Genomic DNA, 43,548 nt, shown 5'->3' with positions numbered 1-43,548 from the left:
TAAATTCTATAGTAGCTTGTTCAGATTCTATAACATTAAATGTAACGGAAGTAGTACACCCATAATCCGACCTAACGGTTACCGAATAGCTTCCTATTTGGGTGATTTCTATTTCAGGCGTTGTTGCATTGGTAGACCACAAATACGTATCCGTATCAAATCCTGTTTCAGCTGAAACAACTAAAGGTAAATTATCTAAACAAACCGTCTGGTCTGGAATTTCTACAAAAGGTTTTCTTTGAACCAAAGTTAAAAAATTAGTTGTCGCAAAACATCCTGTGGTATTATTTTGAACGCGTACATAAATAGTTTGCTCATGAAACGCGTTGTAGTTTAAATCGGTAATGGGATTATCATTTTCTAATGCTTCAATTTCCAGCTCATAATAGGTTACGGTAAAATTAGCTGGATTTTGACCACCTAAAATTGTGTTTGTTTGTTGTGATAAATCGAAAACACGCATCCCATCAAAATCATCATCACAAGCCTCTAAATTTGCAGGTGTGACTGCTGTAGGGTTTGGATTTACCAATAGCGTGAATGAACTTGTAGCAAAACAATTTGTAAGTGTATTTTCAGCCCGCACATAGATGGTGTCGTTATTGGAACCATAATTGTAATTACTATCTAATGGGTTTAGTGCTGATTCAGCATCCGTTTGTGAGGCATAAAACGTAGCAGCTACATTGGATTGTGTATCAATTAAACTCGTGATGGTTTCATTTAAATCAAAAATATTGTTAACGGCATCACAGGTGTTATAATCCGTTATTGGATTTATGGTTGGCGGTAAATTTACTTCCAAGTCCAATGGCACCATAACATAACATTGAGACACGGTATTGGTTACGCGAATATATACGGTTTGCGGATTTTCAATATTTTCATAGGCGTCTGGATTGGGAATATTATTTGTATTTGCTTCCAAATCGGCTATATTTTCATGATAGGTTACTAAAATATTGTTTTGTCTGATTTCCAATACCTCTAGTTCTGAAACGGTTAAATCGAAGGTTGTAGATCCATCATAATCGGTATCACAAGCTGACATAAGCGAAGCCTGGTTTACATTTGGAACTTGAATAACATTCAGTCCAAATTCAGCAATTCCATGGCAATAGGTACCGTTTTCAATTCGTGAATAAATTTGTTGCGGATTACTTTGATTGGTGTAATTTAAATCGATTGGATTTTCAGCGCTTTCAGCATCTTCTAGACTTTCATAAAAGGTAATGGTTAAATTATCAGTACTACCCAGACTCATGGCAGTTTGAATTTCGGTTAAATCAAAAGATTCTTGAGCATCATTAGAAATATCATCACATAAAAAGGTGTCTAAAGGCGGATTAAAGATTGGAATAGAACCGACCTCGATAAAAAAGGTGCTTACACCAAAGCAACTGGTATCACTAATGTTTTCCACACGAATATGAATGGTCTGTGGGTTTGATATGTTTTCATAAACAGCGGTTTTGTCAATTATATTGGTTCTGTTTATGGCGTCATTGGCATTTTCAAAATACAAAACGCGTTTTCCAGTTTGGCCATTTAAAATATCCGCATCTTTTTCTTCAAAGATGAACTCTGCAATTTGATTACCATCCGTTTCACAGTTATTAAAGTCGGCAATGGGTGTAAACACAGGTAAGGTATTAACGACAATCTCGAAATTTTCAATAGCAAAACATCCTGTGGTTATACGCTCCACTCGTGAAAACACAGTTTGTGTATTGGCATTATAGGCATTGGTATTTGTAATTCGGTTTGTATTGGATTGTGCATCTGATAATGATGTATGAAACGTAATATTTAAACCTTCTGTGGCAGTAACAATTTCTGGAATTTTGGCATCTAAATTAATTAGGGTAAAGGCATCCTGGTCATCATCACAAATAATTTCATTACTAGGTTGTGTAGTTGTTGGTGCTGGTAACACTTCAATTTCTAAAGAGGCAATATCAAAACAACCCGTAGTACCATTTCTTACGCGAACATAAACTTCAAAAGGATTACTGGTATTGTCATAAAAAGGCGGTAATGGATTCACATTGTCTATAGCATCATTTTCCGTTAGAAAATAGCTTACTTCTGCATTTGGAATTCCTGAACTTACAGAGGTGTTGAAGCTAAATAAATCCACCGATGTCATGGTGTCATCATCCGTATCGCAATAGGTTACCGATCCTAAAGTGGGTAAAATGGTTGCTGGGTGAATAATAAGTTCTATTTCAGAATCAACCGAACAAGTAGCACCTATAATTGTAATGAACAAAGTGAAAGGTGTTTCTGTAACCTCATAAGGAACGGTTTGGTCAATGGCATTATTTCCAGCAGTTTGATCGGCTTCAGTTTCATAAAAAGCAACGGTAACATCTAATAGCCCATTAATAATGGTTGTTGCAATATTCTCTAGGTTAAAATTGACTATACCATCATTAGATGCATCATCGCAGCGCGAAAAATTTCTAATATTACTTTCATTAAGGAGTAAATTGGTGTGTAATTCAATAGTAGCAATAGAGGGGCATCCTGTAACGTTATCTACAACTCGAATAAAAACGACTTGAAATAGTGGTGTAGTATTTGTGTAGTTGGTGATATCTGCAATGGGATTATCACCTGTTTGGGCATCCTCATAGGTTGTATGAAATGTAGTGGATACATTGGTCAATCCGTTTAAAACATCATCAATAATTGTTGTTAAGTCAAAATTTTCAAAGCCATCATCGTCTTGTTCACAAGCGTCTATGGTATGTGAGGCATTATCAATAGCAGGACTATCAAGAACGCTAACATTTAAAGTTGTTGTGCTTCTACAGCCAGTAGCCGTATCCAAAACACTCACGAAAAGCTGATCGTTTTGGGTCATGTTAGAGTAGGGTTCAGGTACAGGATTTGCACCAGATTCCGCATCTGTTTGGTTGTAATGATATGTTACCGCATAGCCTGGATTTCCTCCCGTAATTTCAGTGTCTTTTACGGATAGGTCTATCAGTGTAAATCCATCTCCATTGCCATCGTCGCATACTTCTAAAGTTGTTGGCGGTGTAATGGTTGGTACCGGATTCACAATTAGATTAAATGTACCGAACGCTAAACAGCCATTATCAGTATCTAAAATCCGTACATAAATGGTTTGCGGATTTACTGAATTTTGAAATGGTGTTGAAATTGGGAAACTGCCGTCTTGCGCACTGTTAGCGTTGAAATGGTAAGAGATGTTGTAATTTCCAGTTGGGACAGCTGCAAGAACGTCGGGATCTTTTATGGATAAATCGAAGGTGTAAACACCATCATTACTTGGGTCATCACAAACAATGTAATCTGAAATATTTCCAGCTGATTGTTCAGAACTTAAGGTTATAATAGCGGTATCTTCAATTTCGCAAATGGTGCTATTGATAGGAATAGAAATGGAAACGGTGTATGTCCCAGAGGTGTTTACGGTTAAAGTAGGACTAGTTTCTCCTGAAATTGGTACACCACTCTCAGACCATACATAAGTTGCTAGTGGGTTTTGAATATCTCCATTTAAAGTGACACTATCAGCACAGGTTGTAATATCTGGCCCTAAATTAACGGTTGAATTAAAACTATTTCCTTGTATAAAAACCACCGAATCAAAATTTTCATCTTCTTGATCTGCAATCACTAATTTAATGTGATATTGGACGTTAGGTAGAATAGTTGCTGAAGCTGTAAGAACGGTTGTACGCCCATTAAAATTGGTGTCACCTAAATTATAACCTTCAAAATATTGTTCGTTTTCTGCGGGACAAAATCCTACAACTTCTTCATGTATCGTACTGGTATTTACGGGTATTGTAGTTCCTGGAATTACGGCAACATTTACATAAGGATCAGTGGTACCGGCTTCTTTAATTAGAAATGCAAAACCATCGGAATACTCACAAGGATAATTAGCAAAATATTCTTCGGATGCTAGAATGTAATTAAATTGCACTTGGTTTGAAACCGAAATAAAATCGAATTCTATAGATGTGGCATTTAGCGTATTCGTAATTCCTAAAGCAGTTTCTAAATCTGAATCTGTAAGCCAATCTGCTTCACCATCATTTAAAGGGTTTGCATTTACAGTATTTCCAGCTGAAACGGCTGCTCCAGTAGATAATAGGATACCGTTTTCAAAAGGAAAAGTGGAATTTGCACGCTCAAAATAACCAAAACTATTTATATTATTTACGGAGCCGTTTATAACGGATTGCACATTAGAAATCTCCACACAACCATCAATTAAACGGTCCTCGATAAGTTGCTGTGCTGTAAACGTATCATTTATAGATATTTGTTGTGCATAGCTGTTATTGATGGAAGCTACTAATAGTGAGGTGAATAAGAAGATTTTCTTCATTTTTTTATTTCAGGTTGTCACTAACAGATTTGGGGCTAGTAAAACAAATGTAATAAAATAATCAGATGAAACGCTAATTTTACCGTTTAAATGCAGATTTATATTTATTTAATAGTTTACATACACATAACCGGTCATAGTTTCATAATTGGAATCATTTAAATAGAGTACATAAAAATAGGTGCCAACTGGCACTAAATTTCCTTGATTTGATATGCCTTTATTAGCTTTTCCATCCCATGGTAAATCATTGTTTCCTTCAAAAATTAGTGTTCCCCAACGGTTGTAGATTAATAGTTTATGATTCTCAAAAATAGTGTAAAGCCCTTGAATATTAAACCAATCGTTAAATCCGTCATGGTTTGGTGTGAAGACTTGGGGAATATAAGGCGGACAATTTTTTACACGCACATTAAATTTATAAAAATTAAAGCAGAAATCCGTATCAATACGAATAAAAATTTCTTGAGGTGAGGTGTCGTTGTTAAAATATTCTGGAATTAATATCTGGTTTTCCTGATTAAACAAATCAGTTTCCGATTCATAATAACTTACATCTTCAATTGATTCATAGTCAATAAATTGAAGTTGTTCGGTTAGATTGAAGGTTGCTTGATTAAATCCAATATCGCAAGCCTCTAAGGGTTGTAGTTGTGTAACTTCAGGAATAGGTAATAATGTAATGGGTTCTGTTGTTATGTTATTTAATTCATTTAATTCGGTAACAATGCCAGTTCCATTTCCTACATCATCAATTATAATTTGAAGCGTAAAACTATCTGGAATAATGTCAGGGATATTAATGGTTATGGATTGTGTTTCAAAACCATCTATGGGGATCATGTCTTGAGTTTCACTTTGGGCGACTAGAAGCCCATCTGCATAAAAGGCTATTGGTGTGGCTGCTGATAAAATTTCAGTAGAGTTTATATTAAACGCTGTATAATCTATAGTAACAATTCTAGTGGCACATTCTAAACGATAGGCATCCAAAATAATAGTTGCGTCTGGTAGCTGACTGTTTAAAACTGTAATCATGTTATTCAAAATGATTAAATCAGCTTGAAGAATACCAAATTCATCCAAATCACCGGTTGTTAATTTAATTTCAACGGAATTATCGCCAATGGCAATATTATTTTCAATGTTGTACACATCTAAATCACCATTATAAAATGTGTTACTTGCAGTGAAAGAATTTGTGCCGTTGAAGGCATTATTAGCCGGATTTAAAGGAGGGTTAGAAAGTATGTTATTATTGATTAAAAGCGATTCGCCGTAATTTAAATTCGCATCACCTTCCCACGCTAAAAAGCCAATTTTTGCGCCTTCATTATCTAAAACATTAATGTTGTCCAATAAAATGGTTTTTTCTTGCACATTTCTATTAATAATTTCCAACCCTTGAAATAGGTTTATTTGGTTGAGCGGTAGATTTGTGTTTTCATAAATAATATAAATACTCCAACCTGCAAAATTAGTCCGGTTATTACAGTAGCCATCATTGGTGGTTAAAATGTTTGAAATGTCAAGATCTGAAAACGTATACATACTATTTCTAACTGTTCGTATGTATTCTGTAATGTCCGTATAACAGGAAAAATAGGTGAGGAGTCCGTAATTTGGATCGTTATAATCTACCAAATGAGTATTATCCGCTAAAAAGGGAATTCCATTTAAGCTGACTTCGGTATCCCCACTTCCGGAGCCGGCCCAATACAAATAGGCGGCTACAACATTCCAATCGGGATTTAGGGTTAACTCGGCTTGGGATTGTGGTAAAATTTCACAAAAACTGCGGTCTAAATTGTTTTCAAAAGGATTGAGGGTATTACCTATTGCCAAATAATCATACCGACCATTAAATTGCTGAAATAGTGCTATTTCTTGACTGAATGCCACAGAGGTAGCAATACAACAAATGAATACTATAATTTTGTTTAACTGAAACATAGAACGGTGTTACAGTTTTAAATGTACGATTTTTTACTGTTAACGTTTTAAGGTAAAATGACTTTTAAAAATACGACCGTCTTGTAGTTTTACAGAAAACCAATAATCGTCATTTGGCATAACTTCACCATTGTAGGTTCCATCCCAGCCACCATTTAATGGGCTTAACTCTTTTAGTAATTTCCCAAAACGGTTATAAATCTGAACACGTGTACTAGGTTGAAACATGGCTGTTACGCCCTGAACGTTCCATGTATCATTGGTGCCATCGCCATTTGGTGTAAACACATTAGGGAAACCTATAACGGAAACCATATCTTCAACAATGCCACAATTGTTTTTAACGTCTCGTATGCTAACCGCATAAATCCCTGGATCTACATTGGTAAACTCATTACTTGTTTGATAGGCTGTATATAGTGCTCCAGTGGCATCAAATAGCGCAAATTCGTATTCGCCTTCACCTGAAACAATAATTGTTATCGTATTGTTACTTTGAAGTGCATCTTGAATAGTAATGGTTTCAATTGTTGCAATATTAGAAGGTTCAACAGTAATAGAACGCGTTTTTGTACAACCAAATGCATTAGTTGCTGTAACTGTATAGGTGCCAACTTCATTTACAGCAATACTATTTGTGGTTTGACCAGAAGTCCACGAATAGGTATAATTGTTAGCCGAATCATTTAAAATACCTGCATCCAAAGTAATTGTATTCGGAAAGGTGTTTAAACAATATAATACGGTTTCATCTGCCTCCAATTGTGGTCTTGGGTTAATGGTAAATGAAACTTCACCAATACCATAACAGGCATTATTGTTTTCTACACGTGAATAGATTGTTTGATTATAAGGTATGGTGTTATTAAATGGTGTTGATAAGGCATTTTGTTCTAATAAGGCATCATTATAATTCGCATAATAGGATACGGGAAATGTAATGGTATTGTCTTGCTGAATAGCTGTCGTTATGGCATTCAAATCGAAGGTGTTAATACCATCTTCGGAGTCTAATTCATCACAAACTTCAGGTGCTTGATAATTGTTTATTTGTGTGGTACTTACTTCTAGTGATAAATTGGCTAAACTGTAACACCCCGTTGTATTATCAATAATTTTTGCAATAACTATTTCTGGATTTGCCGAATTAATATAGCCTAAAGGGTCTAACATGCTAATTCCAGAATCTGCATCTATTGAATTTTCATAATATTCTATAGAAACCGTTGTGGAGTTTCCTGATAAGGTATCAAAAGCTTCGTCTAGATTAAACCTCGTTCTACCATCCATATTGCCATCTTCATCACATTGAATTAAGCTGGTATTAAAAGCAGGAGGTAAGGGGTTTATGGTTACCATGAATGATGTTGTACTAAAGCAATCCGTTTTGATGTCATTTTCAACACGAACAAAAATCTCTTCTTGAAAGGCTGTTTGGTTATAATATGTGTTTGGCAGTGGATTAGCCCCAGTTTCGGCATTAGCAAACGAATTATGATATGTAACATTAAAATCCATTGAACTTTGCGTATCTAAAACTATTGCATTAAAATCTAATAAATTAATGTCTGCTTGACCATTCGTAGCATCTCCATCAGTAGCATCATCGCACCAGATTTGATCGGGAATTGGATTTGCCGTTGGTGTAATAAACACTTCCACTTCAAAGGCGGTGGTTTCATAACAATTCGGGTTGTTTTTATTATGAATTCGTGCAAAAATAGGGGTTGGGTTCATGGTGTTAGTAAATAAGCCCGTTATCTCATTTTCGTTATTATCAGCATCCATTTGGGATTCAAAATAATGAACTTCAAATACACTAGCATTTTGCATACCTAATATGTCTGAATCACGTGTTGTTAAATCAAATTCCGTCGTCAAATCGCCACTACACGCATCAATATCTAAATCTAGAGCCGGATTTATTGTTGGAACATCATAAAATGTTACAATGGCTTGGCCTTCTTTCGACTCACAATCATTGCTAGGTATTTCAATAAAAACCGAGTAATCACCTCCTGTATTTAAAAACAATTCATTTGGAGGAGTTGGTGTGGGAATTGGGCTGTTATCCAATGTCCACGTGTATGTTGCTCCTGGAATATCTTCTGCAATTAATGTAAAAGTATCGCCTGTACACAGTAATAAATTATTGGCTTCAGCAACACCATTAGTAATATCAATTTTTTCTGTAAAAAAAGAGGCTATAAAAGGTGGTAAACCTTGAGTTGAATTATTGGTGCCTAATGAAACGGCATTGTGTTGGTAATTAGCATCAGTACCAACCATATTAGGATTATTAATGACACTTAAAAATGATAAACCCTGAGTATACGTTGCTGCCATAGACCTATATATTTTACCATCTGGACCCAATTGCAATGCACTTCGGTAAGCGTTTCGGTTGTCCAAAACAAGAGCCGAATCACTTATGTCAGCAGCTGTTAAGTCAAATTGTATCAGTTTTGATTGATGTGCATTGGGGTTGTTGTCACCTCCACCAAAAAAATCATTTGAAGCGGTTACATATAAAATTTGGCTGTTTGGTGAAAATTCAGCTCCATAAGGTTGGTTATTATTTCCAGAAATTGGTATTATTTCACTGTTACTCATTGTACCCATTGTAACATCAAAATCAAAAAGGTATAAACCATCATCTACATTAGCCAAAGCTACTTTTGTACCATCTGGTGATAATTTAAGATAGCCTCGTGCATCACCAAGATTCATCGGACTAAAAGTGGATGTTACAGCCGTTGTATTGACGCCAGCGTCTGTAATTTCGAACGCATGAAAGGTATCTAAATCTGCAGTAGCGGGATTATTGAATGCGCCTTGAAGGTTTGAAAAAGTAATAACCCAAATGGCACCCGTTTGACAATCTTTTAAAACTGCAGCAATTTTTTCAGCACATTGAGACAAAAGAGGTTCATCTTTTAAAGTTACAGCTCCACGACCAGAGTCCAAAGTCATATCGACAACCGAATATTTTAATCCGGTTAAAGTTTGATTAGAGCCAACCGTAAAAATGTAGTATATATTTTCATCATCTGGTTTTGGAACTACAATGGCAGATTGCGTGCTTGATTCATGACCTGAAAGATCGCCTCCATTACTCATTACTAGATGATTACGGTTGTAGACAAAAGTTCCATCTGTATAGAACAATAAATTTCCGTCACCATCTGATATGGAAGAACAGCCTTCAACCGTGTTAAGTTGACCATCATCAAGAGCGGTAATAGTACCATCTTCTGCAAATTGAATTCCAGCATTTTCGCCAAAATACCAATTGGACGCTTGTTGTTGACTGAAAACACCAACAAAACATAGTAAAAACGTGTAACAGAGAATTTTATTCATTTGGATAGCAATATGATCCAAATATATTACAAATCTCGCTTCTTTAATAATCTTAAGGACAAAAACACAAATATAGCTGTCCAAATTAATACAATTGCAACTTCATACCAATGCACGGCATAGTCATAAGCTAAATCGGCCTTTTCAGGAAATTTAGTTATCATAATACGCTGAATGGGTTGATCTATTAATTTGTACATGGATTCTAATGGTAAAAAGCCTTTAACTTTAAACGCCGTTTCTGAATTTCCAAAAACTTCATAAGCTCCCCAATATACAAGCCATTCAACTATATAAAGCACGAATAAAAATGCTAATGCAAATGCGGATCGCCTTAAAAGCATGGCAAAAAATAAACAGAGAGTGAAGAATCCAACAAGCTTTACAAAATAAGCTAATAGGAACTCGGTTTCTCTAAAAATGATGCTTGCTTCCGTATAACTGGAATAGTACATGCCGATTAAAAATGAGGCCACAGCAATTAGAACCGTTGCAAATAATGAGAAAAATACAATGGTGTAAAATTTAGAGAGTATAAATTCTTTTTTGCTTAAACCGTCAATTAAATTTTGTTTGATGGTTTTGTTGCTGTATTCATTCCCAATCATACTCACCACAACAATTGCAAAGAACAATTTGAAATATGAGGCAAAAAATGTGGTGATATGCCAGATTAATGGGAAGTTAAAAATGCCTAATTCGCCTAATTCTAAAGTGAAAAATCCGAAGAAATTTATTTTTATGGAAGACAATACCAAAACCGTAAATGGCAAAATGAATGAAATAAATATTAATATTTTATTCGTTCTGCTTAACAGTAATTTTTGCAATTCTAAATTTACTAGTCGTAACATGTGGTTGGTTTTGATTGGTTAGTTGTCTGTTAATTGTAAGAATTGTTCTTCAAGACTTTCTTTTCGTTTTACTAAATGGGTTAAAACGATACCGTTATCAAACAACAATTTGTTAACGCTTTTGGCATCCATAGGTTCATCTAGAAATGCTGTAATTAAACCGTCTTCAACTTTAATTTTTCCAAACATTTTTTTACTTTCCAAGAACGCCATAAGGTTATTGGTATCTTCTGCTTTAAGTTCTAGAAAACCATGACTGGATATCATTTCGTCTACTGGGCCAGAATATAATTTTTCGCCTTTTCGAAGAATAACCACGTGTGTACATACCTTTTCTACTTCGTCTAATAAATGGGAGGCTAATAAAATAGTGGTACCTTGACTGGCAATTAATTGAATTAAACTTCGTATTTGATGGATACCTTGCGGATCTAAACCATTGGTTGGCTCATCTAAGATTAGAATTTCTGGATCGTTTAATAAGGCTGATGCAATAGCTAAACGTTGTTTCATACCCAAAGAAAAGGTTTGAAACTTGCTGTCTTTTCTATCTAAAAGTTTAACGAGTTCTAGCTTTTCATCTATTTTACTAAAAGGGACCCCTTTAATTTTGCAAACCAATTTCAGGTTTTGATACGCTGTCATGTATGGATAAAAATTTGGTCGCTCAATAATTGCGCCTACTTTTTTTAAAGCATCATGTGTTGAGGTATTCCCATCAAACCAATGAAAGTCACCAGATGTTTTATTTACAACATTTAAAACAATGCCTAATGTGGTAGATTTTCCGCTACCATTAGGTCCTAGGATCCCGTAAACATTCCCTTTGTTGATGGTGAATGATAAATCTTTAACAGCCGTAAGGAAGCCAAATTTTTTAGTCAGATTATTAATTGTCAGTATGGTTTCCAAAATAGTTCTGTTTTTGGTTAATGGTTACTTGTAGGACGAGCAAGTTATTAATTTGTTACATGCTAAAATAAAAAAAGCATTCGGTTAAGAATGCTTTTTAATAGTAATTGTTGTCTGCTTAATTGACTAGCAAGGTGTTAATTCCAATTCTCGTCAAAATCTAAATTATCATAATCGTCCACATCTAAATCGTCTTCAAATTCATTGTAGTCGTCAAAGCTTTCAGCTTCAAAGTTTTTTTCTGGAGCTTCATCCGGAATTTGACCATGAACAAACATGAGGTTTGGATAATCTGTACCTTCGGTTTCTTCAACAATTTCAGCAAGTTCCACATAAAATGTCCACATGCTTAAAAAATCATACACATAAATAAGTTTGTTTAAACCTTCATGCACGGTGTCTTTTAATACAGATCTACTCATCAGTTTTACAGGATTCAAGCCATCGCTCATATCAAATAATGAAATTTCTTCACCTTGATTCCATTCATCATCAGACAAATAAAACGAAGCCATTTCTGTACCATCAAATCCAAAGGATTGTGTAATGGTATTATGAAGGTCTTCCATGGTATCCGTTTCACGAATTTCTATATCGCGAAAAACGTCCTTGTCCGTGTCGTTATCTAGTACTATTCGAAATCTGTATATCATATTTTTATTTATGCCGCAAAGGTAGTTATTTTAAAATTATTTGCTAAATCGATGTAGCGTAAATGTCATAGCTGAAAGCAAGAAAAATGCACCCACTTGATGTGCCACACCTAACCACAACGGAACCGCATAAATGATGGTTAATACGCCTAATAAAAATTGAAAACCGACTAAAATCAGCAAAGCATTTATACTCTTTTGTTGGAGGTTTGTAAGGGCCATTTCGCGCGCTTTAAACCACAAAATAAATATGGATGCTACAACCAAGTAAGCCAATGTTCTATGTATAAATTGAATACCACTTGGATTTTCAATGAGATTTTTATAAAACGGTTCTAAAATATAAACCGTGTGATGCATAAATTTGCCTTCATTCATAAAAGGCCAATGGTTATGCAGTAAACCAGCTTTTAAACCGGCCACAAATCCACCATAAATTATTTGAACAATGAGGATGAGGTAGCTAACAATAATAAGGTTTCTAAACTTTTTGTCAATGACTTTTTTATCAGGATATATTAAATCCAAAGCTACCCAAAGTGTTGCAGCAAAGGTTAAGAATGCCGTTGTTAAATGGGCTGCTAATCTGAAATGACTTACATCTGGCATATCTACCAAACCACTTTTTACCATATACCAACCTAAAAAACCTTGAAATCCACCTAGACCTAATAAAACCAAACATTTTTTGATGGTGCTTTTTGTAAGTTGCTTGCGAAATAGAAAATATAAGAAAGGAATAATAAAGACTAATCCTATGACTCGGCCAATTAACCTATGAAACCATTCCCAAAAATATATACCTTTAAAATCTTCTAAAGTAAAGTGTGAATGCAACTTTTGAAATTCCGGATACTGCTGATACAATGCAAAAGCATCCTGCCATTCCGCATCATTTAATGGCGGGATAGTTCCTGTTATAAGTTTGTAGTCGGACATAGATAAACCCGAATCTGTTAATCGGGTAATACCACCAACCACAACCATGATAAAAATAAGAACGCAACCTGTAAGGAGCCAGTAGATTACTTTTTTATTGTCTTTTTTCATTTTTTTAAGTTTTCAGAGTTACAGAGTTACAGAGTTTTTAAAAGGTTAGTTTTTTATTTTACGAATAAAACTGGAAAGCATCCGTTCAATTTTTCTACTGTCATTATATAATTTATTAAAATTATCTTGTTTCAAAAACTTTAAATTGTAGGCTATTTCAAGTTGTGTTTGTAATTCAAACAGCGAACTTAAAGCAATGTTCAAAAAACGCAAATAATCTTTCTTTTCTTCTCTACCGTAACCTTCTGCGATATTACTCGGAATAGAGGTTGCCGATCTTTTTATTTGAGACGTTAACGCATACAATTCATCAGGCGGAAAAACCATTACTTCACTATAAATTAAAGTCACCAATGCCATAGACTTTTGCCAGACTAATAATTTTCTGAAGGTGCTATTTTTTGAACTTTCCATTTGTGAATTATGTTTTTTAGTGTCAAATTATTTTACCGCTTTACCGCTTTACCGCTTTACCGCTTTACCGCTTTACCGCTTTGCCACTTTTCAACTTTGTCTCTTTGCAACTTATACTCGCGTCAACCCCAAACGTTCCCCTTCTTTCAACATGAGTTGAAAAGCCGCCTCATGTTCATTGGGAATTTCACCTTCTAAAATAGCTTCTTTAATTTTTTCTTTAATCGTGCCAATCTCTCGTGAAGGTTTAATGCCAAACGTTTCCATAATTTCTTCACCCGAAACCGGTGGTTGAAAATTTCGTATCTGATCACGTTCTTCAACTTCTACAATTTTATCACGTACAAGCTTAAAGTTATTGTGGTATTTCTGGAATTTCTTCGGATTCTTCGTGGTAATATCTGCTTCACACAGCGTCATTAAGTCGTCCACATAATCACCAGCATCAAAAACCAAACGTCTTACAGCCGAATCTGAAACCATATCATCCGCAAGTGCAATAGGCCTAGAACTCATAAACACCATTTTTTGCACAAATTTCATTTTATCATTCAAAGGCATTTTCAAACGTTTGAATAAATGGTAAACCATTTTGGAGCCTTCAAATTCATGGGCATGAAAGGTCCAGCCATTTTTTTTGTGAAAGCGTTTTGTGGGCGCTTTTCCAATATCATGAAGTAAAGCAGCCCAACGAAGCCAAAGGTTATCCGTGTTTTCTGCAATATTATCTACGACTTCTAATGTGTGATAAAAATTATCTTTATGACGTTGCCCTTCAATTTCATCAATCCCTTTTAATGCGGTTAGTTCAGGTAAAATATGTTTTAATAATCCTGTTTCTTCCAACAGTAAAAAACCAATGGACGGTTTTGGCGATTCTAAAATCTTGTTCAGTTCAACAACAATACGTTCGTTTGTTATAATCTCTAATCTGCTATTATTTTTTGAAATAGCCTGTAAGGATTCGGGCTCAATAGTAAAGTGCAATTGTGCAGCAAAACGGATGGCCCGCATCATTCGTAACGGATCGTCACTATATGTAATATCTGGATTTAAAGGTGTACGAATTATTTTGTTTTCTAAATCTAGAACGCCTTGGAAAGGGTCTAATAAATCGCCAAAATTAGATTTGTTTAAACTTAACGCTAGAGCATTTATGGTAAAGTCCCGACGATTCTGATCATCTTCCAGCGTGCCATTTTCTACAACAGGATTCCGGCTGTCCTCATGGTAACTTTCTTTACGAGCACCTACAAATTCTATTTCTATATCTTCAAAACGCAACATGGCAGTTCCATACGTTTTAAATACTTGAACTTTAGGTTTATTGGGAAGGTTTTTAGCTACTTGTCTAGCTAATTCAATGCCACTTCCAACGGCTACAATATCAATATCTTTAGGATTTCCGCGTTTCAAAAGAAAATCGCGAACAAAACCACCAATCACATAACAGTCAACCTGCAATTCTTCAGCAGATTTGGAAATGGTTTCAAATATAGAATGCTCTAATGCGTTTTTGTAATTCATAAGTTTCAAATTCCCTGTCTGATTGATTAACAGACACCCTTCGCATTCAAAATCCCAAGTTGAATTTCAGGAATTTACTACTTGAATATTGAAGATTTATGGCCTAATAACTTCAACTTTACCGTCCTTATTTAATTTAATAATTGTGGAAGGCTGTGTGTTGATTTTTTCGTTTTGCAAATTTACAACATAGTCCACATCTTTTAAAATGTCTGCATGTATTTCTTTGAATGATTTTGGCGAAGGATAATCGCTCATATTTGCTGACGTTGAAACAATGGGTTTTTGGAATAATTCAATTAATTCGTAAGCAAAACCTTCATGTACAATCCGGATGGCCAACGTATTATCGCGGGCTAGTAAATTTGGTGCCACTAAACGTGGCTTATTATAAATTATAGTCGTTGGTTTTGTTGCTGTTTCTAAAAACTTTAATGCAGCTTCTGGAACCTCCTCAATATAGGTTTTTAGCATTTCCAAGCTAGATACTAAACAGATTAATGCTTTACTTTCTACACGTTTTTTTAACGCGTAAATTTCTGAAACGGCTTTGGCGTTAGTAGCATCGCAGCCCAATCCCCAAATGGTATCTGTAGGGTAAAGGATGGTTTTGCCGTGTTGCAGATTTTCTAAAGCTGTGTACAATTCTGACATGCGTTTAGGAATTTTTTTTAATTGTAAAAGTCCGTCATGGTTCTAATAAAAGCATCTCGACCACTTTGTTCAATAATATAATTTCTGATGGTTTCTGGAGAAAAAACTAACTCCTTGTTTTTTATTTTTAACAGGTTTTCTGCAATAGCTTTTGTATCTTTTAAATTGACCAAAACACCAGTTTCTTCTGTTATGGAGTCTTCTACACCGCCACTTTTTGTTGCTATAACGGGTTTGCCACAAAGCATGGCTTCTCTAACGGCAACACCATAAGTTTCAGCTACACTTGTGGAAACAAAAACATGGCACGATTGCAATTTGGTGTTTATTTCCGCTCGTGTGAGTTGCGGATAGAATGTGCATGAATCATGCACATTATATTTTTTAGCCAAGGTTTCAAAATAGGAACTATTGGCTTTGCTGCTGTCATTAAAAGAGTCATTACCAATTATAATGGCTTCAAAATTATCTTCACAGATAGTTTGAAAAGCTTCCAAACTCCTAAAAAATGTTTCAGTATCTTTTATTAAATGTGGGTAGCTTATGGTTAGAATGGTGAATTTCGTATTTGTTTGTTTTGTATTTATTTCAAACTTGCTTTCATCCATGAGATTCCAAATAATTGTTGGATTGCAATCCATGCTATTCATCAAAATACAACGTTGTTGGTGGTAACTAACAGCTCCAATTTTAGAGGCATTTTCAACAGCGTCACGAATGCCTTTTTGAACGTACTTTTTATAGTAATTAAGAAGAAATATTTGATGTTCAATAATTACAAAAGGAATGTTGTTTTTTTCGGATAAATAGTGCGCGTAAATACCACCTTTGGCACTGCATTGAGCATGAATTAGTTCAGGCTGCCAAAGTGTTGTAATGGCTTTATAAGCCTGTTGATACTTCTGTTTACTAGACTTAAGCTGCCGTTTTTCTGGCCATTTTTTATAATGATAAATAGGAAAAGAGAATGCTTCAGGCTCTTGTTTTAAGTATGTTTTATTTAAGCCGTTTTTTTTACTAAAAAGTTGCGTTAAACGAATGGATAGATATTTAAAAAGTCCCACTTCATTCTCGACACCAAAAAGAATTTTTATGTCGAATCCATTAGCATTCAAAAGATGTGCCTGCTCCCGAAAAAATGTCCCAACCAATTCATTATTAGAGTTTGGATACCAAGAAGGGATAATTAGAATTTTTTTAGGCATATTTTTTGAACTTTATAACCGTAAAATTATACATTTAAGAAGCAAATCTTTCAATTATAAAAAAAAATATTTTTATAGCTTTTAGAACGCGAAGTTTGTTAATTTTGTTTTGATGATAAACGTTACACAATCCTTTCTGCCACCAATCCAAGAGTTCGAAGCCATTTTAAAAGGTGCTTGGGATAAAAAATGGATGACTAATAGAGGTGAATTACTTCTAGAATTAGAATCTAAATTATCTACATATTTAGGTGTCTCCAACTTTTTTATAACTACCAACGGCACATTACCGTTACAAATTGCTTTGAAAACATTAGGCATTACAAAGGAAGTGATCACCACGCCATTTAGTTACGTAGCAACAACATCGGCTATTATTTGGGAAAACTGCACGCCTGTTTTTGTGGATATTGAACGCGATATGTTAACTATAGATCCTGCAAAAATAGAAGCAGCAATTACCGAAAACACCGAAGCTATTTTAGCAACACATGTGTTTGGAAATCCTTGTGATGTGGAAGCTATTCAGGCAATTGCTGAAAAACATCATTTAAAAGTCATTTATGATGCAGCACACTGTTTTGCTGTAACCTATAAAGGTAAATCCATTTTTGAATATGGCGATATAATTTCCACCAGTTTCCATGCTACCAAATTATTTCATACAGGTGAAGGTGGTGCCATATTTGTTCCTAATGATGCGCTTTTTAAAAAGTGTTATTACCATCATAATTTTGGGCATAATGGACCATTAGAATATCATGGTTTGGGAATAAATGCCAAAGCTTCAGAAATGCAAGCTGCTATGGGTTTAAGTGTACTTCCTTATATTGATACTATTATTGCCAAGCGCAAACTATTAACCGAAACCTATGAGTTTTTACTAAAAGACAATGCGAATGTGTCGCTTTTTGGTTTTAGAAAATTTGCAGATAAAAATTACTCGTATATGCCTGTTATTTTTAAAGATGAAATCTTTATGCAACTGGTTTTAGAAAAATTAGCAGTGCTAAAAATATATCCTCGGCGCTATTTTTATCCGTCATTAAATAAGTTGCCTTATTTAGAAAAATCGGTAAGCATGCCGATTTCTGAAGATATTTGCAGTAAAATTCTTTGTTTACCCTTATATTTCGAATTAGAAAAACAGCAAGTTGCAGAAATCTGTAACGTTATTAATTCTTTATAAATGATTGTTCTTGGAGCAAAAGGTCACGCAAAAGATGTGTTAGTTGTTTTAAATGAAACGACTACAGTAGAAACTGCTTTATCCTTTTTTGACGATCATACAAAACCTGAAGAAGCATTTTTTTTGGGGAAATATCCCATTATACATTCTTTAAATGCTATTGACTTTAGTAGTAATCCGCATTTTGTGTCAGCAATTGGAACACCGCATTTACGCAAACAGATGGTAGAAAAATTTAGAAAGGCAGGAGGCATTTATCAAACGCTTATTTCAAAACATGCTATTATTGGTGCTTTGGATGTTCAAATTGGTCAAGGATCCAATATTATGCCTTTTGTATTTATTAGTAATAGTGTTCAAATTGGTGAAGGTTGCTTAATTAATACATCAGCTCACATCCATCATGATGTTAAAATTGGTAATTATTGTGATGTATCTCCCGGCGCTAAAATTTTAGGACGAGTAACCATAGGGAACAATTGCAATATTGGTTCGGGTGCTATTATTTTGCCAAATATTATTTTAGGCGACAATGTAACCGTTGGAGCCGGAAGCGTGGTTGTAGAAAACTGCTTAGCAGAAAATACCATAGTTGGAATTCCTGGAAAGCTAAAAAACAAATAAGCATGAAACCAGTATTAACTATATGTTGCACCACATTTAATCAGGAAAAATATATAGAACAAACGTTGGAAGGTTTCTATCTTCAGAAAACTAAATTCCCTATAGAAATTCAGATTCACGATGATGCATCAACCGATGGCACACAAGCTATTTTAAAAAAGCATGCAGAAAAAGATCCGCGAATTAAACTTATTCTTCAAACCGAAAATAAATATTCCCAACATATTATGCCTTGGTGGCATTACAGTTTTCCGCAAGCGGAAGGGAAATATATAGCTTTATGCGAAGGTGATGATTATTGGACAGATCCATTAAAACTTCAAAAGCAAGTGGATTTTTTAGAAGCAAATGCAGGCTATGTCATTTCTTGGACTAACTATCAAATATTTAATGGTAACCGCTTTTTATCCAATACTTGGAATCATCAAACGGAAAACACAACCATTGATTATAATAATATATTCTCACCATATTGCACCTTAACCTTAACTGCTGTTTTTAAAAAAGAAGCTTTGGATTTAGAGCTTTTAAAGTCCTTTATATATTCAAAAGATAATTCACTTTATTTGGTGTTGTTACAAAAAGGCAAAGGTATTTTTATGGATTTTGAAACGGCTGTTTATCGGGTTCATGAAGGTGGTGTATATTCTTTACAATCGGAATTCTTTAAAAATTATTCCTCTTATTTAAATGTAAAAGAAGTAACCGATGCCATTCCAGAATCCAGAACACCTAATCTTAAAAAAGTAGTAAAATCGTTAGGGAATGCTACCGCATTTGAAGTTTTGAAGTTGAAAAGTACTGGCCAGAATTTATCGGAAGTCCAATTAAACTTTATGAAAAGCTATTTTCAGGAAGCCGATTTTAAAACAAAATTTAAATATTACAAACGCTTACTAAAATATCGACTTTCAAAATAAACATTTAAAATAAAAAGTCAGTTTGTCTATAGGTTTGAGCGCCTTAAAAAATCCAGAATCATGTTTTACAAACGTATAAAACGCTTTATCGTAACTAGCTGCATTTCTAATTGTGCGTACAATTGTTCTATTAATATGTTTTTCAAATAGTACTTTATTATATATCTGTAAATTTTTATTGTGTTCCAATAAATCTTGAGCAGCTTTAATGGTTTTTATAACATGTTCTGATGCTTGATCCCGTTGCAATGAAACAGCATATACATAAAATAAAATATCGGGATTTGAAGCTTGAATCCGCAATTGCTCTAATTGTTTCGTTTTAATGAGAATTTCAGATTTCCGAAGGTTAGCTTCTTTCGTCTGACTTATATTAGCATCATGCCAACGGTATTTTAATAGCGATTCTGGAATATTGTGAAATTGGGTTTTAAAAATGAGTTGACTCCATAAGCCATAATCCTCAGCAGGAACATATTGATGTTCAAACCGTAAACCATTTAAAACTGATTTTCGGAACATAACTGTAGGGTTTCCAATACCACAACTGTGCAAAAACTGAACTTTTAGGGCGTCGTGAGAGACTTCGTGCCTAACGGTTTTCTCTTTTTTATCGCCAAAAAATGTAAACCACGTGCCACAAACACCCACTTCAGGATGGTTTTTTAAATAGTCTAATTGTTTTTCAAATCGGGTAGGTAAGGCAATATCATCAGCATCTAGCAAGGCTATAAATTCTGTTCTGGCACGTTCAATACCTTCATTTCGAAGGTTTGCTGGCCCTTCATTTTTGGTTTTTACAATAACGGTAATACGCGAATCCTGCTTTGTAAAAGCGTCTAGAATCTCTGACGTTTTATCTGTAGAATTATCATTTAAAACCAATACTGTAAAATCGGTAAATGTCTGATTCAGTAAACTGTTCAGGGATTCTTTCAAGAATTTTTCGCCATTATAAACAGGCATGATTACAGTTAATGTAGACATTTATAGAGGTTTTTAGTTCGTTTTATAAACAAAAGTAGGTGATTTCTAAAGTATAAACGAAATATGTAAAAATATATTAGTTTAATAGATCGTCATGCCGTGAGGCTAATTATGTTAGCTTATTTCTATATGTATATTTCAAGTATGAGGTTTCGAAAAATTTCAGAATATTTTTTTTGTTGGTGTTTCTAATTAGTTTGAAAGCAGCCTCTGGATTTGCTCTTCCATAACGTATAAAGATGTTGAATTGATTTGATTTGGCTGGATTTAGATTTATATATTCACTAATGTAACATGCATTAAGATGGTTTTTAATCAGCATGGCTCCTTCATCTTTATAGGTTAGTTTTTTATTCTTTTTTATAAATCTAAAAAATCCAGCTGTAATTGTAATTTGTAATTTCAGAATGTAAGTGCCTATTATTAACTTATTCTGCTTATTTTCTTTTAAATAATAATTATTAAAAATTTCATCAAGAACTGTTATATAACATTTAAGATTGTTAAAGCTGTAGTTTTTAGTTATGGAGTATTTGTTTCCAACATTATAATAATAAGTTACGTCCGAATTAAAGATTATGTTTTTAGCCAAATACAAGGTTTCAAAAACCCAAAGTTCATCTTCATGAACAATACCTTCTTTAAACGTTAAATTATTTGAAAAAATAAATTTGGCATTATAAAGATTGTTCCAGCATACAACTAAAATAGGATGGAATAATGTAAGCTCTATAAAATTTGTTTTTTTAAGTTCATTTAGGGGAGTAATACCATGTTCAAAAACCTTGTTTATTTCTTTTGTTTGTCCATATACCTCGGCATTTTTACCAATTACCACATCAATATTATCATGAAATAACTCTATTAGGTTCTCTAAACAATCTTGAACTATTAAATCATCCGGATCAAAAAAGTAAATACAATCACCTTTAGCTTGTTTTAGTCCTGCATTTCTAGCAGCAGAGACACCCTTGTTGACTTGTGAAATTAGTTGAAATCTTTTATCCTTTTTTGTCCATTTTTCTATCTCGGTTTCAGTATTATCTGTACTTCCATCATTAACAACAATACATTCCCAAGAACTGTAGCTTTGGTTTGATATGCTTTCTAATCCTTTAAAGATGTATTTTGCTACATTATAACAGGGTATTATAATGCTGATAAATGGCTTTTTTATAGATTTAGGATTCATGGACATGAACTATGTAATTTTTTAAATAATACCAAAGCAGGCTAGGGTTTCTTTATGGTTTTTAGCTATTTTTAAACAAACGGTTAAAATAGTAATTAGAGTCTTTTTAGTACATTTTAGTAACAAAAGTAGTTATTTCTATGGCTTAAACTATATTTGTAAAAAATAATCCGCAATTATCCATGAAAAAAATTCACGTAGGTTTTTTACTGTCTTATGATTACGATAAACTAAAAAAATCCATTCCGCCTGTTTATAAGGAAGCGGATGCTATTTTTATTGCTATGGATCATAAAAATAGAACCTGGTCTGGTGAAACTTTTGAGGTGGATCCAGCCTTTTTTGAATGGTTGGAAGCTTTTGATGTGGATAATAAAATTCAATTGTATAAAGATGATTTTTACGATGCGGATTTAATTGCTATTGAAAATGATAATCGTGAGCGGCACATGTTATCGCTTAAAATGGGTATTGGAAATTGGCTTGTGCAAATTGATAGTGATGAGTATTTTGTAGATTTTGCAAACTATGTTAAAGACTTAAGGCGCTTTGATAGTTATCTGGACAATCCGGAAAAGAATAACATTCAAATTGCGGCCTATTTAATCAATTTATACAAGTATACGGATAATGGTGTGTTATTTATAAAGGAGCCAACACGTGGAATTATTGCCACCAATTACCCGAATTATAAAGTGGCTCGAAACACCAGAAAGCGTATTGTTTATACGCAAAATATTCTACTTCATGAAAGTATTGCTAGAGATGAAGCGGAATTGGTTTTAAAATTAGATAATTGGGGACACAATATTGAAGTTCATGATAAGGAAGCTTTTTTAGAAAAATGGCGAACCACCAATAAGTCTAACTACAAAGAGCGTGAAAATTTCTTCTATATTGAACCCGAAAAATGGAAACATTTGGAGTTTTGTGAAGGAAATACCATTGAAGAAATTAGAAAGAATATCAATTTAGAAGGGATTATGCCTTCCAAATTTTTTATTGCTAAAAAGAATTTTGGTCAATACTTCAAACACTTATTTAAGTAGGGTTTCATAAACTTTTAAATACTGTTTAGCGGTTTCATCCCAAGAATAAGAGTTGGCATGCAGCTGCAGCTTTTCCTTGTAGTCCTCCGGGTTTTCATGGTATGTTCTCATGCCTTGCACAAGGATGTCAGCCATATATTTAGGTTCAAAATGTTCCCAGTAAAATGCGTGTTTACCACCAACTTCTGGGAGCGAACTTTTATCAGATAAAAACACAGGTTTACCATATTGCATCGCTTCAATTGGGGGAATGCCAAAGCCTTCTCGCAGAGACGGAAAGCAAAACGCATAACAGTTTTTTAAATAATAGGCTTTGTCCTCTTCACTAATTTTTCCTGTTAGAAATACGCGATGTTCAAGGTTTAAATCAGCAATTAATTTCATGATGTTTTTAGCGTAATCCGTTGTGTTTTTTCCAGAAATTATCAAACTCAATTCGGGAAGATGAGCAAGCATATTTACTAATGTGTGAAAATTCTTTTTTTCTAAAAGTTCACCAATTGTAAATAGGAAATCACCTTTTGGAAGTAATTCAGGGGTATGGTTTTTAGCTAACTCAAAAGGTTTGGAGCTACCATTATAAATAACATATTCAGGAATATTTGGTACTTTAAAATAGGTGTGTGTCATGCTTTTTGCATATTCTGAAATATAGGTAATTGCATGACTTCGTTTTAGTTTAGCATTAAAAAGTGCAACGCGTTTATCTAACTTCTTTCCCGATAATTCTTCCATGAAGTTGACATCATGAACCGTTAATACATATGGTATATTTTTAAAGGGTTCAACTTTGGTATTTTGATTTAAGGAATGCCATAAGTCGAATTGTTTTTTAATTCGGAATAGTTTTTTTCGCTGTAAGGAATTATATTTTTTATATGAAAACGTACTGCCAAATTCATCTTCCAGCTTTTCAGGATGTTTACTAATAAGGGTGATATGGAAATCCAATGCTTCTAAAATAGCTTGATTCTCATAAAACCCTTTAATAAGGTGGTAGTTAAACTGACCAAAACCAAAGAAGAGATTATCAATATTATGAGATTCCAAACAAATTGTGGGCATACGAAAAGCTTTTGTGCAAATTATTAAAAATGAAAACGAACTGCTAATTTAATTCCAGATAAAAATAAAATAAATATTGTAATATTGCAGCATGAATTATACAGTGCATAAGGCGTTTCAGAAGGATAAGCAAGTACTTACATCATATATTGAAAATTATGAAACGTCTGGTGAGGATTTTGGAAATCAGGATCGGAATTCACTAAAACTATACAATTTAAATGGTTTAACGATTAACGTGAAATCCTTTAAAATTCCAAATTTGGTGAATCAGATTGCCTATCGCTTTTTTAGAAAAAGTAAAGCCCAACGCTCTTTTGAGTACGCTAATCGTCTCCTGCATCTAGGTATTGGAACGCCGCAACCTATTGCTTTTTATGAGTATAAAACACCTTTTTTATTCAAGAAAAGTTATTATATCAGTGAGCACTTGCCTTATGATTTAACCTATCGTGAATTGACTTTCAACTTAACTATGGCGAATCATGAAGCCATTTTACGCGCTTTTACACGATTCACGTTTGGGCTGCATAAAGCCGGTGTGAATTTTCTAGACCATTCGCCTGGGAACACATTGATTCAATTAAACGGTGGCGCGTATAAATTTTATTTAGTGGATTTAAACCGAATGGAATTTGGTGACATGGATTTTGAAACCCGAATAAAAAACTTTGCACGCTTAACGACTCACAAATCTATGGTGGAAATTATGAGTGACGAATATGCTAAACTAGGCGGATATGATTATAATCGCGTGTTTCATTTAATGTGGGAAGAAACCGAAGCATTTCAAAATCGGTTTCATAGAAAAAGACGGATTAAAAATAAGGTATTCTTCTGGCGAAAAAAATAGTGTTATTTCAAGTTTCTTCGTAAAAGCCACAATTTCACATAACGCATATAAACGACATAACCTTGAATAAAACCAATGGTTAAACCTACAACACCATCGCGAAATCCGCTTTGAATAATATAATGTTTAAAAAATCCCCAAAAGGGTTTAATCACAAAATGGTACGGATTTAGTGTCCCCGTTTTTTTATCGTAATCTTTAGCTTGTTTGGTTGCATACCGATTCATTTTATCCATATAAGCATCCATAGTTGTGTATGTGTTGTGTGATAGTTTGGATTTTAAATGGCCAACAGATCCTTGTGCAACTATTTCTTCATGCACCAATTTATCTTCGTATAGGCATAAATCGCGTTTAAACAAACGGATAACTTTGTCATTTCGCCAACCGCTATAATTAACGCGTTTACCCATAAAGTGGTTCATGCGGCCAATCCAAAAAGCAACATCTTGTTGTTCGTTACTTAAAACTTCAAGTATTTCAGTTTGTAATTCAGGTGTTACACGTTCGTCAGCATCAACAATTAAAACCCAATCATGTTTTGCTTGTGGAATTATCCAATTTTTCTGTTCCGCATGGTAGGTGAATTTTCGCTGAATAGCGGTAACATTTAATTCTAAAGCTTTTTCATAGGTGCCATCCGTACTAAAGCTATCAACCACAATAATTTCATCAGCAAAACGTACAGAATCTATAACGGATGCTATATTGAGAATCTCATTTTTGGTTATAATAATAGCTGTTAGTTTTTCCATATTACGAACGGAACATTTTTAGAAACCGATTTAGCTTATCATAAAATAAATCGGGTATAAATTTATGATATAATTCCATGGCGTGTGGTTTCATATCTTTTTCCCTTTTTCCTTTATATAATTCTGGTTTGTAATCCTTTAAATGTACGGATTCATTCACGTTCTCCATTTCAAAAATATTCCAAGTATCCTTATCAATCCAAGTAGAAAAAATGGTAAATGTTTTTATGTTCAATGCTTTTGCCATATTTACAGCGCCACCTTCATTACCAATTAATGCATGACAATGTGCTGTGAGTGCTAAAAATTCGCGCAGACTTTTTCCAAATAAATTTAGATAAATATGGTTTTGTGTTTCCAGTTTACAGAGCTTAAAAATGGCTTGAGCATCGGCTTCCTGTTTTGGAATATAATTAAATAAAATCTGACCATCTGTTGTGGCTACAATTTGGTCAATTACCTGTGCCATGTATTCAAACGGATAGGTTTTATTAGGGCCACTTCCTAGCACACTAATCATAATAAGTGGTTTGTCTAGGCTTACCCCGTTTGAAATTAAAAACTGTTTACTTGTTTCAAGCTCTTCAGAAGTTAAATAAATTTTAGGTCTTGCCGCTGTGATATAAATATCCAATGGTTCCAACAACTGCAATCGATTTATAATTGCTAAACCACAAGCTTCATCGGTTTGATTTCTACGTTTTATATTATGATGGTATATGAATGTTGAATACGGCTTATGATACGAAATTTTAGTTTTAGCACCAGATAAAGCTGTAATTAGGTTACTAGATAGTTTTGAATACACATCAATTACCACATCATACTTTTCCTTTTTTACAGATTTAGCGAAATTCCAAAGCGCTATTTTGCTTTTTTCGGCTTCAGGTGTAAAGAAGATGAAATTATCAATAAAAGGATTGTGTTCAACAACAGGAAATGTGTGAGAATTGATTAAATAATCTAATTGCGCCTTTGGGTAACGTTCACGTAACGCTTCAAATAAGACGCTAGATGTGAGTACATCACCAATCATTTTTTGTTGTATAACTAAAATTTTCAAATAGCTAGGTTTGTTTTTATTCTTTCAAAATTTTACGGAACACTGCTGCTGCAAACTAAATTAAACCGCTACATCATATTCGCGCAAAGCATCATTTAAGGATGTCTTTTTATCTGTACTTTCTTTACGTTTTCCAATAATTAAAGCACAAGGCACTTGAAATTCGCCAGCTTTGAATTTTTTGGTATAGCTACCAGGAATTACAACGGATCGTGTAGGTACTATACCTTTCATTTCAACAGGCTCATTACCTGTTACATCAATAATTTTCGTGCTCATGGTTAAAACAACATTCGCTCCTAAAACGGCTTCTTTTTCTACTTTAACACCTTCAACTACAATACATCGTGAACCTATAAAAGCACCATCTTCAATAATCACTGGAGCAGCTTGAAGGGGCTCTAAAACACCACCAATACCAACACCGCCTGAAAGATGGACGTTTTTACCAATTTGCGCGCAACTACCAACTGTTGCCCAGGTGTCCACCATGGTTCCTTCACCTACATAAGCACCAATATTTACATAACTCGGCATTAAAATAACACCTTTAGAAATATAAGCACCATGCCGTGCAACTGCATGCGGAACAACACGAATTCCTTTATCCTTATACCCTGTTTTTAATGGAATTTTATCATGATATTCAAAAATACCGACCTCAAAAGTTTCCATTTTTTGAATAGGGAAATATAAGACGACCGCTTTTTTTACCCATTCATTCACTTTCCAACCTTTAGCGGTTGGTTCAGCAACACGCAAGGTGCCTTCATCTAATAAATCAATAACGCTTCGAATGCTATCAATGGTTACTTTATCCGATAATAATTCGCGATTATCCCACGCATTTTCTATAATTTGTTGTAGTTGCTTCATAATAGTTTTACTAAAAAATTGAGCGTCTAATTGTATAATTCTTGCTCTTTTCACAAAGATAAAGTTATAATTGAATTCTTTATTACGGATTGCTTTTAAAAAATAGGTTTTCTAATTAAGTTTTAGTTTTAAATGGTAACTTTGCCTCTATATGGGACGTATACTTGCAATAGATTTCGGAAAAGTTAGAACAGGAATAGCTGTTACAGATGAGATGCAAATAATAGCATCTGGCCTAACGACGGTAGATACCAAGAAGCTGATTAGCTTTTTAATGGATTATGTTAAAACGGAATCGGTAGAGTTATTTGTGGTTGGCGAACCAAAACAAATGAATAATCAGGCATCTGAAAGTGAAGCACTTATTTTACCATTTTTAGAAAAGTTACAAAAATCAATTCCTCAAATCCCTATTGCACGTGTTGATGAGCGATTTACATCTAAAATGGCTTTTCAGACCATGATAGACAGTGGTTTATCTAAAAAGAAACGCCAAAATAAAGCATTGGTTGATGAAATTAGTGCGACGTTAATTCTTCAAAGCTATTTGAGTTCTAAATAGTTTTTTCTGTAATTATTTTGTAATTCCGTTTATCCGGTGTATTTCAAGAATATACCGCAGAGACTAGTTGGAATATCGTTTTTATTAGTCGTTTGGCTAATATTTTTGACAGTGAACTTGTGTTAGAAGTATTTTTGACAGAAACCCAATTACGTTTATTATGAAAAAAAACTACATGTTAATGATGCTGTTTGCATCGTTTTTATTTTTTAACCAAGTTCAAGCCCAGGTCTGTCCAGATAACGGATTTTCAAACTCCACCTCTTTGTTCTTCTTTTATGATGCCGGAGCTCCACCATGTGTTGATAGACCAACGACTATCACTGTGGCTGGTAGTGTTTTTAATTTAATTACTTGTGATAGCTCGTCAGCAGTTTATGATATTGAGCCTGGAGACACACCAATTGCGGATATCACATCATTTACGGCCGATTTTGGAGCCGCAACTTGCGAGTACATCAATGGAAACTTGACAAATGAAACCTTATCTATGGAATCTATTGACAAAGCTTTAAATAATTTTACAGTTTTTCCTAACCCAGTAGTTCAAGGTAATTCATTACATGTTGTTTTTGGAAGCAATCTAAATGCTGAAATCAATTTGTTTTCAGTAACAGGAAAGCGCGTTTTAACCAATACCGTTTCTAATTTGGCGAGAAAACAATTAGAAATTTCTAATTTGCCGAATGGCGTGTATTTGTTACAAGTAGAAAGTGGATCTTCTACCGTTTCAAAAAAGGTTGTAATCATGAAGTAAACATTTAAGTTTTATAAAAAAAAGGCCTCTTGCAATTTGTAGGAGGTTTTTTTGTTATCCGTTAAAAAAAAGCGGTAGATAATAGAATCAGGTTTGTGTGTTAAGTTTTATAGTAAAACAACTGCCATAGAAGCCTAAACTTTTATAACTTTACTCATTGGTTTATTTAGTTGTCTTATTTCATAATAAGTTCTCGCTAATAAAATCAGGAACTTTCACCCAAGCGTTTCGTTTAAATATCCAATTTACCGTTTATCGAACAGGGTTGTTTTTGGTCTGTTTTTATATTGTTTTGAATTCAAAAATAGTATGCCACATCCCAATTATGTTAGGTTTGTAGCTACTTTTTATTATTAAAAAATCGATTAAATGTCGTTTGTTAAGGTCTATTAACAGTACGTTTATCGATGAAATACACGGCTTTGTCTTGTTAACGATTATATCTCGTGTTTCAACAAATTAATTATATACTTACCGTTTATCGATGTTATATTTGTCCTGTTCAATTAAAGTAACATAATAATGAAACAGTTTTTATTAATCGGAATTTTTACAGTATTAAGTTTAACAAGTATGCAAGCTCAATCTTCTAATAAAATTGAAGATATTAAGAAAATAGCGCCTACTACCCAAACGACTACAGATGTAAAATCGGATTCTATGGAGATAGCTGCTAAAAAGAAGGATATATTAACCAATAAGATTGAATCTAAATTAAACGGAAAAATAAATTTATTTGTTTTAAAAGAAACACGACTTATTTGCTAAAAATATTGAAGTTTTAAACATACACTACTAAACTCCTTTTTTAAAGGAGTTTTTTTATAGGTATAATTAAGAAGAATTGTATTTTTGCAAAGAATTAATAGATAAGAAAATCCATGATATTACCTGTTGTAGCCTATGGCGATCCTGTATTAAAAAAAGTAGGAAAAGAAATTGCAAAAGATTACCCAAAACTTGATGAGTTGTTAGCGAACATGTATGAAACCATGTACAATGCGTTTGGTGTTGGTCTTGCTGCGCCACAAATAGGTTTAGATATTCGTTTGTTTCTAGTAGATACATCTCCATTTGCGGAAGATGATGTGTTATCAGAGGAAGAACAGGCCTTTTTAAAGGATTTTAAGCAAACTTTTATAAATGCTAAAATACTAGAGGAAACGGGCGATGAATGGGCGTTTAATGAAGGTTGTTTAAGTATTCCAGATGTTCGGGAAGATGTGTTTAGAAAACCAAAAATTACGATAGAGTTTTACGATGAAAATTTTGAAAAGCATACCAAAACCTATGATGGGTTAGTAGCACGTGTAATTCAACATGAATACGATCATATTGAAGGTGTTTTGTTTACAGATAAGCTATCATCATTAAAAAAACGATTAATAAAAAGTAAACTTTCAAACATTTCTAAAGGAAAAATTAATGTGGATTATCGCATGCGTTTCCCAAGTCAAAAAAAGAAACGATAATATTTGTTTAACATCAGTAAACGTTTGATATTTGCCCTCTTTAAAATGAAAATATGAGTCTAGAAAAAATATTATCAATAGCAGGAAAACCAGGATTGTATAAAATGATTGCCCAAACACGAGGTGGCTTTGTAGCCGAATCGTTGTTAGATGGTAAAAAAATGTCTGTAGGCATTCATCATAATGTAAGTATCTTGAGCGAAATTGCTATTTATACACTTACCGAAGAAAAACCGTTACGTGAGGTTTTTAAATTGATTAAAGAAAAAGAATCAGGTAACGAAACATCTATTAGTCATAAAGAAAGTAAAGACAAATTAGAAGAATATTTCTTTGAAGTTTTACCAGATTATGATGAAGATCGAGTGTACGCTAGTGATATTAAAAAAATTATTCAGTGGTATAATTTACTTCAAAAAAATGACTTGTTAGATTTGGAGGTAGAAGCTGGAACCGAAGCTGTAACAGCGGACGAAGAAGAATAAGACCATTTATTATTTTGAATATAAAAAATCCAGTAATGCTTTTGCCTTACTGGATTTTTTAGTTTGTTATAATCCTAAAGACACTAAATTTAATTGTAATTTTATCAAAAACCAATTATGAATACCAGAGAAGATCAACTCAAAGCTTTCGGTAGATTATTAACCATTATGGACGAGCTGCGTGTGCAATGTCCTTGGGATAAAAAGCAAACTATGGAAACTTTAAGGCACTTGACCATAGAAGAAACCTATGAATTAGGCGATGCTATTTTAGATAACGATTTAGAGGAAGTCAAAAAGGAATTGGGTGATGTGCTGTTGCATATTGTTTTTTATTCTAAAATTGGAAGCGAAACGAATGATTTTGACATTGCGGATGTTTGTAATAGCATTTGCGAGAAACTTATTCATAGACATCCACATATTTATGGTGATGTTAAAGTGGATAATGAAGCAGATGTAAAACGAAACTGGGAAAATTTAAAACTTAAAGAAGGCAAAACGAGTGTCCTGGAAGGTGTTCCAAAAAGTTTGCCAGCATTGGTAAAGGCAAGTAGGATTCAGGAAAAAGTTGCAGGAGTAGGATTCGATTGGGAGGAGCCAAATCAGGTTTGGGAAAAAGTGGAGGAGGAGCTTCAGGAATTTAAAGATGAAGTGAACGCTGGTAATCAAGAAGCTATGGAGGGTGAATTTGGCGATGTCCTGTTTTCTATGGTAAATTACGCACGATTTTTAAAAATTAACCCAGAAAACGCTTTAGAACGCACTAATAAAAAATTTACCAAGCGCTTTCAATACTTGGAAGCAAAAGCGAAATCTTTAAACAAAAACCTCAAAGACATGACTTTGGGTGAAATGGACGTTTTTTGGGAAGAAGCTAAAAAGCGGTAATTGAAAACCGTTTTTCAGGTTTTCAAATAGTTTCATAATGGGAAGAAGCTAAAAAGCGGTAATTGAAAACCGTTTTTCAGGTTTTCAAATAGTTTCATATTGGGAAGAAACTAAAAAGCGGTAATTGAAAACCGTTTTTCAGGTTTTCAAATAGTTTCATAATGGGAAGAAGCTAAAAAGCGGTAATTGAAAACCGTTTTTCAGGTTTTCAATAGCTTCAACCTTGGTGAATGTAAAAATATGTAATTTTATTTTGCTGATTTTTAGTTTGATAGGTTTTTATTAAGTCTTGTTTTAAAAAACTTTCAACCCAAAAGATCCAAATCAATTTTCTGTGCGTATATATTATAATTGTACGTTGAAAAAGTAGATTAATAGCATAATCAAAAATTATCTTTCCTTATAACGTACATGTAGGTAGAATTAGTTGTTTAGGTTGGGACAAAACAACTATTAGTTAGTTTAGTTAGAAAAAATCCTGCTTGACGTTCTTATACGACAAGCAGGATTTTGTATTTAAGACCTTTATGGTTTGTGGTGTCTTTCTAATATAATTCTTTAATTTTGCGCAACTTGGTTTTCCACAATTTCAAATCTTGCTTGTGTTTTTCAATATTTTTATGAACGTTTTGTACCAAAGGATTTTCATCATTAACGTTCTGAAAAAATTGCAAGTTGTTTTCCAACTGATTTATTTCTGCTTTAATTTCAGTAATACGCTTTCTAATAAAAATACGCTCATTGTCTAAATGCCTAGAATCTTGTGCATTATTAAGGGATTCTAACTTGGTTTCAAACTTGATTAGTTCGGCTTCATTTTTATTTAAATTCAATTTTTTGAAAACACCATCCAAGGCTTTATTTAATTTTCCTTCAATATAACGCTTGTTTGAGGGAACATTACCAACCGACTTCCAGTTTTCAATAAAGGATTTAACGGTTGCTAAATCTGTTTCCTTGTCACCAGATAATTCCAAGGTTTTCAATTCCTCAAGCAATTGCACTTTTTTGGTAAAGGCTTCATTGCCTTCCGCGTTTACGGCATCTTTAGCCTTGTGCAAACGGTCAAAATAATAGTTGCAAGCTGTTTTAAACTGCTTCCAGATTTTATCACTATTCTTCCGAGGTACATGACCAATTTTCTTCCAATCGCTTTGAATTTTCTTCATTAAAGCTGTAGTGCTTTCAAAATCCTCACTATCTTTATTGTCTTCTGCTATTTGAATTAAATCCATTTTCTTTTGAAGATTATCAAACTGCGATTTCTTTAAATTTTTATAAAAAGCATTTTTCTTGCGATTAAAGTTTCTTACTGCATCTTTAAATTTTGCCCAAGTTTCCTCATTTACCTTAATAGGCACTTTTCCAGCACTGAAAAATAAATTGCGAAATTGCTCCACATCTTTAATGCTATTTTGCCAACCATTATGTGAATCAGCTCCTTTTTCACTGATTTTGTTGATCTGAAGAATTATTTCATTTTTAACTTCTAAATTCTTCTCGTAAACTTGATCTAATTCAGCAAAATAAACTTGGCGCCTGTCATGAATAGTTTTCGTGGCAGCTTTAAAACGGTCCCATACGGCTTCACGATGTTCCTTATCAACAGGGCCCAATTCTTCCTTCCACATTTTATGTAGCACCTGTAACTCTCTAAATGCACGATTTAAATCTTCGTCTTTTGCTAACTCTTCAGCACGCTCAATAATTTTTAATTTCTGATCTAAATTATGTTTGAAATCTAAATCCCGTAAATCCCGATTTAAATGTAGAAAATCATAAAAAACCTCAACATGATGATGGTAACTATTCCAAGCATTATTGTATTTGTCGCGTGGAATTGGGCCAGCCGTTTTCCAACGATCTTGGAGTTCCTTAAAGTGTTTATAGGTAGTATTTATATTTTCCTCATCATTAAATAATCCTTTTATTTCTTCAATAATTTGAAGCCTATTGGCTAAATTATCTTTTAGGTTATTTTCTATGTTTTTATGATGCGTGTGTAGTTTGCCTTTGTAATCTTTGTATATATCTTTAAAACGTTTTTGCAGCGGACTGGAAAAAAAGAAATCGATTTCATTTCCGCCTTCGTTTAAAAATTCTTCCTTTTTCTCGTCTAGTAAAGTGTTAAACTGCGATTTAAATTCCGAACGAATTTCCTCTACTTGCTTTTTAATGGCTTGCACTTTATGGTTTGTAACCAAATGTTCCAGCTCCTTCACCAAGGCTTCCATAGACATTTTATCATAGTCTTTTTCTTCAATATGATGCCTGTCTGCATTGCCTTCATCCTCGGCGTCTTCCGCATTGGATTCTTCAATCTCATTAATGACTTCATCATGATCTTCGGTAACCGTTTCTGCTGCTTTTTCAGTTTCATTTGCTGTTTCAGCTTCTACAGGTATTTCTATTTTTTCTATGGCTTCTGAAGGTGATGATTCATTTGCAACGTCCTGGTTTTCTTGAACGTTTTCAGTCGTTTCCGGTTGTAACTCTTCTGGTTTTCCATCTGCTTTTGGCAGGTTATCGTGCTCTGACATTTTGTAAATGTGTTAGTTTTTTAAAATAACTCTAGCGTTAAAGATAACAACAACTACAATAACTACAAAAGGTTAACCCGTATTAATGTTACAAATGGTGTAATTAGTATGTGTTCCAAATACGCCATGCTTTCTCTGCTTGGAATTTCAACATTTGTAAACCGTTAATGGTAGTCGCGTTTTTAAGGTTGCCATATTTTAAAAACTGGGTCTCTTCAGGATTGTAAATTAAATCGTAAAGAATGTGGTCTTTTGTAAGAAATTCATACGGGAGGTTAGGAGCGTCCGTGATATTTGGGAAGGTTCCTAAAGGCGTGCAATTTATTATAATTAAATGCTTGGAAATGGTAGCTCCCTTTAATTCATTATAAGTTAAATATTCAGGATTTTCACATGTTCTAGACACAAATTTGTAGGATATGCCTAATTCATCCAATGTAAAAGCTATGGCTTTACTAGCGCCTCCTGTTCCTAAAATTAAGGCATGTTTATGAGTAGGCCGTACATGTGGTTTTAATGATTTTTTAAAACCATAACAATCCGTATTATAACCTACTAATTCACCTTTTTTAGTGCGTTTTATGGTATTTACAGCACCTATTTTATGTGCTTTTTTGTGGAGCTTATCTAAATAAGGAATAATGGTTTCTTTATAAGGAATCGTCACATTTAACCCGACTATTTCAGTACTTTCAAAAATGCTTAAAACGTCTTCAATATTTGGGATATCAAAATTTTCATAAGAGGCGTCTGTAATAGCTTCCGACGAAAATTTATTGGAGAAATAATTTTGAGAGAATGAATACGAAATATTCTTACCAATTAATCCGAATTTACGCATGTTGTTTCTGTGTTTTTTGTCCGTAAAATTCCAAGGCTAAGACAATGGCAATTCCAAGAATTATATAAACTAAAGCCAAATAGGTTTCCGTGTTCATTTCCGGGAAATAGCGTTCGTAATTTTCAATAATTTTCTTTCCCGAAGAATCTAATAAAGCGGTTCCATCTGTCTGTAATTTGAAGAGCGTTTTTTTCCAAGGCCAAACCACGCCTAATGATCCGACTATGAATCCAATAATTGTTGCCAATGTAATACTTTTATAATGTTTCAGGATGTAACTTAATACATGCGAAAAGGTAACGAGACCCACTACAGAACCTAGGGTAAATACGGTTAATATTTTAAGCATGCGAATACGAGCGGCATTTTCTATAAAACTGAAATCCCCTTGAATAACTTCTGCAAAGGTATCAAACAAGGCATTTACAGAATCCACTAATAATAACACATAGTTACCTAATAAAATAAGTATAAAGGAGCCAGAAAATCCTGGAAGTGTCATGCCTGATACACTAATAATGCCGCAGAAAAATACAAACCATAAATTATCATTTTCCATTGCTGGATCTAAAAAGCTGATGCTTACACCTAAAATAATTCCGATAGCAAGTGCTACATAGGTTTTAAAATTCCAGTCTTTAAAATCCTTACTGATGTAATAAATGGAGCCAATAATCATACCGAAAAACACACTCCAAACATAGAGTTCATAATGTTTTATAAGGTAATCCAGTACTTTAGAAATACTAAAATAACTGATAATCATTCCTAAAAAAAGTAAGCTTAAAAACCGCCCATTTATATATTGATAGAAACTTTTAAACCGTCCGTTAATTAATAGTTTAAAAGCCTTTCGGTTAATTTTTTGAAGGGAATAAATAAACTCTTCATAAAAACCAGCAACAAAAGCAACTACACCTCCAGAAACTCCAGGGACCTTATTAGCAGCTCCCATTCCCAACCCTTTTAAGATTAAGAAAATTTTATCGGTGAAGGTTCGTGTGCTTTGCATTACTTGACTTTTTTACCGATGCGTTCTAGAATAAAAATAGTTAAGAATCCCGTAATCATAAGGATAACGGCTGGCACTAATTGCGGATCCAATCCGTTGTTTTGAATGGAATACATATTAGGTAAAATACTGGTTTCCGAAATCACTTTAAACGAATCAAAGTCGGTTATCTGCTGCTGATAAATGGTTAAATTCCCGAATGTTGTAATGTCCGATAATGGCGTTACTAGTCCAGATGTTTTCTCCATAACTAAATCGGTTAATTTCCATGGCCAAACCTTATTTAAAGAACCAAAAATAAAACCTGTTAATAGGGCTAACGTGATGTTGTGATAATTTTTAAACAACCATTTTAATACGTGACTAAAACTTAATAAACCAACTAAAGCACCACCAGCAAAAAGGGCAATCCGCTGTAAATCGAAATCATGAAAAGCATCACTTAATGTTTTATAAGCGCCTAATATTAGAAGTATAAACGAACCGGAAATACCTGGTAAAATCATGGCGCAAATGGCAATAGCCCCTGCAATAAATAAAAAGTAAGGCGATTCATTACTTGCCGAAGATGGTAATGTTGTAATGTAAAACGCTAAAACGGTTCCAATAATTAGTGCTAAAACGGTGGGTAAATGCCACTTATTTATTTGTTTTCCTACAAAATAAATACTGGCAATAATGAGTCCGAAGAAAAACGACCAAATTAAAACGGGGTGATATTCTATCAGGTATTTTGCCAAACGCATGAAGGATACAAAGCTGACAATAATTCCGAGTAATAATGCGACTAGAAAATTACCATTAAATGCTTTCCAAAAGGCAGAAAAGCCAGACGTTTTAAGCGTTTTAAACAAGCCTAAATTAACATTACTAATGGTTGTAATTAATTCTTCATAAATACCAGAAATAAAGGCAATGGTTCCACCGGAAACACCAGGAACTGCATCAGCTGCTCCCATAGCCATTCCTTTAAGCGTAATTAGTAAATAGTCGGATAAACGTCTTTGCATGATTTAATTTTAAGTACAAGAAACCAAAGGTAAATAAATAAAATCAGACGTGTAACTTATAGTTTTGCTTTTAGCAGCGATTTTACGGGTTGCGATTTGTAAATACTTGGAAAAAGTTCCTCAATAATAAATACGAATTCCGCATTAAAACGCAAACCATTCTTTAAATGATAGGAACCTTTTTCAGTTTCTGAAAGCATATAGTTTAAACCAGCTAAACGGAATTCAATCTCCGCATTTTCTGGATAGAATTCAGAAGCTTGAATAAAATTATAAATGGCCGCCTCGGTTTCACCTAATTTATGTAAAATATCGCCTCGGGTTAACCAGGTATTCAGCTCATGATTGCCTAATTCCAAGGCTTTTTTATAGCCGCGTTCTGCTTCTTCTAAAAGATGTAAACGTTCATTAATTTGCGCGTATAACTTCCAATAATGGACATTGTCGCTATCAATATTAATGGCTTTATTAATGTAGTAAAGCGATTTTTGAAAATTTTTCTGACGGTTATAAAATTTAGTTATCGCAATCCAACCTTTATCTAAAAGTGGATCTTCTTCAACTGTTTTATAGAAATATTGAACAGCTAAATCGTTATCTCCTAATTTTTGATGGCATAAACCAATGCGTAATAAGGCAAAGGAAGTAGGATCGTCCAAAGTAAGTGTAATGCTGTAATTTTCAATAGCTTCCGGGAAGCGTTTTAATTTTTCAAGAACTTTTCCTTTCTCTAGGTAAGCACCAATAAAGCGATCGTCTGAAATAATAGCGAAATCGAAAGCTGTTAGCGCTTTTTCGTAATCTTTTAAATCGTAATATTGTTTGCCCAATTGATGCCACGCTACTTCACTATATGGATTCTTTTCTAAAAACATATTTAAATACGTGATGGCTTCTTCGTGTTGCTCTAAAAAGTCAAAACAATAAATCATATTGTGCATGGCTGAATAATCTTCCAAATCAGATTCCAAACATTTCATGAAATTGGTTTTAGCTTCTTCAAACTGATCCAAAAACAAATGTTCCATACCAATCAATGAATAAATATCAATTGGGTCCTCGGTAAGTTTTAAGGCTTTTTCTAGAACTTCAATTGCTTTTCTATGATCGTCACGTTTGGATAGAATATTAGCTTTTTGGATATAGATTTCCTCATTTAACGGTTCTAATAAATAGAGTTCATTAATTAGGGCATCGGCTTTTTCTAAATCGTTTTCAAAGACGAATATTTCAACTTTAAACAATTTTAAATTCGTAGATGTTGGATGTTGTTGTAAACCCAGCTTTATGGCTTTTTTAGCCAAAGCAATTTTACCATGATTCAGATAATGATGAATAATATTCTCAAATTCTTCGGAATCGAAAAACAACACATGGTTCGTTTTTAACATCGATTCGAATCGGGTAAGGGATATTTTATTGTTGTCGTTTGGACGTAACTCCATAAGCTAATTTATATAGTTTTTCCTTGAATAAATGTAAGGCTCTAATTGGCGTTGCAGCCCAAAAGGTTTAAATGTTTTTAACAAAGTAATCAACAATTAAGCCATAATTTGATCTTAAATACTGTGAAACAGGTTTTTATCCTGCTTGATTTCTTTGAATATCATCCAGAATAGTCGTAATTATTTGACAACCTTTCATGATTTCTGCGTTACTGATGGTTAAAGGTGGTGTGATTCGAATAGCTTTTGTTTCAAATAGCAACCAGAACAGTATAAGTCCAGCCTCTTGCGCTTTTAAAACGACTTGGTTTGTAATGTCTGCAGAAGGTGTTAGGGCAGCTAGCATTAAGCCTCGCCCGCGAATTTCGGTTATCAGTGGATGTTTGAGATGTTTTTTAATCAGTGCTTCTTTTTCTAAAGTTGCTTCCATTAAATTGGATGATACGACTTCAAGTAGGGTAGCGTGTGCTGCTGCTGCAATTACGGGGTGTCCACCAAATGTGGTAATGTGTCCTAATTTCGGGTTGGCTTGTAGGAGTTTCATCAAATCAGTTGAAGCCGTAAAAGCACCAATTGGCATGCCACCGCCTAAACCTTTTCCGGTAACTAAAATATCCGGAATACAGTTATAATGTTCAAAGGCAAATAATTTTCCAGTTCTACCAATGCCTGGTTGAATTTCATCTAAAATCAATAATGCACCAACCTCTTGACAACGTTTTTTTACTTTTTCCAGATAGCCGTTTTTTGGTTCAATAAAACCGGCGCCTCCTTGAATGGTTTCTAAAATAACACCAGCTGTTTTGGTGGTGATATTTTGAATATCAGCCTCATTATTATAAGCGATAAAACGTACATCTGGAACTAATGGACGAAATGCTTTTTTGCGTTCTTCAAAACCCATAACACTTAAGGAACCCATAGTATTTCCATGATACGCGTGGTGGGCCGAAATAATTTCGCTTCTTCCGGTTGCGCGTTTAGCTAATTTTAAAGCACCTTCTACAGCTTCCGTTCCTGAATTTGTTAAATAGGTATTTTGTAAGGATTCAGGTAAGTGTTCAGCCAATAATTTAGTAAGTGCCACAGCCGATTCTTGAATGTATTCGCCATAAACCATGACATGCAAATACTTGTCCAATTGTGTCTTAATGGCTGCTATAACTTTGGGATGTTTATGTCCTAGAGTACAAGCAGAAACACCTGCAACAAAATCTAAAAAAGCCTTGTTGTTTGTATTATAAATATAGGAACCTTCTGCATGAGATACTTCCATAGCTAAAGGGTGTGGCGATGTTTGCGCCTGATATGTATAGAAATCTGTTTTCACAATTAATTATCATCTGAATTGATCCCGGTTTCAATACTCGGTTTTTTCTTTGGGTTTTCTTTAATTTCCTTTTTCTCGTCTTTATCAGGATTTAAAGCTTCGTCTGGAATATTTCGAGATACTTTTGATTTTTTTACATCGTTTATCTCGGTTGGAACTGCCGTTTTGTTTGTGTTTTTATCAGCTTTTTCAACCCGCTTTAATAAGGCGTCATCAAAAAATTCTTCTTGAGGTACATAATCTTCAAGCCCCTTTATTTTAGGTAAATTAAGTGGCGGATCGTCACTAAATAAATCTTCCACACTTTTTGGGCGTTCCTCATCACGCCATACAAACCCTCTTAACAATCGACCGTTTTCTGGGAACTGTGTTTCGGGTGTTGTTACAGCATCCGGTTGCTTGAATCGAATAAATTGTTCAATATCACCATCGGCAAATAGGATTGAAATGCTACCTGATTTGGCTTTGTCAATACCAATTAATTCCTGCTCGTCATTACGTGCATAATAAATGGATTCGGCATTTTTATCAATATCTACTTGACGCAAATTATTTTCATCATCAAATAAACCAACTAAAGTTTTTCCTTTAACCTGATTATAGCCATCTTCACTAATAGTATCTCTACTAACAACAAAGGCATTTTCAAAAACAAAAAGGGAATCTATTTTTTCCGTTTCTGGATTGGATTTTATGTGAATGGTATCACCCGTCATTTGGTTTTGAAGATTCCAAAGAACCGGGTCACGACGCTTGGCAAAGGCATCTTGAGACCCTAATCGTCTTAAATTAATTAACTGGGTTAAACCCGACGCATGGTTAACATGTACCGAATCTGCTTTACCACTCATATCCGATTTATAGAACTTCGCATTTCTAAATCCGCGTGTAATTCGTTTTTCTGGTTTTCCTGTAACCATCAAGGTGTCCGCATGCATATATATAGAATCGTTTTCTTGAACCGTAATAGCTAATGCACGTTTGGTAATAAACACCGAATCCTTCGCTTTATAAATTTCGGCATAATGGCCTTTTATTATGCTTTTATTAATGGTATCTGTGACTTTAATATTATTAGTAGCAGAGGCAAAACTGCGGGTATTATCAAAATACATACTATCGCCTTCAAAAATACGGTTGTCATAATCTATACGCGTTTTTTTAATGCCATAACCTGTTTTGTTTTCGGTATCATAAAACCCTTTTTCGCAATAGGTTTTACTTTCATCGGTTACAATAGTGGATGGTCCGTATAAATAGGCGTGACCGGTTTCTGAATAGAAATCTAGTTGATTGGTATTAATCACGTAATCTGGATTATCCAAAACCACATTATTTACAAATTGGTATTTTTTAGCGTTCATATAATAGCGGCCAATTTGGCTGGTAATGGTTCCCGAAGAATCACGCACCACACGACCACCACTTTTATAATACGATTCCTGTTTTACGCGATCAAAATAGAGTGTATCTGTTGTTAAAATAGAGTTTGGTTCTTCCAGTTCTACTTTGCCACTAGCAAATGCTAGTTGGGTTTTTCCGCTATATTCTACATATTCGGATTTCATGTTTATGGTATCACCTTGTTTCATAGTGACGTTTCCGTAGGCTTCCACGAAGTTTTCATTACTATACAAATTGGCTTGGTCGCACCACATGTCTATACCCTCGTGAATAACATGCACTTGACCAGAATCATCACGTGTCATGACTTTTAAACCTGGTTCTACAGCATCATCAAAGTTTAAAAAACCCGAATAGACAATTTGAATTTGCTTTTGCTCTTGGGCTGATGCTGATGTAAGTACAAACAGGCAGCAGATTAAAAAGCTATATATATAAATGGATTGTTTCAAATTATAAAATTTGCCTCAAAAATAATGATAAAAATGAAGTGATGGGTTTGTTTGTGAAATTTTTAATAGAAATGGCGGATTTAAGATGGAGTAGTAAATGAAAAAACCTGTCAGGAGTGTTTCCTAACAGGTTTTGTGTTTTACAACTATTTATATGATGTTTTTTGAGTACAGATTTCTAAAACAGAAATAATAAGCCAGTATATTCTTCAAAAAAGATTAAAAGTTAAAAAATATTTATAGCCACCTTGATTTAACATAATCCATGCAGCCAACTTGTTACTATTTGGTTCAAACAATAACGCTCCTAATGGTGAATCGGGATCTTCTTTTGTGAAATAGGCAAATACGTTTTTATCTTTTGAATACATTTTTTCTTTATTAACACTTTCCATGGCTTTTTCTTCATCAAAGGGTTCGTAAATTTTATGGTTTTTATAAAACCTGATTGGTTTAGCATCCAATTTTTTTAGTCCAATGCTATCAAGAGTTTTTCTGAAATAATAAAAAATCGTATCAAAAGTTGCCAATCTTCGTTCTTTTCTTTCATTTACAGTATCCTTTAAAACATAATCAAAATAAATGTACTTTATAAATAAGCTATCTTTTGAGATTTGAGATTTTTCTTTATTGTTAATATAATTAGCCAGTTCAGTAAGCTTTTTGTATTGAGCTTGTTCGTTTATTGTCCAGTTTTCGGAATTTTTCTCTTGACTAAAACACAAGAAAGTTGATAAGAATAAGACTGTGATTAGTATTTTGTTCATTTTAATTAATTTTTAAAAATTATTTATGTACATCTTTGAATTTTATCATATCTATAAGTTTTTGTTCTTTTTCATTATCAAAGCCACAAGATGATTTAAACTCTTTTGGGTTTTCATAAGTTCCAAAAAGCATGTCCCACCAAACTATATCTCCATAATTATTTGTGTGTTTTTCATATTCATGATGGATTCTGTGCATTTCGGGACGTTGAAAAATATATCCGACCCATTGTGGTGTTTTTATATTAGTATGGTAGAAAAATTCGCCAAGTGCAGTACAAAGTGTATAAATACCACCAGTTTCCAAATCTAACCCTAGAAATGTATAAACAAGTAAGCTCCCAATTATTGAATTAATAGTCATTTCAAAAGGATGTTTATAAAATGAAGTTATTACTTCTAAACGTTGCGGACTATGATGAATTTGATGAAAGTGAAGCCATAAAAAATCTACCGTATGTCGCCATCTATGCCACCAATAAAAAATAAAAGTTGCAATTATATATGCTATTATGCCTCCTAAAACAGGGTTGACATAATGTGATAGGTTAAAAATTGACCAACTAGAAAACCATTTTTCCCAAGTAAAGCCAGCCAGTATTACAATTCCTAATTGAATGAAATTAATTGCTAAAACTCTAATAGTCCAAGTAGGAACTTGAGGTAGTTTCCAACCTGGAATAATACGTTCAATTACAAAGCAACTCGCAAAAACTATAAAAATGATTATTAACATAACTTTTGTTTTTATCCGCAGATTTTAAAAGTACTTATGAAATAGATGAAACTGATACAGAGCATTAAAATAATAATACCGATAGTTTTTGTTGTTTTATTTGTTTTCATTTCTTTGATTTTTTAGAATTAATAAAAACAAAATTGATATTATTTTTAAGTGTTGGAGTCCAGTATATATGAATAGTTACAGATTCTGGACTACTTTTTTGAAGATAGCAGGCATTTTTCCCGTAAATTTTTTAAAAGCACTGTAAAAACTAGATTTAGGAATGAAGTCAACTTCTAAACGAATGTAGACATTAGTGACGTCAA

Annotated in this window: 37 protein-coding genes; 11 read left to right on the top strand and 26 right to left on the bottom strand. The window is 33.7% G+C overall.

The window, feature by feature from the left end; all coding sequences use genetic code 11:
• The 11 genes from ACN0QX_RS08065 to ACN0QX_RS08015 all read right to left on the bottom strand — a co-directional run.
• Window positions 1–4,372: choice-of-anchor L domain-containing protein (locus tag ACN0QX_RS08065; protein WP_417196229.1), on the bottom strand; the 4,372-nt coding region annotated here is incomplete at its 3' end.
• Window positions 4,373–4,480: 108 nt separating this feature from the next.
• Window positions 4,481–6,325 (bottom strand): gliding motility-associated C-terminal domain-containing protein, encoded by a 1,845-nt coding sequence (locus ACN0QX_RS08060; RefSeq protein WP_417196227.1) that lies wholly within the window; start codon window positions 6,323–6,325, stop codon window positions 4,481–4,483.
• Window positions 6,326–6,364: 39 nt separating this feature from the next.
• Window positions 6,365–9,688, bottom strand: a complete 3,324-nt coding sequence (locus ACN0QX_RS08055; protein WP_417196225.1) for a T9SS type B sorting domain-containing protein — start codon at window positions 9,686–9,688, stop codon at window positions 6,365–6,367.
• A gap of 26 nt (window positions 9,689–9,714) precedes the next feature.
• Complete coding sequence (locus tag ACN0QX_RS08050) at window positions 9,715–10,542, bottom strand: ABC transporter permease (protein WP_417196223.1); 828 nt, start codon at window positions 10,540–10,542, stop codon at window positions 9,715–9,717.
• An 18-nt stretch (window positions 10,543–10,560) separates the two neighbouring features.
• Window positions 10,561–11,454, bottom strand: a complete 894-nt coding sequence (locus ACN0QX_RS08045) for an ABC transporter ATP-binding protein (protein ID WP_248398524.1) — start codon at window positions 11,452–11,454, stop codon at window positions 10,561–10,563.
• Window positions 11,455–11,591: 137 nt separating this feature from the next.
• A complete protein-coding gene (locus tag ACN0QX_RS08040) occupies window positions 11,592–12,107 on the bottom strand; it encodes an IS1096 element passenger TnpR family protein (protein WP_417196221.1) in 516 nt (171 codons plus the stop codon).
• Window positions 12,108–12,143: 36 nt separating this feature from the next.
• On the bottom strand, window positions 12,144–13,157 hold the full coding sequence (locus tag ACN0QX_RS08035; protein WP_417196219.1) for a COX15/CtaA family protein: 1,014 nt from the start codon (window positions 13,155–13,157) through the stop codon (window positions 12,144–12,146).
• 45 nt (window positions 13,158–13,202) lie between these two features.
• Entirely contained in the window at window positions 13,203–13,571 is a 369-nt protein-coding gene (locus ACN0QX_RS08030; RefSeq protein ID WP_417196217.1) for a four helix bundle protein, read from the bottom strand.
• A 111-nt stretch (window positions 13,572–13,682) separates the two neighbouring features.
• A complete protein-coding gene (locus tag ACN0QX_RS08025) occupies window positions 13,683–15,098 on the bottom strand; it encodes a CCA tRNA nucleotidyltransferase (RefSeq protein WP_417196214.1) in 1,416 nt (471 codons plus the stop codon).
• Window positions 15,099–15,194: 96 nt separating this feature from the next.
• The gene (locus ACN0QX_RS08020) at window positions 15,195–15,752 is read right to left on the bottom strand and encodes an L-threonylcarbamoyladenylate synthase (protein ID WP_376861338.1); all 558 of its coding nucleotides are present in this window, start codon (window positions 15,750–15,752) and stop codon (window positions 15,195–15,197) included.
• Between the two features lie 17 nt (window positions 15,753–15,769).
• On the bottom strand, window positions 15,770–16,957 hold the full coding sequence (locus ACN0QX_RS08015) for a glycosyltransferase (RefSeq protein WP_417196212.1): 1,188 nt from the start codon (window positions 16,955–16,957) through the stop codon (window positions 15,770–15,772).
• Between the two features lie 112 nt (window positions 16,958–17,069).
• Between ACN0QX_RS08015 and ACN0QX_RS08010 the strand changes: the two genes are divergently transcribed.
• From ACN0QX_RS08010 to ACN0QX_RS08000, 3 genes are read left to right on the top strand one after another with little or no spacing between them, the layout of a single operon-like run.
• Window positions 17,070–18,146, top strand: coding sequence for a DegT/DnrJ/EryC1/StrS family aminotransferase (locus tag ACN0QX_RS08010; protein ID WP_417196210.1), 1,077 nt, complete (start codon window positions 17,070–17,072; stop codon window positions 18,144–18,146).
• Window positions 18,147–18,770, top strand: coding sequence for a NeuD/PglB/VioB family sugar acetyltransferase (locus tag ACN0QX_RS08005; protein ID WP_417196208.1), 624 nt, complete (start codon window positions 18,147–18,149; stop codon window positions 18,768–18,770).
• A gap of 2 nt (window positions 18,771–18,772) precedes the next feature.
• Entirely contained in the window at window positions 18,773–19,690 is a 918-nt protein-coding gene (locus ACN0QX_RS08000; protein ID WP_417196206.1) for a glycosyltransferase family 2 protein, read from the top strand.
• Here the strand turns inward: ACN0QX_RS08000 and ACN0QX_RS07995 are convergent.
• On the bottom strand, window positions 19,682–20,677 hold the full coding sequence (locus ACN0QX_RS07995) for a glycosyltransferase family 2 protein (protein WP_417196204.1): 996 nt from the start codon (window positions 20,675–20,677) through the stop codon (window positions 19,682–19,684). The genes ACN0QX_RS08000 and ACN0QX_RS07995 overlap by 9 nt on opposite strands.
• A 109-nt stretch (window positions 20,678–20,786) precedes the next feature.
• Window positions 20,787–21,875 carry a glycosyltransferase family 2 protein gene (locus ACN0QX_RS07990; RefSeq protein WP_417196202.1) on the bottom strand — a complete coding sequence of 363 codons (1,089 nt, stop codon included), beginning with the start codon at window positions 21,873–21,875 and terminating at the stop codon, window positions 20,787–20,789.
• Window positions 21,876–22,051: 176 nt separating this feature from the next.
• Between ACN0QX_RS07990 and ACN0QX_RS07985 the strand changes: the two genes are divergently transcribed.
• Window positions 22,052–22,918 (top strand): hypothetical protein, encoded by an 867-nt coding sequence (locus tag ACN0QX_RS07985; protein WP_248398550.1) that lies wholly within the window; start codon window positions 22,052–22,054, stop codon window positions 22,916–22,918.
• Here the strand turns inward: ACN0QX_RS07985 and ACN0QX_RS07980 are convergent.
• A complete protein-coding gene (locus tag ACN0QX_RS07980; protein WP_417196200.1) occupies window positions 22,907–23,983 on the bottom strand; it encodes a glycosyltransferase family 4 protein in 1,077 nt (358 codons plus the stop codon). The genes ACN0QX_RS07985 and ACN0QX_RS07980 overlap by 12 nt on opposite strands.
• Window positions 23,984–24,074: 91 nt before the next feature.
• Between ACN0QX_RS07980 and ACN0QX_RS07975 the strand changes: the two genes are divergently transcribed.
• Window positions 24,075–24,836, top strand: a complete 762-nt coding sequence (locus ACN0QX_RS07975; RefSeq protein ID WP_248398554.1) for a lipopolysaccharide kinase InaA family protein — start codon at window positions 24,075–24,077, stop codon at window positions 24,834–24,836.
• Between the two features lie 2 nt (window positions 24,837–24,838).
• On the opposite strand, the gene ACN0QX_RS07970 is transcribed toward ACN0QX_RS07975, so the two are convergent.
• From ACN0QX_RS07970 to ACN0QX_RS07960, 3 genes are read right to left on the bottom strand one after another with little or no spacing between them, the layout of a single operon-like run.
• On the bottom strand, window positions 24,839–25,591 hold the full coding sequence (locus ACN0QX_RS07970) for a glycosyltransferase family 2 protein (RefSeq protein ID WP_417196198.1): 753 nt from the start codon (window positions 25,589–25,591) through the stop codon (window positions 24,839–24,841).
• Between the two features lies 1 nt (window position 25,592).
• The gene (locus tag ACN0QX_RS07965; RefSeq protein ID WP_417196196.1) at window positions 25,593–26,654 is read right to left on the bottom strand and encodes a glycosyltransferase family 9 protein; all 1,062 of its coding nucleotides are present in this window, start codon (window positions 26,652–26,654) and stop codon (window positions 25,593–25,595) included.
• Window positions 26,655–26,714: 60 nt separating this feature from the next.
• Window positions 26,715–27,530 carry a 2,3,4,5-tetrahydropyridine-2,6-dicarboxylate N-succinyltransferase gene (locus ACN0QX_RS07960; RefSeq protein ID WP_417196195.1) on the bottom strand — a complete coding sequence of 272 codons (816 nt, stop codon included), beginning with the start codon at window positions 27,528–27,530 and terminating at the stop codon, window positions 26,715–26,717.
• A 151-nt stretch (window positions 27,531–27,681) separates the two neighbouring features.
• On the opposite strand from ACN0QX_RS07960, the gene ruvX reads away from it, so the two are divergent.
• The 6 genes from ruvX to mazG all read left to right on the top strand — a co-directional run bounded on the left by ruvX (window position 27,682) and on the right by mazG (window position 31,697).
• On the top strand, window positions 27,682–28,092 hold the full coding sequence (ruvX, locus tag ACN0QX_RS07955; protein ID WP_248398562.1) for a Holliday junction resolvase RuvX: 411 nt from the start codon (window positions 27,682–27,684) through the stop codon (window positions 28,090–28,092).
• Between the two features lie 160 nt (window positions 28,093–28,252).
• On the top strand, window positions 28,253–28,849 hold the full coding sequence (locus ACN0QX_RS07950; RefSeq protein WP_248398565.1) for a T9SS type A sorting domain-containing protein: 597 nt from the start codon (window positions 28,253–28,255) through the stop codon (window positions 28,847–28,849).
• 522 nt (window positions 28,850–29,371) lie between these two features.
• Window positions 29,372–29,617 carry a hypothetical protein gene (locus ACN0QX_RS07945; RefSeq protein ID WP_417196192.1) on the top strand — a complete coding sequence of 82 codons (246 nt, stop codon included), beginning with the start codon at window positions 29,372–29,374 and terminating at the stop codon, window positions 29,615–29,617.
• A 113-nt stretch (window positions 29,618–29,730) separates the two neighbouring features.
• On the top strand, window positions 29,731–30,321 hold the full coding sequence (def, locus tag ACN0QX_RS07940) for a peptide deformylase (protein WP_417196190.1): 591 nt from the start codon (window positions 29,731–29,733) through the stop codon (window positions 30,319–30,321).
• A gap of 53 nt (window positions 30,322–30,374) precedes the next feature.
• The gene (locus tag ACN0QX_RS07935) at window positions 30,375–30,806 is read left to right on the top strand and encodes a DUF5606 domain-containing protein (RefSeq protein ID WP_248398573.1); all 432 of its coding nucleotides are present in this window, start codon (window positions 30,375–30,377) and stop codon (window positions 30,804–30,806) included.
• A 117-nt stretch (window positions 30,807–30,923) separates the two neighbouring features.
• Window positions 30,924–31,697 carry a nucleoside triphosphate pyrophosphohydrolase gene (gene mazG / locus ACN0QX_RS07930; RefSeq protein WP_417196188.1) on the top strand — a complete coding sequence of 258 codons (774 nt, stop codon included), beginning with the start codon at window positions 30,924–30,926 and terminating at the stop codon, window positions 31,695–31,697.
• A 545-nt stretch (window positions 31,698–32,242) separates the two neighbouring features.
• Here the strand turns inward: mazG and ACN0QX_RS07925 are convergent.
• The 9 genes from ACN0QX_RS07925 to ACN0QX_RS07885 all read right to left on the bottom strand — a co-directional run bounded on the left by ACN0QX_RS07925 (window position 32,243) and on the right by ACN0QX_RS07885 (window position 43,234).
• Window positions 32,243–34,237, bottom strand: a complete 1,995-nt coding sequence (locus tag ACN0QX_RS07925; protein WP_417196186.1) for a DUF349 domain-containing protein — start codon at window positions 34,235–34,237, stop codon at window positions 32,243–32,245.
• A gap of 103 nt (window positions 34,238–34,340) precedes the next feature.
• On the bottom strand, window positions 34,341–35,078 hold the full coding sequence (locus tag ACN0QX_RS07920; protein WP_417196184.1) for a shikimate dehydrogenase family protein: 738 nt from the start codon (window positions 35,076–35,078) through the stop codon (window positions 34,341–34,343).
• Window positions 35,071–36,090 carry a DUF368 domain-containing protein gene (locus ACN0QX_RS07915; protein WP_248398583.1) on the bottom strand — a complete coding sequence of 340 codons (1,020 nt, stop codon included), beginning with the start codon at window positions 36,088–36,090 and terminating at the stop codon, window positions 35,071–35,073. The genes ACN0QX_RS07920 and ACN0QX_RS07915 overlap by 8 nt, the downstream gene beginning before the upstream one ends.
• A complete protein-coding gene (locus tag ACN0QX_RS07910; protein ID WP_248398584.1) occupies window positions 36,090–37,100 on the bottom strand; it encodes a DUF368 domain-containing protein in 1,011 nt (336 codons plus the stop codon). The genes ACN0QX_RS07915 and ACN0QX_RS07910 overlap by 1 nt, the downstream gene beginning before the upstream one ends.
• Window positions 37,101–37,156: 56 nt before the next feature.
• Entirely contained in the window at window positions 37,157–38,545 is a 1,389-nt protein-coding gene (locus ACN0QX_RS07905; protein ID WP_376861301.1) for a tetratricopeptide repeat protein, read from the bottom strand.
• 136 nt (window positions 38,546–38,681) lie between these two features.
• Window positions 38,682–39,875 (bottom strand): aspartate aminotransferase family protein, encoded by a 1,194-nt coding sequence (locus ACN0QX_RS07900; RefSeq protein ID WP_248398588.1) that lies wholly within the window; start codon window positions 39,873–39,875, stop codon window positions 38,682–38,684.
• A 2-nt stretch (window positions 39,876–39,877) separates the two neighbouring features.
• Window positions 39,878–41,731, bottom strand: coding sequence for an OstA-like protein (locus tag ACN0QX_RS07895; protein ID WP_417196181.1), 1,854 nt, complete (start codon window positions 41,729–41,731; stop codon window positions 39,878–39,880).
• 209 nt (window positions 41,732–41,940) lie between these two features.
• Entirely contained in the window at window positions 41,941–42,498 is a 558-nt protein-coding gene (locus tag ACN0QX_RS07890; protein ID WP_417196180.1) for a hypothetical protein, read from the bottom strand.
• A 19-nt stretch (window positions 42,499–42,517) separates the two neighbouring features.
• Window positions 42,518–43,234, bottom strand: coding sequence for a sterol desaturase family protein (locus ACN0QX_RS07885; RefSeq protein ID WP_417196178.1), 717 nt, complete (start codon window positions 43,232–43,234; stop codon window positions 42,518–42,520).
• Window positions 43,235–43,548 lie beyond the last annotated feature (314 nt).

The organism is Bizionia sp. (assembly GCF_048259285.1).
Classification (GTDB): domain Bacteria; phylum Bacteroidota; class Bacteroidia; order Flavobacteriales; family Flavobacteriaceae; genus Algorimicrobium; species Algorimicrobium hallyeonense.
The sequence above is the reverse complement of the archived record's forward strand: the minus strand, read 5'-3'. Positions and strand labels throughout refer to the sequence as shown.

Bases quoted from the DNA above. Each gene is read 5' to 3' on its own strand.
- ACN0QX_RS08060 (WP_417196227.1), bottom strand. From the start codon at position 6,325: ATGTTTCAGTTAAACAAAATTATAGTATTCATTTGTTGTATTGCTACC.
- ACN0QX_RS08055 (WP_417196225.1), bottom strand. From the start codon at position 9,688: ATGAATAAAATTCTCTGTTACACGTTTTTACTATGTTTTGTTGGTGTT.
- ACN0QX_RS08050 (WP_417196223.1), bottom strand. From the start codon at position 10,542: ATGTTACGACTAGTAAATTTAGAATTGCAAAAATTACTGTTAAGCAGA.
- ACN0QX_RS08040 (WP_417196221.1), bottom strand. From the start codon at position 12,107: ATGATATACAGATTTCGAATAGTACTAGATAACGACACGGACAAGGAC.
- ACN0QX_RS08035 (WP_417196219.1), bottom strand. From the start codon at position 13,157: ATGAAAAAAGACAATAAAAAAGTAATCTACTGGCTCCTTACAGGTTGC.
- ACN0QX_RS08030 (WP_417196217.1), bottom strand. From the start codon at position 13,571: ATGGAAAGTTCAAAAAATAGCACCTTCAGAAAATTATTAGTCTGGCAA.
- ACN0QX_RS08025 (WP_417196214.1), bottom strand. From the start codon at position 15,098: ATGAATTACAAAAACGCATTAGAGCATTCTATATTTGAAACCATTTCC.
- ACN0QX_RS08020 (WP_376861338.1), bottom strand. From the start codon at position 15,752: ATGTCAGAATTGTACACAGCTTTAGAAAATCTGCAACACGGCAAAACC.
- ACN0QX_RS08015 (WP_417196212.1), bottom strand. From the start codon at position 16,957: ATGCCTAAAAAAATTCTAATTATCCCTTCTTGGTATCCAAACTCTAAT.
- ACN0QX_RS08010 (WP_417196210.1), top strand. From the start codon at position 17,070: ATGATAAACGTTACACAATCCTTTCTGCCACCAATCCAAGAGTTCGAA.
- ACN0QX_RS08005 (WP_417196208.1), top strand. From the start codon at position 18,147: ATGATTGTTCTTGGAGCAAAAGGTCACGCAAAAGATGTGTTAGTTGTT.
- ACN0QX_RS08000 (WP_417196206.1), top strand. From the start codon at position 18,773: ATGAAACCAGTATTAACTATATGTTGCACCACATTTAATCAGGAAAAA.
- ACN0QX_RS07995 (WP_417196204.1), bottom strand. From the start codon at position 20,677: ATGTCTACATTAACTGTAATCATGCCTGTTTATAATGGCGAAAAATTC.
- ACN0QX_RS07990 (WP_417196202.1), bottom strand. From the start codon at position 21,875: ATGTCCATGAATCCTAAATCTATAAAAAAGCCATTTATCAGCATTATA.
- ACN0QX_RS07985 (WP_248398550.1), top strand. From the start codon at position 22,052: ATGAAAAAAATTCACGTAGGTTTTTTACTGTCTTATGATTACGATAAA.
- ACN0QX_RS07980 (WP_417196200.1), bottom strand. From the start codon at position 23,983: ATGCCCACAATTTGTTTGGAATCTCATAATATTGATAATCTCTTCTTT.
- ACN0QX_RS07975 (WP_248398554.1), top strand. From the start codon at position 24,075: ATGAATTATACAGTGCATAAGGCGTTTCAGAAGGATAAGCAAGTACTT.
- ACN0QX_RS07970 (WP_417196198.1), bottom strand. From the start codon at position 25,591: ATGGAAAAACTAACAGCTATTATTATAACCAAAAATGAGATTCTCAAT.
- ACN0QX_RS07960 (WP_417196195.1), bottom strand. From the start codon at position 27,530: ATGAAGCAACTACAACAAATTATAGAAAATGCGTGGGATAATCGCGAA.
- ruvX (WP_248398562.1), top strand. From the start codon at position 27,682: ATGGGACGTATACTTGCAATAGATTTCGGAAAAGTTAGAACAGGAATA.
- ACN0QX_RS07950 (WP_248398565.1), top strand. From the start codon at position 28,253: ATGAAAAAAAACTACATGTTAATGATGCTGTTTGCATCGTTTTTATTT.
- ACN0QX_RS07945 (WP_417196192.1), top strand. From the start codon at position 29,372: ATGAAACAGTTTTTATTAATCGGAATTTTTACAGTATTAAGTTTAACA.
- def (WP_417196190.1), top strand. From the start codon at position 29,731: ATGATATTACCTGTTGTAGCCTATGGCGATCCTGTATTAAAAAAAGTA.
- ACN0QX_RS07935 (WP_248398573.1), top strand. From the start codon at position 30,375: ATGAGTCTAGAAAAAATATTATCAATAGCAGGAAAACCAGGATTGTAT.
- mazG (WP_417196188.1), top strand. From the start codon at position 30,924: ATGAATACCAGAGAAGATCAACTCAAAGCTTTCGGTAGATTATTAACC.
- ACN0QX_RS07925 (WP_417196186.1), bottom strand. From the start codon at position 34,237: ATGTCAGAGCACGATAACCTGCCAAAAGCAGATGGAAAACCAGAAGAG.
- ACN0QX_RS07920 (WP_417196184.1), bottom strand. From the start codon at position 35,078: ATGCGTAAATTCGGATTAATTGGTAAGAATATTTCGTATTCATTCTCT.
- ACN0QX_RS07915 (WP_248398583.1), bottom strand. From the start codon at position 36,090: ATGCAAAGCACACGAACCTTCACCGATAAAATTTTCTTAATCTTAAAA.
- ACN0QX_RS07910 (WP_248398584.1), bottom strand. From the start codon at position 37,100: ATGCAAAGACGTTTATCCGACTATTTACTAATTACGCTTAAAGGAATG.
- ACN0QX_RS07905 (WP_376861301.1), bottom strand. From the start codon at position 38,545: ATGGAGTTACGTCCAAACGACAACAATAAAATATCCCTTACCCGATTC.
- ACN0QX_RS07890 (WP_417196180.1), bottom strand. From the start codon at position 42,498: ATGAACAAAATACTAATCACAGTCTTATTCTTATCAACTTTCTTGTGT.
- ACN0QX_RS07885 (WP_417196178.1), bottom strand. From the start codon at position 43,234: ATGTTAATAATCATTTTTATAGTTTTTGCGAGTTGCTTTGTAATTGAA.